This is a genomic window from Streptococcus ictaluri 707-05, from assembly GCF_000188015.2.
GTDB lineage: Bacteria > Bacillota > Bacilli > Lactobacillales > Streptococcaceae > Streptococcus > Streptococcus ictaluri.
Genome location: NZ_AEUX02000007.1, coordinates 346,028 through 403,698 on the forward strand (window position 1 = coordinate 346,028; position 57,671 = coordinate 403,698).

Genomic DNA, 57,671 nt, shown 5'->3' on the forward strand with positions numbered 1-57,671 from the left:
GACCTAAGGAGAGACCGAAAGGTGTATCCGATGGCCAACAGGTTGATATTCCTGTACTAGTGTATATAGTGATGGAGGGACGCAGAAGGCTAACTAAAGCGTGCGAATGGAAGAGCACGTCTAAGCAGTGAGGTGTGATATGAGTCAAATGCTTATATCTAATACATTGAGCTGTGATGGGGAGCGAAGTTAAGTAGCGAAGTTAGTGATGTCACACTGCCAAGAAAAGCTTCTAGCGTTTAACTATACACTACCCGTACCGCAAACCGACACAGGTAGTCGAGGCGAGTAGCCTCAGGTGATCGAGAGAACTCTCGTTAAGGAACTCGGCAAAATGACCCCGTAACTTCGGGAGAAGGGGTGCTGACTTAGGTCAGCCGCAGTGAATAGGCCCAAGCAACTGTTTATCAAAAACACAGCTCTCTGCTAAATCGTAAGATGATGTATAGGGGGTGACGCCTGCCCGGTGCTGGAAGGTTAAGAGGAGTGCTTAGCGTAAGCGAAGGTATGAATTGAAGCCCCAGTAAACGGCGGCCGTAACTATAACGGTCCTAAGGTAGCGAAATTCCTTGTCGGGTAAGTTCCGACCCGCACGAAAGGCGTAATGATTTGGGCACTGTCTCAACGAGAGACTCGGTGAAATTTTAGTACCTGTGAAGATGCAGGTTACCCGCGACAGGACGGAAAGACCCCATGGAGCTTTACTGCAGTTTGATATTGAGTATCTGTACCACATGTACAGGATAGGTAGGAGCCATTGAAGACGGGACGCCAGTTTCGTTTGAGGCGATGTTGGGATACTACCCTTGTGTTATGGCTACTCTAACCCAGATAGGTGATCCCTATCGGAGACAGTGTCTGACGGGCAGTTTGACTGGGGCGGTCGCCTCCTAAAGAGTAACGGAGGCGCCCAAAGGTTCCCTCAGACTGGTTGGAAATCAGTCGCAGAGTGTAAAGGTATAAGGGAGCTTGACTGCGAGAGCTACAACTCGAGCAGGGACGAAAGTCGGGCTTAGTGATCCGGTGGTACCGTATGGAAGGGCCATCGCTCAACGGATAAAAGCTACCCTGGGGATAACAGGCTTATCTCCCCCAAGAGTTCACATCGACGGGGAGGTTTGGCACCTCGATGTCGGCTCGTCGCATCCTGGGGCTGTAGTCGGTCCCAAGGGTTGGGCTGTTCGCCCATTAAAGCGGCACGCGAGCTGGGTTCAGAACGTCGTGAGACAGTTCGGTCCCTATCCGTCGCGGGCGTAGGAAATTTGAGAGGATCTGCTCCTAGTACGAGAGGACCAGAGTGGACTTACCGCTGGTGTACCAGTTGTCTTGCCAAAGGCATCGCTGGATAGCTATGTAGGGAAGGGATAAGCGCTGAAAGCATCTAAGTGCGAAGCCCCCCTCAAGATGAGATTTCCCATGATTTTATATCAGTAAGAGCCCTGAGAGATGATCAGGTAGATAGGTTAGAAGTGGAAGTGTGGTGACACATGTAGCGGACTAATACTAATAGCTCGAGGACTTATCCAAACCGAAGTCAATATTGACAGCGAGGCGGTTTCTTGATAGAATATAGATATTCAATTTTGAGTGGACTACACAAGTAGTGCCCAAAAGAGTTAAGTGACGATAGCCTAGGAGATACACCTGTACCCATGCCGAACACAGCAGTTAAGCCCTAGAACGCCTGAAGTAGTTGGGGGTTGCCCCCTGTTAGATACGGTAGTCGCTTAGCCTTAATCCGCCATAGCTCAGTTGGTAGTAGCGCATGACTGTTAATCATGATGTCGTAGGTTCGAGTCCTACTGGCGGAGTAAGTTGAGTGAAAAAACTTCTACTTATTCGTTATTAGTGATAAAATAGTTCTATGTTTAGATATAAAGCAATTATTTCTTATGATGGGACCTTATTTTCAGGTTTTCAGAGACAGAGTGCAGCTCGTACAGTTCAAGAAGAGATTGAAAAAACACTATTAAAACTTAATAGTGGCGTTCCTGTACAAATTCATGGTGCTGGACGAACTGATGCCAGTGTTCATGCTTACGGTCAGGTTATTCATTTTGATCTTGAAGCACAGTGTGATATTGAGAAGTTGCGATTTGCTCTTGATACGCAGACACCAGATGATATTGATGTGGTTGGCTTAGAAGAAGTGGCAAATGATTTTCATTCACGTTACAATAAGCACTCCAAAACCTATGAGTTTATTGTTGATATTGGTCGTCCTAAGAATCCTATGATGCGAAACTATGCGACACACTATCCATATGCTTTGGATATTAGTCGGATTGAAGATGCTATAAAGGACCTTGTTGGGACTCATGATTTTACTGGTTTTACAGCTGCAGGGACTTCCGTTGATAATAAGGTACGAACAATTACTCATGCCAGTGTTTGTCACGAACCATCAAAGCAGTTTTTGATTTTTACTTTTTCGGGGAATGGTTTCCTTTATAAGCAAGTGAGGAACATGGTAGGTACCTTATTAAAAATTGGGAACGGACGGATGCCAATTGAACAAGTTAAGTTGATTTTGACAAGTAAAAATAGGCAGTTAGCGGGTCCTACGGCTGCAGGAAATGGATTATACTTAAAGGAGATTCAGTATGAACAATAAGTACCTATTAGCCATTTCAGGCAATGATATTTTTTCTGGTGGTGGCTTGTCTGCTGACTTAGCCACTTTCTCAGCTAATCATTTTCATGGATTTGTGGCGGTGACTTGTTTGACAGCTGTCTCTGAGAATGGCTTTGAGATTTTTGAGACTGGTCCGAAGGTTTTTTCCTTACAGCTGAAAAGTCTTGGAGAAGTACCGTTTGTGGGGATTAAAATCGGATTATTACCGTCGGCAGATAGCATTAAAGAGGTACGTGATTTTCTTAATAATCAAGTATCTATTCCATGTGTACTTGATCCTGTTTTGGTTTGTAAAGAGAAGCACGATCACGCTGTTTCCTTATGCGACCATTGTGACACCTAATCTTGTGGAAGCTGAGATATTATCACAAATAGCTATTAGAAGTTTAGAGGATATGCGACAGGCAGCTAAAAAAATCTATGACTTAGGTGCCAAAACGGTGGTCATAAAAGGGGGAAATCGTTTTAGTCAGGATAAGGCCTTTGATCTTTTTTATGATGGACAGGCATTTCACTTATTTGATTATCCGATTTTACCTCAAAATAATATTGGTGCAGGTTGTACCTTTGCGTCAAGTATTGCTAGTCATTTGGTCAATGGCCATTCTATTTTGGAAGCCATTAAACTAGCTAAGGATTTTGTTTATCAAGCTATTTTACATTCAGATCACTACGGAGTAAAACAACATTATGAAGAAAACTAACTTACAGCAATTAAGCTTAATGGCTATTATGACAGCACTCACGCTTGTTTTAGGTTTATTTGTTAAACTACCTACTCCAACTGGAGTAACCACTTTATTAGATGTAGGTATTTATTTTACAACTTTTTATTTTGGTGGTCGTCAGGCTTTTGTCGTCGGTGGCTTATCTGCATTTTTATTCGACTTGATTAGCGGTTACCCACAATGGATGTTGATTAGTCTTGTAGCACATGGCGGACAAGGTTATCTAGCAGGATTCAGTGGTAAATCGCGCTTCTTGATGCTAGTTTTAGCTACTTTGTTTATGGTAACAGTCTATTTTTTGTCATCTTCTATCATGTATGGAGTAGGGACTGCCTTGGCTGAAGTACTAACAAATACTATGCAAAATCTGGTTGGAATGCTTGGTGCTTATTTGTTAGTTAAGGGTTTAAAACATTTGAGATGAGGCGTCATATGGACTTAATGGCATTAAAAGAACAAACACAGGCTATCATTAGTGATATTTTGGATCGTTCAGCTATTCAAAAAAATCAGTTATTTGTTTTGGGGCTATCCTCTAGTGAGGTGGCTGGTGGACTTATTGGAAAAAACTCCAATTTAGAAGTGGGCGAAGCCATTGTTAGTGTGCTTTTGGAAGAGCTAAAATCCAGAGGGATTCATCTTGCTGTTCAGGGTTGTGAGCATATTAATCGCGCATTGGTTGTTGAGGAAAAAGTAGCACTGGATAAAAATCTTGAAATTGTCAATGTGTTGCCAACACTTCATGCAGGAGGAAGTGGCCAATTGGCTGCCTTTAAATTAATGGAAAATCCTGTTGAAGTGGAAGAAGTTGTTGCTCATGCAGGGATAGACATTGGGGATACTGCTATTGGAATGCACATAAAGAGAGTTCAAGTTCCTCTTATTCCGCTTCAAAGAGAGCTTGGCGGTGCTCATGTGACAGCTTTGGCTAGTCGTCCTAAGTTAATTGGTGGTGCCAGAGCAACTTACAAAGAAGACATCATTCGAAAAAATGGAACCATTGGCTGATTTACCCAATGGTTCTTTTATGTTATTTATTTAATGTGTGGCATAGCTGGAGCCGTTGGAAGATCAATACCAGATTTTATCAAGGCTTTCTGATAGAAGGCGTAGAAGGTGTGGTAAATCATAAATTGCTGACCATTTTCTGTGAAAATAGTAATACGAAAAATAAATTGACCATTTGGGTTGGTTTGTGGTCCAAGGATGTTTGGTTTTCCAACAATTTGTGGGAAGTTAGGGAGTTCTTGTTCATTGACGGCTTCAATAATTTCGGTAACTTGACTAAGGTCAGTAGTGGAATATAAAGGAATTTCAATTAAAGCACGCATATTGCCCCGAGATTTGTTGCTTACGACGGTAATACTGCGGTTTGGGATAAAGTGCAGTGTTCCATCAAAACCACGAATTTGGGTAGTCCGAATGCCAACACTAGAAATATTACCTTCAATATCGGAAATAGCAACGGTATCACCGACTTCAAATTGATTTTCAAAAAGAATGAAAAAACCATTGACAACGTCAGACAAAAATCCTTGTGCTCCTAGCCCGATGGCAACCCCTGCTATTCCAGCTCCGGCTAAAAGACTGGATACCGGAATGCCAAGTAAGCTTAGAATCCAATAAATTAATAAAAAATATAAGACATAATTGAGAATATTGTTCATTAATTTGGAAAGGGTTTTTTTCCTGGCTTCTGTTTGGCGAGAATAAGAAAAGGATTTTGTAATGGCCTTTTCAAATAAATAGGTAACAAGTTGCTTGAACAGGACAAAGAAAATCAAAAGCAGCAGTAAAGATCCAATTTTTGTCAATAAAGCCACTGCTAATTCTTCAAAATGCAGTTGGTTGAGGTAGTTAGTTATAATTGTCATAAAAAACCTTTCTATCTTTGTTAGTTTATCAAAAAAGCACTTAAAATGAAACCAGTTAGTCAGCACTTTTCTCAATGCTATTACTTAATAGGGAAGAGAGTTGACTTTCATCTAAAGTGGATTGTGAAAGAATAAGCTGTGTGTGAATCTTGGAAATTTTCAGTAATATTTTTTTATTAATACAAATATTTTTTTATAATTAAAATGCTATTAAAATTAAAATAAGTATGCTATATTGATTTCCAATAGGACCTATTATTGTTTGCAAACAGGAGGGAAAGAAAGCTAAATTTTTTTACGTAATTATGTAAACGCTTGCAAAAAGAACAGAGATTTCTATGGTGACACATCTCATAACTCAAGTTTTAACAGAATTATCGGTTTTAGGCCTAACAGTTAGTTTAGCGACTTCAGCTTCTTTTTTAAATACTAATCAGGTTCAAGCAGATACTCATGATAAAGTATCAAGTGCTTTAGAAATGAAAGATGGCGCTATCTTACATGCTTGGTGTTGGTCCTTTAATACCATCAAGGCTAATTTACCAGCTATTAAGGAAGCTGGCTACACAAGTATTCAAACGTCTCCTATAAATAAGGTCATTGAAGGAAATGGCAGTAATAAGAGTTTAAAAAATTGGTATTTTCATTATCAACCTACCGATTACAGTATTGGGAATTATCAACTTGGGACAGAAGAAGAATTTAAAGCTATGGCTAAGGAGGCAGACAAGTATGGAATCAACATCATTGTAGATGCTGTTTTAAATCATACTACTTCTGATATCAATGCTGTAAGTGCAGAAATTAAAGCCATTCCTAATTGGACACATGGAAGTACTGAAATTAAAGATTTTAATGATCGTTTTCAATTAACTCAACGAGCTTTACTGGGGCTATATGATTGGAATACTCAAGATAAGGCTGTTCAAGAATACCTCCATAATTATTTTAAACGGGCTGTAGCAGCAGGTGCAGATGGTTTTAGATATGATGCTGCCAAACATATTGAGTTACCTGGAGAATACAATAGCAATTTTTGGACAGTTATCTTAAACAATGGTGCAAAATTTCAATATGGAGAAATTCTTCAAGGAGGAGCTTCTTGTGAAAATGAATATGGTAAGTTAATGAGTGTAACGGCTTCTAATTATGGAAGATTTCTACGACAAGTCATTAGTCAAGGTTATGTAAAAGACGCTGACTTAATTGATTTTCAAGTAGATGGCGTCTCAGAAGATAATTTAGTGACATGGGTTGAATCACATGATACTTATGCGAATAAGGAAGAAGAGTCAACTAAGTTAAATGATCAAGATATCAAACTCGGTTGGGGTATCGTAGCCTCTCGTAAAGAGGGAGCACCTTTATTCTTTTCACGCCCTCGTGGAGGTGGCGGGGGAAATGATGCTCAGTTCCCCGAAAAAAGCCAGCTTGGAGATGCAGGGAGTGATCTTTACAAAGACCCTACTATTGTAGCTATCAATCAGTTTCGTAATAGGATGAATGGACAAGAAGAATATATTAGAAATGCTGGTACAGACCAAGGATTAGTAATGGTTGAGAGAGGTCAAAAAGGAGCTGTTATAACCAATTTAACGATAGATAATAAACCGATTTCTTCAGAGACTACCCTTAGAGATGGGGAATATAAGGATGTTTTATCAGGACAGGTGTATAAAGTTTCCAATAAACAGATAAAAGGTGAGATCGCTAAGAGATCAGTTGCTATTCTTTACCCAGCTAGTTAAAAGAAGATTTCTTCATTCAACAAATGCGCTCTTTTATAGTAGGGCGCATTTTTGGTGAGAAGCGACTAGCAATAGCTTCTTTTCACGCATAAAAAACTTTAAAAACGCTTTAAAATATGTTAAAATGAACTGTATCTAAATTATTTTAAGGAGAAATGACTTAATGTCTACATCATTTGAGAACAAAGCTACAAATCGTGGCGTGATTACATTTACAATTGGTCAAGATAAAATCAAACCAGCTCTTGATCAAGCATTTAATAAAATTAAGAAAGACTTGAACGTACCAGGTTTCCGTAAAGGTCACATGCCACGTCCAGTATTCAACCAAAAATTTGGTGAAGAAGTCCTTTACGAAGATGCTTTGAACATTGTCTTGCCAGAAGCTTATGAAGCTGCTGTTTCAGAACTTGGTTTAGACGTGGTTGCACAACCAAAAATTGATGTTGTTTCAATGGAAAAAGGTCAAGAGTGGACTCTTACTGCTGAAGTGGTTACAAAACCAGAAGTGAAACTTGGTGATTACAAAGACCTTTCTGTAGAAGTAGAAGCTTCAAAAGAAGTTTCTGATGACGAAATCGATGCAAAAATCGAAACAGAACGTAAAAACCTTGCAGAACTAGTAGTGAAAGAAGAAGCTGCAGTTGAAGGTGACACAGTTGTTATTGACTTTGTTGGTTCTGTTGATGGTGTTGAATTTGACGGTGGTAAAGGTGACAACTTCTCACTTGAGCTTGGTTCAGGACAATTCATTCCAGGTTTTGAAGAGCAATTGGTTGGTTCAAAAGCTGGTGACACAGTAGAAGTTAATGTTACTTTCCCAGAAGCTTACCAAGCTGAAGATCTTGCTGGTAAAGATGCTAAATTCGTGACAACAGTTCATGAAGTTAAAGCTAAAGAAGTTCCTGCTCTTGATGATGAGCTTGCTAAAGACATCGATGAGGAAGTTGAAACTCTTGATGAATTAAAAGCTAAATACCGTAAAGAACTTGAAGCAGCTAAAGAAATGGCTTACGAAGATGCTGTTGAAAGTGCAGCTATCGAATTGGCTGTTGAAAATGCTGAAATCGTTGAATTGCCAGAAGAAATGGTTCACGATGAAGTGCATCGCTCAATGAATGAATTTATGGGCAACATGCAACGTCAAGGAATCTCGCCTGAAATGTACTTCCAATTGACTGGTACAACTCAAGAAGATTTACATAACCAATATTCAGCTGAAGCTGACAAACGTGTTAAAACCAACCTTGTTATTGAAGCAATTGCAAAAGCAGAAGGTTTTGAAGCTAGCGACGAAGAAATTGAAAAAGAAATCAATGATCTTGCAACTGAGTACAACATGCCAGTTGAACAAGTTCGCTCACTTCTTTCAGCTGATATGTTGAAACACGATATTGCTATGAAAAAAGCAGTTGAAGTAATCACAAGTTCAGCAAAAGTTAAGTAATGATTTGACTTCGGTCATTGACATAATGAATAGAACTTAGACCTTTTCTAGGTTCTATTTTTATTTTTAGAAAAAGTCTGAAAATAAAGGGTCAAAGGCTTGATGTAAGTGGTAAGAGTTTTTAGAATAGAAAATAATTTAAGGAGAACAGAGAAATCTGTTCTCTTTTTGTTCGCTTAAATTTCAAAGAAAGGTGAAGTGAACATGGAAGGTATTGAAATTATTTTAGATATTGAAACTCTTGAAATTTTTCAAATCATTGATCACGGTAATTCTACAGCTGATGAAGAAGTGCATGAACAATTAACTTTATTTTAAATATATTAATTTCATTATCTTAGAGGATGCTGCTTATGAAAAAGAATAGTTTATATGAACAGTTAATTAATAGTGAGCCGATGGGATTTATTGATCCTCTGACTGATTTAGGTGAATTTGATATTTTTCAAATGAAGTTTAAAAAACCAGTTAGACATTTAAAAAATAAGTATTCAGGGAAACCATACTCTCTGCATTGGCAAAACAAGATAGAGGATATGAGGTCTCTATTTATCAAGTATCAAGAAAGCTTAAGAGAAGATGTAAAAGAAGAAATCGTTATTAGTAGTAGGGCCAGGAATCATGAAAATAAGGAATATTTAAATGAAATTGTAACCACCTACTTAAAACTAGGTTTTAAATTTCCTGAAATTGAAAAACGAGTATCTTTATCAGTAAAACGATTACGAAACCACTGGAACAGAAGAGACTACATTTCCAGTCATAAATTAGTAATTTATCATAAAGATGATTTAAAAGTTGGCCATTATGAAACTAGAGAAAATTTACCGAGAAATTTAGGAGTTCAATATAAATGCTTGATAGTTCAGGAAATGAAAGAGGATTTTTACAAATAAAATGAATGCAATTAAACAACAGATTGAATCCTTAATTGAAGACTTAGAAAACTATAGCCAATCGCTTGCTGATTTGTCAAAAGGACAGTATGATTTGTTGAATCAGACGTGGCCACTCAGAAGATAATCTAAGACAGATTAATACATTCTACATTGATTTTGATATTACTTCTTCAGCTGAAGAAATGACTTCTGGAGATATTTTAACGGCAGCCATTGATTTAGGATTTATGCCAACATTGATTTTAAAATCGGACAAGGGCTATCAAGCTTATTTCGGATTGGATAGACAAGCATATGTGACGACGCATTCAGAATTCAGAGTTGTAAAGGTGGCCAAGGCTATCTCGCAAAACTTGAGAAATTATTTTGCACAAACATTGCCAGTAGATATGACGTGCAACCATTTTGGTATTGCACGTATGCCACGAACGGACAATATAGAGTTTTTCCATGCTGATTATACTTATTCATTTCAGGAGTGGCTAGATTGGTCAATGAAGCAGTCTGCTTTACCTTTTCCTAGCAATAAACCTAATTTAACGGTTATTTCGGGATCTGAAGGTATCAGACAGATAGATGAACCTTGGTACCAGCTTTTGATGAGAGAGGCAGGTATTAGAGGAGAAAAGGCTCTGATGGGAAGAAACAATGTGTTATTTACTTTAGCACTGGCCAACTTTTCATCTGGTGTCTCTCAGGGGGATTGTGAGAGCATTTTAGCTGATTTTAATGGACAATTAGCCGAACCACTCTCCTCAGCCGAATTTTCAAAGATTATTTTTTCAGCTTACTCGGGTAGATATGAGGCAGCAAGTCGAGATTACATTAAACTACTATGTAAAGCATGGGTTAATGAGAATCTAAAAGCCTCAGAGTTATTTACAAATCAAAAGTGGCATAAATTCAAAAAGAAACGTGCTGATCGCAAGCATAGCCATCTTCATGAGTGGAAAGCTGATGTTATGACTTATTTGGAAGGTTATTTTCAAACAGAAGATCCATTTATTCAAACAACAAAAAAAGCTATCAGAGAAGAATTAAATATTCCTGAGAGATCATTAGATAAAGTATTAAAAGCACTAAAAGCTGATCGCAAAATTTTCTTTGTGGTTAAATCTGGACGAGGAGGAGGAATCAGACTAGCTTCCGTTAAAGCAATTGTTCTTTCTCTTATTCAGATAAAAAAAGAGCACCAGGAGGCTTATTTTGCTAATATTGCTGCTTTCTTTGAAGAAAGTATAGGATTCACTAAAAGGGTGATAGAAGGGGTTAAAAATGGGCTTAAACAAGAAAGACAGTTATCTCTATTTGAGGCTGACATTGGGTAGTTGATAAAACCCGCAAACTGCCATTACATTATATCTATGATACGAGTAAAGAGATTAGTATTGTACTACTAAAGAACTAATAATGAAAAAAGGAGTCTTGAAAATGAAATATATTATTTTTAGTTTTGAATCAGGAGATTATTTAAGTGATGAAAATGGACATTTAATCGTTTTTGAAAGTCAAGGATTAGCATGCCAATATTTACAACGTCATTGTCATATTGTTATGCCAGTTTCAAAAACAAAGAAGTTTACTAATTATCCACCATACTATGCAGCACCTTATCGTTTTCATCAAGTAAGTTAGGAGAAGAATATGGAAAAACAATATTACCCGTGGTACTAGTTAATCTCAAAATACAATAAAAAGCCCAAAAGGACTATACTGTAAGTGCCTACACAAACAGGAGGTTAGTCCAAATGAGCCACTTACAGTATACAGCTAAATCCCATCACTTACAATGGAATATGCGTCAATTATCAAAAATTTGTTCTCAGTTTTATCAGGATTATTGTCCGGAAGACTTCAAACACCGTCGTAACGTCTGTCTGTCCAAAGTTTCAGACCAATCTCTTCTAGTTTTACTGCTATTACAAGCTGAACTAGGTATTAAATCACAACGTCACTTTTATAGGATTTGTCAGCTATTTCCCTGCGGTACATTACTAGAAAGAAGTCGCTTTAATAGGCGTGCAAGACAGTTGATTTGGCTGGTTCAAGTGATTCGTCAGGCAATGAACACTCAAATTTCTCCCAATACCATTGTTATTATAGACAGCTTTCCTTTGCCACTTTGTCAATCTATTCGTAACCACAGGGTCAGACTTTTCAATGGGATAGCTAATATTGGTTACACCGCCTCTAAACATATGTGGTTTTACGGTTTTAAGGTTCACATGCTAGTGACCTTATCAGGCTACATCCTGAATTATGTTGTCAGCCCAGCCTCTGTTCATGATATTAAGGCAGTTTACGAGTTGCTAGAAAGGTGTGAACAATCCGTCATTTTAGCAGACTTAGGTTACCTTAACCGTGAGCTGAAAGATGAGTTGAAGCAAAATGGCTATCACCTCTGGACTCCCTTGCGTCAAAATATGGAAGGGGCTAAACAGCATAATCATTGGAAACTAATGGCTATGAGACGAACCATTGAGACTAGATTTTCAGAACTTTGTTCCCTTTTTGATATGGAACGAACACTGGCTAGGGGCATGACAGGGCTGCAATTGAGGATTGAACAAATCATACTAGCTTACAATTTGAGATATTTTGAAATTAACTAGCACCATGGGTAATATTATATTATTAGAGGGTTTTACTTGACGGGGTTTGGACAAGAACCTAGAGTAAATTATTTTAAAATAGATTCTGATCATCCAGAATTTGACTTAGTACAAGCAGGTGATGTCTGCTTAACTTTTTATCAAGATAACTCAGTAATAACCAGTCTACCTGCGCTTATTAGAGTAGATGGAGTAATTACTAATGATAAGCAGGTTCAAGATTTTTTAAAAACAGAAAAAGTAGAGCATATTCCCTTTATGCCAATCGTGCAGATCTATCCATCTTTTGATCCCTTAATGTTTAGTAAGTTGATGTCGACATGTAATAAAATGACTGAAGAAGTGAGGAAACAGTCAGAATTTCATTTTGTTCAGAGTAGTATTTTTGATTTTATTGAGGAGTAAAATATGAGACGTACAGGAATTATTTTAGGCATAGGAGGCTTACTAATTATACTTGGTTTAGGAGTCTATTTTAGTATAGGACATAATTATGAAAATCAGTTGACGCAGGATGATTACTCTAATGTTCTTGATTTAAAAACTTATAACATTGTTTGTTATAAGAAAGGGTGTCCATTTTGCGAAAGTAGTCAGACAGCTATTTTGAAGGCAAAGAAAAAAAGTCCAATCACAACATTTTTTGTTGATGTGGACTCAAAAGAAGGTCAAAAAGTTGTTAAAAAATATAGTATAGAAAAGGCATATTCTATTATTGTTGTCCGGGAAAATTTTGCTAAAGTTTATCGATATGCATATAAAGAAAATGGTAAGATTGGTCCCAACACAGATGTTATTAATCAATCTTTTAGAAAGTAAAATGGTGTAATCATGGAAATATTAGAATTAGATCCTAAGTTTTTTGTAAACTCAGGTAAAACAGCGCCTTATAAGGTGACAGAAATTATTGGTAAAGATTATCCAGATGATTTTTTAACACCAGGCGAGGAAAAAAGTTTCCTTATTTTAAACAAAGAAAAAGCATGGATTGTTCACTCAGATTCATTGGTATCCGTAGCTGAGGAGTTAGAAAGTTATTTAGGTTTGTCTGTTGATGATTTCATTATGATTTCGCTTGGGACAAAATATCATAAAAGATTTTGTTTTAGTGATAATTACGAGATTTGGGAAAAATATTTTGTGAAATTAAGAGAAGCATATTATTCTGACCAGTCCTCAAAATAGAGATTTCCTAACAATTTGTGATCAGACTTATCTGTTTTGTAAATTCTAATTTTTGAATTAGATGTCACAAAAAACCTTCCCCAAACATAAAGATGAAAAGGAACTCCGGTCTGATAATACTTCAATAGTTTTCGATGTTGTTGAGAAGTATCTGTTAAAACATCGACCGCAATAAAAACTGCTGGATTTTCAAAATAAACATTTTCAAGTTGGCATTTTTGATCAAGCTCTAATAATAGTAATTCTTTTCCATCTTTGGTCTTAACCTTTTTGGAAAAGGCTTTACCGTGATAAACTTTTAGGTCCAATGATAGCTTATAGTTTCCGTATCGTAACTCTTGAAAGAAAGTTTTAAGCGGTGCTACTGTACCGTTAAAATTAACGATATCATTTGGATGAGAATGGAACTGATTGACAGTTGATGATAATTTTGAAAGCTGGGTAGGTCGTTGTTTAACTACTGGAGACTCAAAATCAGATTGATATGTTCGCCTGGTTTTTCCACTTGAAGAGGTTTGTTGAAGATTCCCAACGTCTTCATAAGATGTTGGATTACTCGTAGATAAATTGATAATAATGTCTTTAGAAGGTTTATAAGTTTGTTCTGCTTGCTGTTTAGTAGAATGTTTTGAAACTTTAGTTATTTTAGAAATATTTGGACACAAGTTGCTATGTTTGTCATCATATCCACTACGATATTTAAAGTAAGGAGGAACTTTCCACTTATCAGGAGTATTCCTTACATTAACTAAAGTTACAGGAACTGGACAGTTTTGATCACATCTGAATTCATCTGAATCTAGTGGCTGAGAGTGGAAATAAGCATAGGCTTTTTCAGGCGAAATATCATCTTTAAAATGTTTTGAGAAAGCATGGTCGTGCTTCATCTGTATCACCTCTTATCTTAATTACTTTTATTTTACCACTTACATATATAATAAAGAAAGCGTATTTTACTATGATAGAAAAAATAGAAAACAAGTATCAGTTTACCCAGTAGCTAAATAATTGTTTAACATCGCATTACATAAGGCCTTCCGACTTTTCGGAAGGCTTTTTTTTGTTTTGGTACCCATTTTGGTACCCATATTCTAAAAGCCAATGTAGGATGCGAATTTATCTGCTACTTTATTTTTAGCTTTTTGTGTGACATGGGTATAGATATCCATAGTAGTTTGTATGTTTTCGTGACCTAATCTTTCTTGGACCTCTTTTATTGTTGCTCCAGCTTCAAACAGTAGGGAGCAGTGGGTGTGTCTGAATCCGTGTGGAGTTATCCTTTTGAAGTCTGGATGCTTTCTCCAAATACGATTTAGCATGTTGTTGACATTAACGATACTTTTTGGATTGCCATCTTCATTTTTAAAAAGTAAGTCTTTTGTGCTATATTTTTGCCATTGTTTCAAAATCCCGCGTTGTAAAATGAAGTGCAACAAAAAAGACATGTTCGTCTGATATACTAGAATTCCCCAATTCAGTATGGAAAGCAGATGAACATGTCCAACATTAATTTTACCAGAAAATCATCCTATTCTCATCTTTCAGCCACAGAACGGGGTGAAATTGCTGCTTATCTTAAAATGGGAAAGAAACCCGCTGAGATTGCTCGACTCTTGGGTCGTCACCGTTCTACAATCTGCCGAGAAATAAAACGTGGTTCAGTAGAACAGGTAAAGGATAAGAATGGAAAACAAACCTTCTTCAACGCCTATTTCGCTGATAGTGGGCAACGTGTCTATGAAACCAATCGTCAAAAGAGTTCTTATCTCAAGTTGAATGACTGCTCCGCTAGGTTCATTGAACAATTAGAATCTGCCTTGACGGCTAACATTCGTCTCCATAGTGTGGATAGTTTTGTTCAGACTTACAAAGTGAACCATCCTGAAGAAGTCGTCCCCTCTACCAAAACGATTTATCATTATATCAAAGAGGGGGTATTAGCTATTAAACCAATCGATTTGCCTAAGATGGTTAGTATCAGAAAACGTTCTAAGAAAGTCATGAAGACGAATAAGAAGACTTTAGGTAAATCTATCGAAGAACGTCCAGAATATATTAATGATCGTTCTGAATTTGGGCATTGGGAGATTGATTTGGTTCTCGGCAAGAAAACCAAAGGTGAAGCTGTTATGTTGACTTTGGTAGAGCGCCAGACACGCTATGCACTAGGAGTTAAGCTAGAAGACAAGCAGTCCCAAACCATTAACCGAGCTGTCACGCATCTCATCAGTCAGTATCCTATTGCATCCATCACAGCGGATAATGGTTCTGAGTTTAGTTTACTCTCAAACTTAGAAGCTGTTGAAGTTTACTTTGCACATCCCTATTCTTCACATGAGAGAGGAAAAAACGAGAACTTCAATGGCCTCCTCAGAGAATATGTCCCTAAAGGAGTCTCACTTAATCCACTAACCTCTGAAGAACTTGACAATTATATTACTGCCATCAATGAGCGCCCAAGACGACTTCTTCAATATTAATCCTCAAAATTCCTGTTTGAGCTATCCCGAACAGCTTAACATCTGGAACTCTAGTTATCTATGAACTGGTTGCACTTGACTTGACAACTTGCGTAGGCTTATTTGTCGTGTCTTTTTCTTAAAAAAAGCTTGTTATTCCATTTGTAGTGTGCTATAATTGTACAAAAAAAGCGCAGTGGCGGTAACCACTACGCTTTACCGAGTAAGACCTTTTTCAACGCCCCTTACTCAGTCTTTATCATAAGATACAGGATAACTCCGAATCTGTCAAGACTGAGCAAAGGAAAATTTGTTCAGTCTTTTTAAAAAAAGAAACTCGGTAAGTTCTCCTTAATAGAAATTTGACAATTCTAAAAAATTTTTCCACTTACCGGCTTGATAAAAGCTTTGACGAAATGTCTTTTTTAGCGTAGAATAGTAAGGAATGATAAAATAAGGAGAACTGCCTTGAAATTAGACGTATTTGCAGGACAAGAAAAAAGCGAACTTTCCATGATTGAAGTAGCGCGTGCTATTTTAGAAGAGCGTGGTCGTGATAAAGAGATGTATTTCAGTGATTTAGTAAATGACATCCAAAATTATCTTGGAAAATCTGATGCAGACATTCGTCATGCCTTGCCATTTTTCTACACAGATTTGAATACGGATGGCTCTTTTATTCCACTTGGAGAGAACAAATGGGGACTTCGTTCTTGGTATGCGATTGACGAAATCGATGAAGAAATCATCACTTTAGAAGATGAAGAAGATGGGGCACCAAAACGTAAGAAAAAACGTGTTAATGCCTTTATGGATGGTGATGAAGACGCTATTGATTATAGTGATGACGATCCAGAAGATGAAGATTTTGCAGAAGAATCTCCTGAGATTGAATACGATGAAGAAGATCCAGAAGATGAAAAATCAGAAGTGGAATCTTATGACTCGGAATTAAATGAAATTATCCCAGAAGATGATTTTGAAGAAGTTGATCTTAACGAAGAAGAAGACGAAGAAGAAGACGAAGAGTAGAGAGATGCTTTTCTAATTCTTTGGATTTGACAAACTGCCTATTATAGTTTATATTATTATTCGGGCACCTCTTTAAGAGGTCGAGTAAAGCTCCCTAGTTAATAGGGGGCTATTTTTGTTTTTTCAAAAGAAGTTTCGTTTTAGTCGAACGCTTGTTTTCTATCTCAGGAAATTACCCCAAAGCGTACAGACTAGAATCAAAAAATAAGACAATTACTTATTCATAAGAATAAACAATAGAGTCAAGAGGAGTATTATGACAAAGTATATTTTTGTAACGGGTGGTGTGGTATCATCGATTGGTAAAGGGATTGTAGCAGCAAGTCTTGGACGATTATTAAAAAACCGTGGCTTAAAGGTTACTATTCAAAAATTTGATCCCTATATCAATATTGATCCGGGTACTATGAGCCCTTACCAGCACGGAGAAGTGTATGTGACAGATGATGGTGCTGAAACAGACCTGGACTTAGGGCACTACGAGCGATTTATTGATATCAATCTAAATAAATATTCTAACGTTACGACTGGTAAAATATACAGTGAAGTTCTTCGCAAGGAACGTAAAGGTGAGTATCTTGGTGCGACGGTTCAGGTCATTCCTCATATCACAGATGCCTTAAAAGAAAAGATTAAGCGCGCTGCAACTACTACGGACTCTGATGTTATTATTACTGAAGTCGGTGGTACAGTTGGAGATATTGAGAGCTTACCATTTTTAGAAGCGCTTCGTCAGATGAAATCAGATATGGGCTCAGACAATGTGATGTATATTCATACCACTCTTCTTCCTTATTTGAGAGCTGCAGGTGAAATGAAGACTAAGCCAACGCAACACTCTGTTAAAGAACTACGTGGTTTAGGTATTCAACCTAATATGCTGGTTATTCGTACAGAAGAACCTGTCGAACAAGGTATCAAACATAAGCTAGCTCAGTTTTGTGATGTCAGTCCAGAAGCTGTTATTGAATCTCGAGATGTGGAACACCTCTATCAGATTCCTCTAAATCTACAGGCCCAATCAATGGACCAAATTGTTTGTGACCACCTTAAAATAGAGGCACCAAAAGCTGATATGACGGAGTGGTCAGCTATGGTAGATAAAGTCATGTCACTTCAAAAAACCACAAAAATTGCTTTGGTTGGTAAATATGTTGAATTACCAGATGCTTATCTATCCGTTGTTGAAGCACTCAAGCACTCTGGCTATGTTAATGACACAGCGATTGACTTGGAATGGATTAATGCGAATGACTTAACTGCAGACAATGCACAGGACTTACTGGGCAAAGCAGATGGTATCATTGTGCCAGGTGGTTTTGGCCAACGCGGAACAGAAGGTAAGATTCAAGCGATTCGTTATGCGCGTGAGCATGATGTGCCAATGCTTGGGATATGTCTTGGCATGCAGTTAACCTGTGTGGAATTTGCCAGACACGTCTTGGCTTTAGAAGGAGCTAACTCTTTTGAATTAGATCCGAGCACCAAGTATCCGATTATTGATATTATGCGTGATCAAATTGATATTGAAGATATGGGTGGAACCTTGCGTTTAGGCTTATATCCATGTAAACTAAAAGCAGGATCACGCGCAGTTGTAGCTTATAACAACCAGGAAGTTGTGCAACGTCGTCATCGTCATCGCTACGAATTTAACAATGCCTTTCGTCAGCAATTTGAGGCAGCAGGTTTTGTTTTTTCAGGAGTTTCACCGGACAATCGTTTAGTCGAAATTGTTGAATTGCCAGATAAAAAATTCTTTGTAGCTGCTCAATATCATCCTGAATTACAAAGTCGTCCAAATCGTCCTGAAGAATTGTATACAGCATTTGTGACGGCAGCTGTTCAAAATAGTCACTAAAAAGTGTCCACCTTGTCTGTTAGTTAAAAAGGAATTTATCCTATAAATACTGAAAGAGGTCTAGCATGGTTTCACTATTTTTACCCTTACTGGAAAGAGTAGGATTAATTATTTTGCTGGCTAATCTATTAATGATTAGCCCTTTTTATAAAGGATTGATGTATGAAAGGTCCTCTACTAAGGTAAGTTGGATTTTGATTCTAACCTTTAGTATTTTTGCTATTATTAGTAATTTTACAGGCGTCTTGGTTGGTCAAGAGTTAGGGCTTGATAGCGGGGGGCTGCTCAATCTTTCTGCTCACACCTCTATTGCCAATACAAGGACGTTAACTATTGGCATGTCAGGTCTGATTGGAGGTCCCTTTGTTGGCTTCTTTGTTGGTTTAATCTCGGGCTTGGTTAGATGGCTACAAGGAGGAAGTGCTCCTTATACCTATTTCATTTCTTCCTTATTAATTGGTCTCTTGTCTGGATTAGTTGGGAAATTGAGTTTAAAAAATAACCGTTACCCTCAGGTTTGGCAGGGAAGTCTTTGCGGTGCTTTGATGGAAATTGTTCAAATGCTTTGCATTTTATGCTTCATTCCTAATAAAGCACAGGCTTGGTCTTTGATCCAATTGATTGCTTTACCAATGGTATTTGTAAATGCCTTGGGAACAGGGATTTTTCTCTCTATTATTTTAGGAACCCTTAGGCAGGAAGAGAGTACAAAAGCCATTCAGACCCATGATGTTCTTGAATTAGCCAATACAACCCTACCCTTTTTTAGACAAGGTTTGACAGAGGAATCGGCTCAAAAGGCCGCTCTTGAAATCAAAAAATTCATGCGCGTGTCCGCAGTCAGTGTTACCAATCGTCACTCTATTTTAGCCCATGTGGGGGCAGCAAGCGATCACCATATCCCAACTAAAGAAATCATTACAGATCTTTCCAAGCAGGTGATTGAAAGTGGGGAGATTCATGTGGTGAGACAGAAGTCTCAGATCGGATGCAGTCATCCAGATTGTCCATTGGAAGCTGCTATTGTGGTGCCATTATTTGTCAGAAAAAAAGTAGTGGGTAGCTTCAAATTGTACTTTACGGATGCTGAGAGTTTGACCTATGTGGAAGAGCAACTGGCTAGTGGGTTAGGTAATATCTTTTCATCTTAGCTGGAGTTGGGTCAGATGGCATTAGAGCAAGGCTTGTTGAAAGATGCCGAAATTAAGTCTTTGCAAGCGCAAGTCAATCCGCATTTTCTCTTTAATGCCATTAATACCATTTCGGCTTTGATGCGGTTTGATAGTGAAAAAGCTAGGCATTTGCTCTTGCAACTTGGTCATTATTTTAGAGCTAATATTAATAGTACCCGTCAAAATCTGGTTTCGATAGAGACCGAACTAAATCACCTAGAAGCCTATTTGACGATTGAGCAAGCGCGTTTTCCTAATCGTTACGATATTATGATTACTATTCCAGAAGATCTTAAAAGTGCCACTATCCCTCCTTTTTTGATTCAAATATTAGTTGAAAATGCCTTAAAGCATGCTTTTGTAGGCCGAAAATCTAATAACAAGGTCTGGGTTGAGGCTCAAAGAAAAAGAGATAAACAACTCGAATTAGTGGTAAGAGATAACGGTCAAGGTATTGAGCTACACAAATTGAAGTCTTTGGGCAAGGAAGTTGTGGCCTCCCAAGAAGGGACTGGCTCAGCTTTAGAAAACTTGAATAAGCGCTTAATCAGCCTTTACGGAGATAAAGCTTTCTTTGATATTAAGTCTAGTCAGGAAGGTTCTTGTTTTACCTTGATTATTCCTTTACAGCAATTGGAGGAGGAAAAATGAAAGTCGTAATTATAGATGATGAACCCCTAGCAAGAATGGAATTAGCCTTTTTGTTAGAGCAAACCCAACAGGTCGAAAGTATTTTTCAGGGAGAATCAATCGAAGATGCCCTACAATTAATCCTTACACAGCAACCAGACCTCTTGTTTTTAGATATTCATCTAACTGATGAGAGTGGATTGGATTTGGCGAAAACCGTGAGTTCTGTTTCCAACCCACCTTTGATTATCTTTGCGACAGCTTATGATAATCATGCTGTTGAGGCCTTTGAAGTCAATGCCCTTGATTACATTTTAAAGCCATTTGAGGGTTCTCGTATTCAAAAGGCAATTGAAAAAGCACAGCTGGCTTTGACTAATAAACAATCCTCATCTTCTAAGGAATCGCTGCAGCAAAAGGAACGTTTAACCATTGAAGTAGACGAGCGCATTTATTTGCTGCCCTTTTCTGAAATTGTTTATTGTGAGGTGCAGGGAAAAGAAACCACTGTTTATACGGCTAAAAAGCAGTATACCAGTCACATTAGCCTAGGGGCTATTGAAAAACAATTGAAGGCAAGTCGCTTTCTTAAGGTCCACCGTAGTTATTTGATTAATTTAGATGAAATCAAAGAGATTCAGCCTTGGTTTAATCAGACCTATCAAGTCACCATGTCAAATGGAGGCAAGGTTCCTGTTAGTCGTTCTTATCTGAAGCAGTTTAAAGAGCAAGTGGGACTCTAAAAATGTATCTTGAGACAAGATAAATGCATTTGGCGCTAGCATGAGAACGTTTTAGTCCAAAAAGAGCTTTTTAAGCTCTTTTTTCGTTATACTAAAACCATCAAAAGACATAGAAAAGGAGACTACCTATGAAAAAGAATTACTCTGTTATTTATCAAAGCGTTGTTATTGGCTCTATTGTGATGATCTCAAAAATCATTGAACTCTTATCTCCTATCAAAATGCCAGCATCTGTTATTGGCCTTGTTCTCTTGTTTATGGCATTATCGACTAATCTATTGAAATTGGAACAGGTTGAAAAAATCGGCGATGCTCTGGTCAACAACATTGGGTTATTCTTTGTACCGGCTGGTATTTCAGTTATCAATTCTTTTGGTCTATTGAAAGCTCACTTTTTCCTAACCATTGCCTTAATTGTCATTTCAACCTTATTACTATTAGTAGGTACAGGATGGATGACACAACTATTGATGCAAGTAGAAACTAAACCTATTACTGAAACAGGTCACAAGTTAGTCACTAAACAAGCCTTTCAAGGTAAAGGTTCCATCGTTCAAGGAAAATTATTAGCTAAATAAGCTTAAGAGGAGGAAGATATCAGGGCAGACTATATGACGATTTTAAAAGTATCCCCTATATTTGGTGTCCTCTTATCCATTGGAACTTTCTTCATTGGGCAGGTCCTATTTAAAAAAACCAAAGGTTTCTTTCTTTTTGCTCCTCTTTTTGTCGCAATGATTTTAGGGATTGCAACCTTGAGCGCTACAGGTATTAGCTTTGCTGACTATAACAAAGGAGGACAAATCATCAGTTTCTTTTTGGAACCTGCCACTATTTGTTTTGCCATTCCCTTGTATCGTAAACGCCAAGTCCTAAAAGATTATTGGCTTCAAATTATTGGAGGGCATTACCTTAGGAAGTATTGTGGCAGTTTATGGGATTTACATGGTGTCTGCCTTATTTAATCTTGGTAAAGTAGTTATGGCCTCTATGCTTCCACAACAGCTATTGCCATGCTAACTTCTCTAGCAATGGGAGGTTCAGCAGAGTTAACCTCTCTAGCTTGTATTTTAAATGGTGTTGTCATCTATGCCTTAGCGAAACCATTGATTAATCTCTTTAAAATCACAGATCCTATCGCTAGAGGATTAGCTCTTGGAACCGCAGGTCATGCCTTAGGTGTTTCTGCGGCAAAAGACTTTGGACAAGTAGAAGAGTCAATGGGGTCTATCGCACTAGTTGTTGTCGGAGTTATCGTGACAGTAGTGGTACCGATTATGGGAAATATTCTTCTTTAGGTCACCTTTCTCATTGATAAAATGACTAAATAACCATTGATAAAAAACGATTCAACCCTCTAAAAGGAATCTATTTGAGTAATAGAGCTTTCCTTTTTGAGGGTTTTCTTGTAAAATATTTGATATGAAAACAATTCGAATCTCAAAGTATTTATTTTTATTATTGCTCTTATTGACTTTAGCTAGTGTTGGAGCTAGTTTCCATTTTTTCCGGGTTGCTCAAGTTCGTGAAGAAAAATCTTTTATTAATAATAAAAAAAGAAGCACTGATAATCCCCTTTATCCTTCTGAAAAAGCCTTTGATCAATTGCCTAAAGAAAATCGTTACATGACGAATAGAGGTTTCAAACAAAAAGCTTGGTATCTTCCTGCTGCTAAGCAGAGCAACAAAACAGCGATTGTTGTCCATGGTTTTACCAATGATAAAGAAGACATGAAGCCATACGCCATGCTCTTTCATGAGCTAGGTTATAATGTCTTGATGCCAGATAATGAGGCTCACGGAGAAAGTCAAGGTAATCTTATTGGTTATGGTTGGAATGATCGTCTAAATGTTAAGAAGTGGTCGCAGTTATTAGTGTCAGAAAATAAAGACAGTCAGATAACACTATTTGGTGTCTCAATGGGGGCAGCCACTGTCATAATGGCAAGTGGTGAAAAGTTACCTGAACAAGTGATTAACATTATTGAAGATTGTGGTTATTCCAGTGTTTGGGATGAACTCAAATTTCAGGCGAAGGATATGTATAATTTACCAGCCTTTCCTTTATTATATGAAGTATCTGCTCTCTCAAAGATTCGTGCTGGCTTTAGTTATGGAGAAGCAAGTGCTGTTAAGCAATTGGCAAAAAATAAACGTCCTATCTTATTTATCCATGGGGGAAATGATAAATTTGTACCGACAGAGATGATTTATGATAATTATAGAGCTAGTAAAGGTCCCAAAGAAAAGCTAATTGTTAAGGAGGCAAAACATGCCAAATCTTATGAAACCAATCCTAAACAATACCAGGAAAAAATAGCTCGATTTTTAGAAAAATATAGTCAATAAGTATTGACAGATTTACTCATTGTTGCTATAATATTTTATATTGCTAATGAGTAGCGGGGATGGCGGAATTGGCAGACGCGCAGGACTAAGGATCCTGTGACCGCTTTAGGTCGTGAGGGTTCAAGTCCCTCTCTCCGCATAAGATGAGACAAGCTGAGCTTTGTCTCTTTTTTTGTTTTTCAAAGCCACATTATTTGACCAATTGAGAAGAATATGACTTAAGAAAACGCTTTAAGCTGTGAAGTGCTGGAAATTTAATGAAAATTGTGCTAAAATGAACAATGTAAACGGGGGTTGACCCCGAAAAATAAGAGGAGGCCTTACAAATGGCAATCGTTTCAGCAGAAAAATTTGTACAAGCAGCTCGTGAAAACGGCTACGCTGTTGGTGGATTTAACACTAACAACTTAGAATGGACTCAAGCTATCTTGCGTGCAGCAGAAGCTAAAAAAGCTCCAGTTCTTATCCAAACATCAATGGGTGCTGCGAAATACATGGGTGGTTATAAAGTATGTCAATCGCTTATTTCTAACCTTGTAGAATCAATGGGGATTACTGTTCCTGTAGCTATTCACCTTGACCACGGTCATTATGAAGATGCTCTAGAATGTATCGAAGTTGGCTACTCTTCAATCATGTTTGACGGTTCTCACCTTCCGGTTGAAGAAAACCTTGCTAAAACTAAAGAAGTTGTTGAAATTGCACATGCTAAAGGTGTTTCAGTTGAAGCTGAAGTTGGTACAATCGGTGGTGAAGAAGATGGTATCATCGGTAAAGGTGAATTAGCACCAATCGACGACGCTATTGCTATGGTTGAAACTGGAATCGACTTCTTGGCTGCTGGTATCGGTAACATCCACGGTCCATACCCAGAAAACTGGGAAGGTCTTGCTCTTGACCACTTAGAAAAATTAGCAGCAGCTGTACCTGGTTTCCCAATCGTATTGCACGGTGGTTCAGGTATTCCTGATGACCAAATTAAAGCAGCTATCAAACTTGGTGTTGCTAAAATCAACGTTAACACTGAAAGTCAAATTGCATTTACAGAAGCAACTCGTGAATTTGCTCGTAACTACGAAGCAAATAAAGCTGAATACACAGCTAAAAAATTGTTTGACCCACGTAAATTCTTGGCTCCAGGTATGAAAGCTGTTCAAGCAGCTGTTGAAGAACGTATCGACGTATTTGGTTCTGCAAACAAAGCTTAATATCATTATGATATTATAAAGACTCGCTTATTGAAGCGGGTTTTTTTCTATATCAAAAGCTAAGTGTGATTTTATGGCCACTAATAATTATTACTAACTAGAGAAGAGTTTTGATTGACTCCTCTAAAAAAAGTCTGCTAAAAACCTATAAAACCGCGGATGAGATGTTTTTAATTAGCTTGTTTTAAGATATGAAAAAATAAAACTGGAATAAAAATTCAAAAAACTTGACTTTTGAATAAATATACAATATGATATAAACTAATTAATTGAAAGTGAGAGTCATTATGGTAAAAGAAACATTAATATTAGCTTATTCAGGTGGTCTAGATACGTCAGTTGCTATCGCTCGCTTAAAAGAAGATTATCAGGTAATAGCTGTCTGTATGGATGTCGGTGAGGGTAAAGATTTAGATTTTATTCATGACAAAGCCTTACGAGTGGGAGCAAGTGATTCTTATGTTATTGATATCAAAGAAGAATTTGCGACGGATTATGTTTTACCAGCTCTTCAAGCACATGCTTTTTACGAACAAAAATACCCGCTAGTCTCAGCTCTAAGTCGTCCTGTTATTGCTAAGAAATTAGTGGAAATAGCTCACGAGAAGGGGGCATCTTATATTGCTCATGGCTGTACAGGAAAAGGAAATGACCAAGTTCGTTTTGAAGTTGCCATCGCAGCACTAGATCCAGATATTAAAGTCATTGCCCCTGTTAGAGAGTGGTAGTGGTCTAGGGAAGACGAAATCGCTTATGCTATTGCCAATAATGTTCCGGTACCTGCTGATCTTGATAGTCCCTACTCTGTTGATCAGAATTTGTGGGGTCGTGCTAATGAATGTGGGGTTTTAGAAAATCCGTGGCATCAAGCGCCTGAAGAAGCGTATGATATTACGGTTTCACCTGAGGAAACGCCTAATAAGGCAGAATACCTTGATATTCATTTTGAAAAAGGTGTCCCTGTAGCTCTCAATGGCGAAGCCATGGCTTTGTCTGATTTGATTTTGACGGTCAATAAAATAGCAGGAGCCCACGGTGTTGGTCGAATTGACCATGTCGAAAATCGTTTAGTGGGTATTAAGTCTCGTGAAATTTACGAGTGCCCAGGAGCTGTAACCCTATTAGCAGCTCATAAAGATATTGAAGATTTGACGCTGGTTAGGGAATTATCACACTTTAAACCAATCATTGAAAATGAATTGTCACAGCTAATATACAATGGTTTATGGTTTAACCCGGCTACCCAAGCTCTAATGGCTTATATCAAAGCAACACAGGAACAGGTTAACGGTATTACTAAAGTAAAATTATACAAGGGACAAGCTCAAGTGGTAGCACGTCGATCTGATAATTCTCTTTATGACGAAAAGTTAGCGACTTACACAGCGGCGGACAGCTTTGATCAGGAGGCGGCAATTGGTTTTATCAAACTCTGGGGCTTACCAACACAAGTCAATGCTCAAGTTAATAAAACACAGCTACAGTAGCAAAGGGTGATAATGATGACTAATAAAAATCATAAACTTTGGGGCGGTCGTTTTGAATCGGGTTTAGAAGGCTGGGTCGAAGACTTTGGTGCTTCGATTCATTTTGATCAACGCCTAGCTCCTTATGACATAAAAGGCTCTATAGCGCATGTGACAATGCTAGGAGAAACAGGTATTATCCCTTTAGCGGATGCTAAAGAGATTCAAGAGGGGTTGGAAGAGCTTTTAAAGGATTGGGAAAAAGGAGACTTGGTTTTTACCAGTGATAACGAAGATATTCATATGAATATTGAGAGTTTATTGACGCAAAAAATTGGACCAGTTGCAGGAAAACTTCACACAGCCAGATCACGCAATGACCAAGTAGCTACTGATATGCACCTATATGTCAAGGATAGTCTTCATCAGTTATTAACAAAATTAAGGAATCTTCAGCAGGTTTTGCTAAAAATCGCTGAGAGAGAAGTTGAGACGATCATGCCTGGCTACACTCATTTACAGCATGCCCAACCCATCTCATTTGGTCACCATCTGCTAGCCTACTTTCAAATGTTTAGCCGGGATTATAAGCGATTTGAGTTTAACTTAGAGCAGGCAGACCAGTCCCCCTTAGGAGCAGCAGCTTTGGCTGGAGCTACCTTTCCCATTAATCGTCACATGACGGCAGATTTAATGGGATTTGCTAGCTGTTACAGCAATTCCTTAGATGCTGTTAGTGATCGTGATTTTATAATTGAATTATTATCCAATGCTAGTCTCCTAATGATGCACATGAGTCGCTTTTGTGAAGAACTCATTCATTGGTCTTCACATGAGTATCAATTCATCCGCTTATCAGATGCCTTTTCAACGGGCTCATCGATCATGCCTCAAAAGAAAAACCCTGATTTAGCTGAATTGATTCGTGGGAAAACAGGTCGTGTCTATGGGAATCTCTTTGCCTTATTAACAGTCATGAAATCCTTGCCCTTAGCTTATAATAAAGACTTACAAGAAGATAAGGAAGGGGTCTTTGATACCGTTGATACCATTATGGTGTCAATGGATGTCTTAGCAGGCATGCTTGAGAGCATGACTGTTAATCGTGAGAAAATGCTAGCTGGAACACAAAAGGATTTTTCTAATGCTACAGAATTAGCTGACTATCTAGCTAGTAAAGGCATTCCTTTTAGAGAAGCCCATGAGATGGTAGGCAAGCTCATTTTAAAAGCCGTTCAAGAAGATTACTACTTGCAAGATATTCCTTTTAGTCTTTATCAGCAAGTTAGTCCATTGATTGAAAAAGATATCTACCAATGCCTGGATTCAAAAAGGGCTGTAGAACGGCGTCAATCCTATGGAGGAACAGGTTTTTTAGAAGTCAAAAAACAAATTGAGCTAGCCAAAGAGGCACTGGCTCAATCAGAAAAGTAATCGAATAACTCTTAGGACGTTAAAAAGATAAATAGTAGGGTGACAAATAGGTTGGAAATCAAAAAGAGTCCCGCGTTGTAAAATGAAGTGCAACAAAAAAGACATGTTCGTCTGATATACTAGAATTCCCCAATTCAGTATGGAAAGCAGATGAACATGTCCAACATTAATTCTACCAGAAAATCATCCTATTCTCATCTTTCAGCCACAGAACGGGGTGAAATTGCTGCTTATCTTAAAATGGGAAAGAAACCCGCTGAGATTGCTCGACTCTTGGGTCGTCACCGTTCTACAATCTGCCGAGAAATAAAACGTGGTTCAGTAGAACAGGTAAAGGATAAGAATGGAAAACAAACCTTCTTCAACGCCTATTTTGCTGATAGTGGGCAACGTGTCTATGAAACCAATCGTCAAAAGAGTTCTTATCTCAAGTTGAATGACTGCTCCGCTAGGTTCATTGAACAATTAGAATCTGCCTTGACGGCTAACATTCGTCTCCATAGTGTGGATAGTTTTGTCAGACTTACAAAGTGAACCATCCTGAAGAAGTCGTCCCCTCTACCAAAACGATTTATCGTTATATCAAAGAGGGGGTATTAGCTATTAAACCAATCGATTTGCCTAAGATGGTTAGTATCAGAAAACGTTCTAAGAAAGTCATGAAGACGAATAAGAAGACTTTAGGTAAATCTATCGAAGAACGTCCAGAATATATTAATGATCGTTCTGAATTTGGGCATTGGGAGATTGATTTGGTTCTCGGCAAGAAAACCAAAGGTGAAGCTGTTATGTTGACTTTGGTAGAGCGCCAGACACGCTATGCACTAGGAGTTAAGCTAGAAGACAAGCAGTCCCAAACCATTAACCGTGCTGTCACGCATCTCATCAGTCAGTATCCTATTGCATCCATCACAGCGGATAATGGTTCTGAGTTTAGTTTACTCTCAAACTTAGAAGCTGTTGAAGTTTACTTTGCACATCCCTATTCTTCACATGAGAGAGGAAAAAACGAGAACTTCAATGGCCTCCTCAGAGAATATGTCCCTAAAGGAGTCTCACTTAATCCACTAACCTCTGAAGAACTTGACAATTATATTACTGCCATCAATGAGCGCCCAAGACGACTTCTTCAATATCAATCCTCAAAATTCCTGTTTGAGCTATCCCGAACAGCTTAACATCTGGAACTCTAGTTATCTATGAACTGGTTGCACTTGACTTGACAACTTGCGGATCAAAAAGAGTCAAAGGGAAGAGTGAAAAAAGTCTTGCCAAACAAATCTTGCTGTGATAAAATGGATAGGTATGTGGTGCTAGCACATCCGTAAACATATTCTACGTAGGAGGAAACAGATCACAATGGCAAAAGTATGTTATTTTACAGGTCGTAAAACCGTATCAGGTAACAACCGTTCACACGCAATGAACCAAACTAAACGTACAGTTAAACCAAATCTTCAAAAAGTTACTATCCTTGTTGATGGTAAACCTAAAAAAGTTTGGGCTTCTGCTCGTGCGCTTAAATCTGGTAAAGTAGAACGCATCTAATAGAAATAAGCCTTAGGGCTTTTTTCTTTTTACATGTTAAAGCTAACCAAACCCTCATTTGCCTTATCTTTTACATTGGCATTAGATTATGGTAAAATAGGATGAATAAAAACTTTTTGAGGTAGTAACTATGACTGTAAAAATTAATACAAAAGATGGTCTAATTGAGCTATCCGATGACGTTATTGCAACTGTCGTGGGTAGTTCAGCAACGGAAATTTTTGGCGTTGTTGGAATGGCTAGCAAAAGTGCGATAAAGGATAATTTTCAATCACTACTTCGCAAAGAAAACTATGCTAAAGGTGTGGTGGTGAAATCAACAGATATGGGTATTTCTGTTGATGTTTACACGGTAATGAGTTACGGTGTAAAGATTAGTGAAGTGTCTAAAAATATCCAAGAGCGTGTGAAATTTAACCTTGAAAGTCAACTCGGACTTTCTGCAGATATGGTTAATGTTTACGTTCAAAATATTAAGGTTGTAGGAGAAAATTAGTGTCAAATATTACAACAAGCTTATTCCAAGAAATGGTTCAAGCGGCAGCGACTCGTCTTGGTAAACAAGCAGAATACGTCAATTCCTTAAATGTCTTCCCAGTTCCAGATGGAGATACAGGGACAAACATGAGCATGACAATGGATAACGGTGCCAAAGAAGTTGCCGATAAGCCAGCGTCAACTGTTGGTGAAGTGGGTCAAATCCTTTCTAAGGGATTTTTGATGGGTGCGCGTGGTAATTCAGGTGTTATCACATCACAGTTGTTCCGTGGTTTTGGTCAAAGCATCAAAGGCAAAGAAGAATTGACTGGTAAAGACTTAGCGCAAGCTTTCCAAATGGGTGTAGAAGTGGCTTATAAAGCTGTTATGAAGCCTGTTGAAGGTACTATTTTGACTGTTTCTCGCGGTGCTGCCACTGCTGCCCTAAAAAAAGCTGAACTGACTGATGATGCTATTGAAGTCATGCAGGCTGCTTTGGATGGTGCAAAAGGGGCTCTTGCAAAAACACCGGACTTACTACCAGTATTAAAAGAAGTTGGTGTAGTGGACTCAGGTGGTCAAGGACTTGTCTTTATTTATGAAGGGTTTATGTCGGCCTTAAATGGTGACTATGTTGCCTCAGAAGACTTCAAGGCTACTCCTGCTAATATGTCTGAAATGATTAATGCTGAGCATCACAAATCAGTAGTAGGTCATGTGACAACCGAAGATATCACTTATGGTTACTGTACAGAAATTATGGTGGCTTTGCGTCAAGGTCCAACTTATGTCAAAGAATTTAACTATGAAGAGTTTCAAGGCTATTTGAGTAATCTTGGTGATTCCTTATTAGTAGTCAATGATGACGAGATTGTTAAAGTCCATGTTCATACAGAAGATCCAGGACTTGTCATGCAAGAAGGTTTGAAGTATGGTTCATTAATCAAGATTAAAGTGGACAATATGCGTAATCAGCATGAAGCTCAAGTTCAAAAAACAGATGCTAAAGAAGTTAAAGCAGAAGCTAAAGATTTTGGTTTAATTGCTGTTGTTGCGGGTGATGGTCTAGCAGAGATTTTTAAAGCACAAGGTGTGGACTATATTATCTCTGGTGGGCAAACCATGAACCCATCAACCGAAGATATTGTAAAAGCGATTGAAGCTGTTAATGCCAAGAATGTTATTATTTTACCAAATAACAAAAATATCTTTATGGCAGCTCAATCTGCAGCAGAAGTGGCAGAAGTGCCTGCAGCTGTGGTTGAAACTCGCACAGTTCTACAAGGTTTCACAAGTTTATTGGCTTTTGACCCATCTAAGTCTTTAGATGAGAATGTGGCCGATATGACAGCTAGTCTATCCGATGTTATTAGTGGTAGTTTGACACTTGCTGTTCGTGATACAACCATCGATGGCCTTGAAATCCACGAAAATGATTTCCTTGGTATGGTAGATGGTAAAATCGTAGTCTCAAATCCTGATATGATGACTAGTCTAAAAGCTGCTTTTGCTAAGATGATTGATGAAGATAGTGAAATTGTAAGTATCTTTGTTGGTCAAGAAGGTAGCCAAGAGTTGGCTGAGGAGCTTGCTGATTACTTAGAAGATACTTATGAGGATGTTGAAGTTGAAATCCATCAAGGTGATCAACCCGTTTACCCATTCTTGATGAGCGTAGAATAATAAAATCAAAAGAGGTGGACATCTAGTCTAGCTCTTTTTTGATACCTAAAAACAGGAAAAATTGGTAAAAAGTAATGATTTTATTTGACAAAAACTAGGAAAATATTATAATTGTCTTATAACAATAAGTCAAGTTTCGTTAGTAGCTTAATTTGACAAAAAGGAGAGTATTATGTTGGGATCAATTATTACTATTGCTATTATCCTTATTTTGCTTTTGGCAATCGTTGCAAGTACCTTATATGTTGTCAGACAGCAGTCGGTAGCTATCATTGAACGATTTGGGAAGTACCAGAAGACGGCAGGCAGTGGTATTCATGTGCGTTTACCGTTTGGTATTGATAAGATTGCCGCTCGCATTCAATTGCGTTTATTACAATCTGAAATCATTGTAGAGACAAAGACAAAGGATAACGTCTTTGTTACCTTGAATGTGGCGACTCAGTATCGTGTTAATGAGCAAAATGTAACCGATGCTTATTACAAATTGATTAAACCAGAATCTCAGATTAAATCTTATATTGAAGATGCCTTGAGATCATCTGTGCCGAAATTAACCTTAGATGAGTTATTTGAGAAAAAAGACGAGATCGCTCTTGAGGTCCAACATCAAGTAGCAGAAGAAATGTCTACTTATGGATACATCATTGTTAAAACGTTGATTACAAAGGTAGAGCCTGATGCGGAAGTCAAACAATCAATGAATGAGATTAATGCGGCTCAGCGTAAACGTGTTGCGGCTCAGGAATTGGCCAATGCCGATAAGATTAAAATCGTGACGGCTGCAGAAGCAGAAGCGGAAAAAGATCGTTTGCATGGCGTGGGGATTGCCCAACAGCGTAAAGCTATTGTAGATGGACTAGCAGATTCTATTCAAGAATTAAAAGAAGCTAATATTAGTTTAAATGAAGAGCAAATCATGTCCATTTTGTTAACGAATCAATATTTAGATACTCTAAATACTTTTGCACTTAGAGGAAATCAAACCCTCTTTTTACCAAATACACCAAATGGGGTAGATGACATTCGTACCCAACTCTTATCTGCTCTCAAAACGAGATAAGCATCAAAAAAGTGAGCTCGTTTTAAAGCTCACTTTTTTAGTTTAATGTTGATGAACAAAATTGCTCTCTCAAGAAATATGAAGAAGGAGAAAAATAGTGAAACAGTTTTTGAAAGATACCAATTGGATTCAGATTGGTTTGGTATTAGCGCTTAGTTTTTTACTGATGATGGCTAGTGATTTATTGGGTTATTTATTTATACCGGAAATTAGCGAAAGTAATCCTTATTGGTATACTTTTATGTCTTATTTCAATTTCATCAGCATGTGGGCGGGTGTTCTTTTGGTGGTCTATTCTTTTCCAAGTGAGCACTTTATGAAAAAGGCCATTGTGAAAAACTCAAAGGGAAATACTTATGCTTTGCTATTATGGGGGGCTCTTTTTTAGTTTTGTCCTCAATGCTTTTTGTGCTTTAATGGCACTCTGGCATGGTGATATTCATTTAACATTTAAAAGCTTTGAGCTATTGCCTCTTATTGGTTTATTTTTAGCTGTTTTTATCCAATCTTCAGCTGAAGAAGTATTTTGTAGGGGATTTCTCTATCAAAAATTACTACAAGCAGATGCTAGACCTATCTTTGCTATTGTTATAAATGCTTTGTTTTTTGCGGGACTTCACCTTTTTAATGACGGCGTATCCTTTTTAGCCTTTTATGATTTAGCCGTGACAGGTCTCTTCTTTTCACTGGTGGTTTACTACTTTGATAGTTTGTGGATGGCAATGGGGCTTCATGCGATGTGGAATTTTACACAAAGCATTTTACTAGGATTACCTAATAGTGGTGAAAGCTTTCCTTATTCAGTCTTTCAGTTAGATATAAGCCGAGTACATGATAGTTTTGCTTATAATGTTGCTTTTGGTCTAGAAGGGACAATCTTATCTTCTTTAGTGATGACATTTGCTTGCTTAATCATTTATTTTTGGAAGAGAAAGGACAAAGAGCCTCTTTGGATTTAATGATATGGAATAAAATAATAGATAAAAAAATGATTAAGACGGAGGGAAGGTGTCTTAATCATTTTTTGTCTGACTTAAGTTTGGAGAGATAAAAATAGAATACTATTTTTTACCATAACGTTTGTACTCATGAATGATTTTCAGAGCACGTTTTCTGGTTTTGATATTAGGACTTTTAAGTCTTCTATAAGCTGACGCTAGGTCAGTTTTTTCTGCCATATTATCCTCCTACTAATAAGATTATTAACGTTAACAAAAGATAGTATAGCACAAAAAAGTTAACCGGTAAAGTATTTTGTATGATTTTCTTAAAAAATAGATGAAGGCATCTGATTTGATGGCTTATTAAAAATATAAAAAAACGACCTAAAAGGTCGTTTTTTGAAAATTGAGTATTTTATTAATTAAAAGAATATTAAGGTATTTCTCTTAAGGAGTAGAGTCAAGTTTGGCTAACTTAGAAGCTTATTATTTCCAAGCTAAAAGGAACATTTCGAGTTTATTAAGGACCTCTTCAGCATAAGGAGAGTATCCGCGAGAATATGTAAATCCAGCTTCACGAGGTAAATATTTTGAATCAGCTTTTGCTGATGATGTTACTGCTGAAAGAGAAAGAGCAACCATTGTTGCTACCATTACTTTAGATAATTTAGATTTCATAAGAAAATCCTTTCAAAAATATAATTTAATTGCACACCATCTTTTATTTGTGCATAATTTATTATATCAATTAACATTCATTTTTTCAATATATTTTTAATAAAATAAACATAAATAAAAGAAAATTCTTAGTAAAATAAATGAAAAGATATGTAATGATTAAATAAATATTCGTTTTATAAAATAAGCTATCTTTATTCAGTTGAAAACACTATAATAAAAGGGTTTGTGTTATTTTTATTCTAATAAAAAGCCTTTATTTTTTTAATTATTACTTTACTGGTTAATTGATAGAATTAGGTTATAGTAAAATAAAAGCAAAAATCAATCAAAAGGGACATTTTTTCTTCTTTTATAAGTTTAGCAGTATAATTTTTCAATAAAAAAGCTAGACTACCAACAGGCAGTCTAGCTTTGGGTTGTTTATTTTAGGAAGCGTTGTAAAAATTCTTGAGTACGAGCTTCTTGAGGTCGTTCAAAGATGTCTTGGGGGCTTCCCTCTTCAGCAATTAAGCCTTTATCCATAAAGATAACACGATCAGAAACATCTCTAGCAAATTCCATCTCGTGTGTGACGATAATCATAGTTAAGCCAGATTTGGCTAGGTCTTGCATGGTTTTAAGGACTTCACCAACCATTTCAGGGTCAAGTGCAGAAGTCGGCTCATCAAAAAGCATAGCTTCTGGATTGACAGAAAGTGCTCTGGCAATAGCCACGCGCTGTTTTTGGCCACCGGATAGTTGTTTAGGTTTGGCATGCCAATATTGCTCGGTCATCCCAACGGCATTCAGGTTTTCCTTAGCGATAGCTTCGGCTTCAGCACGGTCACGCTTAAGAACAGTTGTTTGTGCAACGATAGCATTTTCAAGGACGTTCAGGTTTTCAAAGAGATTGAAGGATTGGAAAACCATTCCTAATTTTTCTCTGTAATGCGTGAGATTATAATGCTCTGCTAGAACATTTTCCCCATGAAAAAGAATTTCTCCAGCAGTTGGCTCTTCAAGTAGGTTGATCGAACGCAAGAAAGTTGACTTTCCAGATCCAGATGAACCAATAATTGAGATTACTTCTCCTTTGTTAACAGATAATGAGATGTCCTTTAGGACCTCATTGTTACCGTAGGATTTTTTTAAATGATTAATTTCAATAATAGGATGAGACATATTAGACCTCCGAAACTTGCATTTGATTTGCCCCAGTTGTATAGGAATCGGCATCAAAGCGACGTTCGATATAACGTAGGATGCGAGTTACTGTAAAGGTTAAGACAAAGTAAATGATAGCAATGATAGTAAAGGTTTGGAAATATTGATAGGTTTGTGTCGCCACAGTATTTCCTGAGAAGTAGAGTTCAACAACTGAGATAACGTTCAATACAGATGTATCTTTGATGTTAATCACAAACTCGTTACCTGTTGCAGGCAAGATATTACGCACTACCTGTGGTAAGACGATTTTGCGCATGGTTTGCCCGTGGGTAAAGCCAAGTGCTGTGGCGGCTTCAAATTGTCCTTTGTCAACGGCATAAATACCACCACGGACAATCTCACTCATATAGGCGCCGGTGTTAATGGATACGATAAAAATAGCGGCTAAGGTACGGTCAATGGAAATGCCAAAGGCTTGCGCAGTACCATAGTAGATAACCATTGATTGTACAATCATAGGAGTGCCTCGGAAGACTTCAATATAAACATTTAAAAGCCAACCGAAAAGTTTTTGACCAAGGGCGCTCAAGCGATGTTTTGCTTTTGGTGCAGTACGGTAAATACCAATCAAAAGGCCGATGAAAAGTCCTGTGATGGTACCAACCATTGAGATGAGAAGGGTCATTCCAGTTCCACGAAGGAATTGTTTCCAGTTTCCTTTGAAAATGGTCCACATTTGTTTGAAGAATGATGGTTTGGTTTCACTTGAAGTTTTTTCAAGTGGTTGCTTTTGGATCATATCATCCATCAAAGCGACACGATTCTCCTCTGAAAGTTGGCTAAGAACCTGATTGACTGAGGCAAGTCGTGCATCATCTTTACGAAGCCCAACGGCAATAGCAGCGTCAGCAGCAGATACTTTAAAGCCATCTCTTAAAGCAATCATTTTGAAGCTAGAATCGGCTGCTTCAGCTGTCATAGCTTCAGGACGCTCAGAGATATAGCCATCAATAACTCCTGAAGAAAGAGCTTGACGCATCTGAGAAAAATCACCCATTGGTGTCTGGCGGTTAACTCCTTTAATCTGTTTGAGTAAGTTGACATGCCAAACACCTTGCTGAGCAGTTATTTTAGCACCAGAGAAATCTTTAAGTCTTTTTGCTGCTTTGTATTTACCTTCTGAAGCAACAACAATAACAGGCTGGCTAGTGTAATAGCTGTCAGAAAAGGCAATTTCTTTGCGACGTTCTGGAGTGGGACTCATACCGGCAGCAATCATGTCAATTTTGCCTGATGTTAAGGCTGGGATTAAACCAGTCCAGGATGTCTTGACAACTAATAATTCTTTGCCCATGTCCTTGGCGATTTTTTTAGCCACTTGAACATCATATCCGTTAGCGAATTGCTTAGTGCCTTCGATGGGTACAGCACCATTTGAGTTGTCATCTTGAGTCCAGTTAAATGGTGCATAACCTGCTTCCATTCCGACTCTTAAATATTGGTCTGCCTGGGCAGTTGTCATCCCTCCAAAAAGGATGCATAAGGCAGCCAGACAGCTAAAGACTAGCTTTTTCATATAGGTCTCCTGTTTAAAAATAGTATTCAGGACTATTTTACAGTAATTTTCATGCTTTTTCAATATATTCAGTCAGAAAGACCGTCTTTTTCTGGTAAAATATTCAGAAAAATGTTTAAAAATAAAAATCAAGAGTTCACTTATTATGACACTTCCTTTTTTTAATATGATAAAATAGAAAAAAGAGGAGGACTGGTATGAAAAAATGGTTTGTCTTTGGCTTTATCTTATTGAGTTTTTTAGGAGCTAAGGTTGGCCTTGCGGATGTAGACTATCGTATTCCTAGTTATGATGGTCAGCTTTATCTTTTTGATGATAATACAGCACGCTTTGAACAAAAAGTTACCTATCAATTTGACAGTTCCTATAATGGTCAGTATATTACGATTGGTAAAGTAGGAAATTTACCCAAAGATTTTCAAATTAATCCAGAGCCTCACATCGATATTTTCAAAAATGATGAAAAGGTTGATTTTAAGAAAGAGATAGAAGATTTAGGAGATGGTTATCGCTTAAAACTCTATAATTCGGGGCATAGCGGAGATAGAGTAGAGGTCAAAGTGTTCTGGCAACTCAAAAACCTGATGACCCTCTATCATGATGTGGCAGAAATCAATTGGCTGCCCATTAGTGACTGGAATCAAACCATTGAGAAGGTAACCTTCTCTGTGAAGACGCCAATGGCTGTTCCGGACGCTCGCTTGTGGGCTCATCGTGGCTATTATGAGAAAGAGCCTGAGGTCACAAGAAAAGATGCTATTTTAAGGCAAGAAAAAAGATTGCGCAGACTAGAAACTTCCGTCAAGTCTTTTTTGGAAAAATGCTTCCTCTAGCTTCTTTAGTCTTTATGCTCTTACAGTTAATGGCTTATGTTAAAGCAAAGAGAGCTTTTAGCCGCTTTAGCCAGCAAAACAAAAAAGATCATCTTTATGAAGCGCCAGAAGAGTTATCTCCTCTAGTGCTTACGCAAAATATATATGGTAAGTCTTTTAAAGAGATGGTGGATTCAGGAGATGCTCAACTCATAAATAGTGGGATTACCTTTGAACAAATGATTCAAGCAACCCTCTTGGATTTAATTGACCGTAAGCTTTTGGGGCTTTCAAAGGAGGAAGGTAAACTTCAGATTGAAAACCTGTCAAAAGAAGCATTAAATAAGGAGGAAGCTCTCTTTACAGAAATGGCTTTTGGAGAGAAAACAAAAGTAGACATTGAGCGCTTATTTGCTCATTATCAATATGATAAGCAACAAATCAAAGTGTTGAAAAAGAAATATCATGGTAAGCAATTAGAGGAAATGGTGCATCAATCCTCGGAAGCTGTTTTAGCTCAGATTAAACAAAAATCTCAAGCAATCACTGAGGCGGTTGCAGAGACAATAGCACAATTAGGCTTAAAAAGTCCCTATCGTCCTTTGAGCCATCGCGAACGTATCGGTGTTCGTAGTAGCCAATGGATGGGAGGGACCGGTTTAATCTTACTTCTAATCGTCATGGTATTTCTGTTTATACAAGGTAGCCAACTAGCTCCAATCTATCTAGGGCTGTTTGCTCTTGAGGCACTTATTTTGCTTTATACGGCCTTTCACTTGGAGACTTATATGCTTTCTGGTGTGGAAACTCAAGAAGGTGCTTATCGGGTTCACCAGTGGCAAAGTTTCCGTAATATAATTAGAGATATTAACAAATTTGACGATGTTGAGATAGAAGGTTTAGTGGTTTGGAACCGAATTCTAGTGTATGCAACCTTATTTGGTTATGCTAAAAAGGTTGAAAATTATTTGAAGGTGCATCGTATTGCCCTTCCTGAAGCTTATCATGTCCTTAATTCGGGGAACCTGTCTTACCTTCTTTACAATACAACCCCTCATTTTGTTTCAACCCTATCTTCTGCTACTGAGGCTTCTCATTTTACAGTGCCATCTGGTGGAAGTGGCATGTCAGGAGGTGGCTTCTCTGGAGGCGGAGGAGGCGGAGGTGGTGCCTTCTAGGCAAGACTCCACACCTCTTTTTAGGATATGCTATTTGTATTAAAATCTGCTAGAATGGATGCAGTAAACATCAAAAGGAGAATAGATGTTATTTTTTGAAATTGTAAAAGCCATTTTCTTTGGTATTGTTGAAGGGGTAACAGAGTGGTTGCCTATTTCCAGCACAGGGCATTTAATCTTGGTTCAAGAATTTATAAACCTTAATCAAGACAAAGCTTTTATGGAAATGTTTAATATTGTGATTCAATTAGGAGCTATCATAGCTGTTATTGTCATTTATTTTCAGCGTTTAAATCCATTTCAACCAGGGAAAAGCGCCCTAGATGTGCGATTGACGTGGCAACTCTGGTTGAAGGTGTTTATCGCTTGTATCCCATCAATAGTAATCGCTGTTCCTTTGGATAATTGGTTTGAGGCTCATTTTTATAATATAATTGCTATCGCCGTCGCCCTTATTGTCTATGGGATAGCTTTTATCTGGATTGAAAAGCGTAATGAGAAGGTAAGTCCTAACGTGACGCAGTTATCCCGTATGTCCTATAAAACAGCCTTTCTTATTGGTTGCTTTCAGGTTCTAAGTATTGTTCCAGGAACAAGTCGTTCAGGAGCAACTATTTTAGGAGCTATTATTTTAGGAACAAGTCGAACAGTAGCTGCAGATTTCACTTTCTTTTTAGCTATTCCAACAATGTTTGGTTATAGTGGTTTAAAAGCACTTAAGTTCTTTTTGGATGGAAATAGCCTGATTTTCTCTCAAGTCCTGATTTTACTGGCAGCTAGTTTGACAGCTTTTGTGGTAAGTTTGTATGTCATTAAGTTCTTGACAGACTATGTTAAGAAACACGATTTTACTGTCTTTGGTCATTATAGAATCGTTTTAGGGAGTTTATTAATTGTTTACGCTCTTTTTAAAGCTATGTTTTAAGGTACTATAAAGAAATTGTTTGTCTTTCTAAATGAGGGGCAAACCTTCTTTTTTATAGTAAGATTAGTCCTAAATTGCGAAATCAAAGCAATTCTAGTATAATAAAATGACTATGCGTGCGAGGTATAAAGTATGGAAATGAAACAAATTAGCGAGACAACGCTAAAAATAACCATTAGTATGGATGATTTAGAAGAGAGGGGAATGGAGTTGAAAGACTTTTTGATTCCTCAGGAAAAGACAGAAGAGTTCTTCTATTCAGTCATGGATGAGCTTGACTTACCAGATAATTTTAAAGATAGTGGCATGTTGAGTTTTCGAGTGACACCTCGAAAAGATCGTTTGGATGTTTTTGTAACTAAGTCTGAGCTTAACAAAGACATTAACCTTGAAGATTTGGCTGATTTGGGAGATATTTCTCAGATGACACCAGAAGACTTTTTCAAGAGTTTGGAACAATCCATGCGTGAAAAAGGCGATGTTAACGCCCATGAAAAACTTGAAAAAATAGAAGAAATGATGGAAGAAGCGGTAGAAGCAACCCTGTCTGAACAATCTGACGAAGTGGTGGAAAAGTCTGAAAACACTAGTGAACCACTTGATTACGTCCACTATGTCTTGGATTTTGCTTCTGTTAATGATGCTGTTTATTTTGCTAAAACGGTTGACTTTCCAGTAGAGGCTTCAGAACTTTATAAGAGTGATAAGTCTTATCATATGACGGTCTTGCTTGATGTTCAAAACCAACCGTCTTATTTCGCCAATGTTATGTATGCACGCTTGATTGAGCATGCTAGTCCAGGTACTAGAACAAGAGCTTACTTACAAGAACATGGATTACAGCTGATTTTGGATGGCGCTGTTGAGCAATTACAGAAAATTGAGTTGGGATAAAAAGTATGTTTTCATTTACGATAGACTATGTCTTGGCTTTAATTGGTGGTTTTATATTATCCTTAATTTTTACTCCGCTTGTTCGCTTTCTTGCTTTTCGAGTAGGAGTTGTTGACAATCCCAATGCCAGAAGAGTTAACAAAGTTCCTATGCCTACTAGTGGTGGTTTAGCGGTCTTTTCTTCTTTTCTCATCACCAGTTTGATTTTGATGCCTATGGCATCGGCGGGTATTTATTTTGAAGGGCAAACTTATTTTCAATACATTTTACCAGTAATTGCTGGAGCCCTTTTGATTACCATAACTGGTTTTTTGGATGATATTTTTGAATTAAGGCCGAAATTAAAAATGCTGGGTATCCTTATGGGGGCTATTGTCATTTGGGCTTTTACCGATTTTAAATTTGACAGCTTTAAAATTCCCTTTGGAGGTCCATTATTGGTTTTTGGTCCATTCTTAACCTTCTTTTTGACAGTTCTTTGGATTGTCTCTATTACAAATGCGATTAATTTAATAGATGGTTTAGATGGACTGGTTAGTGGTGTTTCCATTATTAGTCTGTTGACGATGGCAATTGTGTCTTACTTCTTTTTGCCTCAAACAGACTTCTTTCTCACCCTGACCATTTTAGTTTTGATTGCTTGTATTAGTGGCTTTTTCCCTTATAATTATCATCCAGCTATTATTTATCTTGGTGATACAGGGGCTTTATTTATCGGTTTTATGATCGGTGTTTTATCCTTGGAAGGTTTGAAAAATGCCACTGCTGTAGCAGTTGTAACACCAGTTATTATACTGGGGGTTCCTATTATGGACACCATCGTTGCAATCATTCGTCGGAGTCTTTCTGGTAAGAAATTCTATGAGCCAGATAAAATGCATCTCCATCACCGCTTGCTTTCTATGGGCTTCACGCATCGAGGAGCTGTTCTAGTGGTTTACGGAATTGCTATGCTTTTCTCTTTGATTTCATTGTTGCTCAATGTGTCAAGTCGGGTTGGGGGTGTTCTCTTGATGCTTGGGTTAATATTTGCCTTAGAAGTCTTTATTGAGGGCTTAGAAATATGGGGTGAAAAACGGACGCCGCTCTTCAATCTTTTGAAGGTTATCGGAAACAGCGACTATCGTCAATTAACGCTCTTCAAGTGGAAACAAAAAAAGTGATCTCAAACATGTCAAAAGCCTATTAAGGCTTTTTTGTTATTAAAAAAGACCGCCATTATAAGTCGGAGAGGATAGTCTTAAGCGCCTTTGTATCAAGCTTTTGATTTTTTTGTTATAATGAAAGATAAGTTAATCAATCATGGGGCTAGCATTGGTTTTTTTCATTTAAAACTAGTTGCCCTTACTAGAAGTATGAGGTGTAGGATGTCAATTCTTGAAATTAAAAATTTACATGTTTCAATAGAAGAAAAAGAAATTTTAAAAGGGGTTAATTTAACCTTGAAAACGGGAGAAATCGCAGCCATTATGGGGCCAAATGGAACAGGTAAGTCCACACTTTCAGCAGCTATTATGGGCAATCCTAATTACCAAGTGACTCAAGGCGAAATCCTACTGGACGGGGTTGATATTTTAGAATTAGAAGTGGATGAACGAGCACGACTTGGTCTTTTTTTAGCCATGCAATACCCATCTGAAATTCCTGGTATTACAAATGCTGAGTTTATGCGTGCGGCCATGAATGCAGGTAAAGAAGACTCAGAAAAAATCTCAGTGCGTGATTTCATTACCAAGCTTGACCAAAAAATGGAATTACTTGGCATGAAGGAAGAAATGGCGGAACGTTATTTAAATGAAGGTTTCTCAGGCGGAGAGAAAAAGCGTAACGAAATTTTACAACTGCTTATGTTAGAGCCTACTTTTGCACTTTTGGACGAGATTGACTCAGGACTTGACATTGATGCTCTTAAAGTTGTCTCAAAAGGTGTTAATGAAATGCGTGGTCAAACCTTTGGTGCTATGATTATTACGCATTACCAACGTTTGTTGAATTACATTACACCTGATCGTGTCCATGTCATGATGGATGGACGAATCGTCTTATCTGGAGATGCAGCCTTAGCCACTCGACTAGAAAAAGAAGGCTATGCAGGAATTGCAGAAGAGTTGGGCATTGATTACAAAGAAGAAGTTTAAGAGGTCAGCTCGTTTTGACCAGTAAGAAATCACAGAAAAAGGAATAATCAATGACAAAAGAAAGTATTTTGACTTTTTCGCAAGAAAGAGCAGAGCCCCTTTGGCTACAAGAGCGTCGACTCAAAGCCTTTGAGTCCATGCCTAATTTGGAAATGCCAACAATTGAGCGAGTGAAATTTCATCGTTGGCATTTGGGCGATGGCACAATTACTGCTGACCAAGAGCTTCCCAATGTTCCGGATTTTACAGCTTTAGGAGATAATCCAAAGCTCGTCCAAGTAGGGACGCAGACATTACTTGAGCAACTACCTATGGATGTGATGGCAAAGGGTGTTGTTTTTACTGATTTTTACAATGCCCTTGAAGAAATTCCAGAAGTAATGGAAGCCTTCTTTGGAACTGCTGTGCCTTATGATCAAGATAGACTGTCCGCTTATCATGCCGCTTATTTTAACAGCGCAGCCGTTCTTTATGTTCCCGACTTTGTTGAGATAGAAGAACCTATTGAAGCCATTTTCTTACAAGATAGTGATAGTCAGGTACCCTTTAATAAGCATGTACTTGTCATAGCAGGTAAGGGGAGTCGCTTTACTTATCTGGAACGTTTTGAATCGATTGGGAATCAGACTTGTCAAGCTAGTGCTAATATTGGAGTGGAAGTCTTGGCTCAAGCAGGTAGTCATGTGAAGTTCTCTGCCATTGATCGCCTTGGCAAATCGGTAACTACCTATATCAGTCGTCGCGGACGATTGGAAAAAGATGCAACCATTGATTGGGCTTTAGCTGTTTTAAATGAAGGTAACGTTATAGCGGACTTTGATAGTGATTTGATTGGTCAAGGCTCTCATGCTGATTTAAAAGTAGTTGCTGCTTCTAGTGGCCGACAAGTTCAAGGGATAGATACTAGGGTGACTAATATTGGTCCTAATAGTGTGGGGCATATTCTTCAACATGGTGTTATCTTAGAAAAAGGAACCCTAACCTTCAATGGTATCGGTCACATTCTTAAAGGAGCCAAGGGAGCAGATGCACAACAAGAAAGTCGTGTCTTGCTGCTTTCAGATCAGGCACGTTCTGATGCCAATCCCATTCTCTTGATTGATGAAAACGAAGTGACTGCAGGACATGCAGCATCTATCGGTCAAGTAGACCCTGAAGACATGTATTACTTGATGAGTCGCGGTCTAGATAGAGAAACTGCTGAAGGATTGGTTATAAGAGGTTTCTTAGGAGCAGTTATTGCAGAAATACCAATTGCCTCTATTCGTAAAGATATTATTGAGGTTTTAGATCGTAAAATTAGTAAACGCTAATGTTTTCATGCTAACGAAAGGAGTTCTCATTGTTTAATCCTAATAAGATCAAAAAAGAGTTTACGATATTGGACCAAACAATCAATGATGAAGCTCTTGTCTACTTAGATAATGCTGCCACAACGCAAAAACCTCAGAGTGTTTTAAAGTGTTTGCAAGCTTATTATGAAGAGGATAACGCCAATGTTCACAGAGGAGTGCATACTCTAGCAGAGCGTGCGACTCGCCAGTATGAAGCCAGCCGACAAAAAGTGGCTGATTTTATAAAGGCAAAATCATCTAAAGAAGTTCTTTTTACAAGAGGCACAACAACTGGGCTGAATTGGGTAGCAGCATTTGCAGAAGAGCTATTAGAAGCTGGTGATGAAGTTTTGATTTCGATAATGGAGCACCATTCTAATATCATTCCTTGGCAACAAGCCTGTCGTAAAAAGAAGGCGAAGCTAGTTTATGTTTATCTCAAAGATGGTCAATTGGATATGGAGGACCTAAAAGAAAAAATAGGTCCTAAAACCAGATTTGTCAGTTTAGCTCATGTTTCCAATATTTTGGGGTGTATTAACCCTATTAAGGAAATTACCCAACTAGCACATGAGCATAATGCTTACATGGTCGTGGATGGAGCGCAATCAATTCCCAATATGCCTATCGATGTGCAAGAATTAGACTGCGATTTCTTTGCTTTTTCAGGACATAAGATGCTAGGGCCTACAGGCATTGGTGTCTTATACGGGAAAGAAGAAATCCTTAACCAAATGTCTCCAATTGAGTTTGGGGGCGAAATGATTGATTTTGTCTACGAACAAGAGGCGAATTGGAAAGGCTTGCCCTGGAAGTTTGAGGCAGGTACCCCAAACATTGCTGGAGCTATAGGATTGGGGGCAGCTATTACTTATTTAGAGTCTCTAGGGATGGCTAATATCCAGTCTCATGAAGCAGAGTTAGTGGCTTATGTTCTGCCAAAATTACAGGCTATTTCTGGTTTGACGGTCTACGGGCCAAGTCAAGCCAGTAATCATGTTGGAGTGATTGCCTTTAACTTAGAAGGTATTCATCCTCATGATTTAGCAACAGCTTTAGATTATGAAGGGATTGCTGTTAGGGCTGGTTATCATTGTGCCCAACCGTTACTTCAGTACCTAGGCGTTCACTCCACAGTAAGGGCTAGTTTTTACCTTTACAACACTAAAGAAGACTGTGATCAGCTGGTTTCAGCGATTCTAAAAGCGAAGGAGTTTTTCAATGGCACTCTCTAAATTGTCGAGTTTATATATGGCGGTTGTGGCAGATCACTCTAAGAATCCCCATCATCACGGACAATTAAAAGGTGTTGAAGCCGTTCAACTTAATAACCCAACTTGCGGTGATGTGATTTCACTTACTGTCAAATTTAATGGGGACATTATTGAAGATATTGCTTTTGCAGGTAATGGCTGCACGATTTCTACGGCCTCTTCAAGCATGATGACGGATGCTGTCATTGGTAAAACGAAAGAAGAAGCCTTGGCACTAGCTCGTATCTTTTCTGACATGGTTCAGGGAAAAGACGAGCCTCAACAAGCCTTGCTAGGAGAGGCTGAATTATTAGGGGGAGTGGCTAAATTTCCTCAGAGGATTAAGTGCTCAACCTTAGCTTGGAATGCTTTAAAAGAAGCTATCGAAAGAAGTCAAGAAAATCAGTCCAAGGACTCTTCATCACAACACAAAGGAAATTAAAAATGTCTGATATCAATGAAAAAGTCGAACCTAAACCCATTGATCTGGGAGAATACCAATTTGGATTTCATGATGATGTTCAACCTATCTATTCAACTGGTAAGGGCTTAAATGAAGCAGTGGTACGCGAGTTATCAGCTGCCAAAAAGGAGCCCCAATGGATGCTCGACTTCCGTTTAAAATCACTTGAAGCTTTCAATAAGATGCCCATGCAAAAATGGGGAGCCGATCTTTCAGATATTAATTTTGATGATATTATTTATTATCAAAAACCTTCTGATAAACCAGCTCGCTCTTGGGATGATGTTCCAGATAAAATCAAGGAAACCTTCGAAAGAATTGGAATTCCAGAAGCAGAGCGGGCTTATCTTGCTGGAGCATCAGCTCAATACGAATCTGAAGTTGTCTACCACAACATGAAAGAAGAGTTTGAAAAATTAGGTATTATCTTCACTGATACGGATTCAGCGCTCAAAGAGTATCCTGATTTATTTAAACAATATTTTGCGAAGTTAGTTCCGCCGACGGATAATAAACTAGCGGTACTAAACTCAGCTGTTTGGTCAGGTGGAACCTTTATCTATGTTCCTAAGGGGGTTAAGGTAGATATTCCCTTGCAAACCTATTTCCGTATTAATAATGAAAACACGGGACAATTTGAAAGAACCTTGATTATTGTAGATGAGGGAGCTAGCGTTCATTATGTAGAAGGCTGTACAGCTCCGACTTACTCTAGTAATAGTTTGCATGCTGCCATTGTTGAGATTTTCGCCTTAGATGGTGCTTATATGCGCTACACCACCATTCAAAACTGGTCGGACAATGTCTATAATTTAGTGACCAAGCGAGCGCGGGCTTTAAAAGATGCCACGGTTGAGTGGATTGATGGTAATTTAGGTGCTAAAACGACCATGAAGTACCCATCTGTCTATTTGGATGGACCAGGAGCACGTGGCACTATGTTATCTATAGCCTTTGCGAATGCAGGACAACATCAAGACACTGGTGCTAAAATGATTCATAATGCTCCCCATACCTCATCTTCAATTGTTTCCAAATCAATTGCCAAGAGTGGTGGTAAGGTGGATTATCGAGGGCAGGTGACATTCAATAAACAGTCTAAAAAATCAGTTTCTCATATTGAATGTGACACCATCTTGATGGATGATATTTCCAAATCAGACACCATTCCTTTCAATGAAATTCATAACTCACAAGTAGCTCTTGAACATGAAGCCAAGGTATCAAAAATTTCAGAAGAACAGCTTTATTATCTGATGAGTCGTGGTTTATCAGAAGGTGAAGCTACTGAGATGATTGTAATGGGCTTTGTCGAGCCATTTACCAAAGAACTACCAATGGAATACGCTGTTGAGTTAAACCGACTTATTTCTTATGAAATGGAAGGCTCTGTTGGTTAATTATTTTTTCCTTATCCATTATAATTTCTTGATGGATAGGGTTTTACAAAAGTTGCTACTAACCCAAGCGGTTAGTTTTTTAGGTTAGTCTCCCTATCAGTTATTTGAAGAAGCAAAAAACCATCTTAATTAAAAGATGGTTTCAGATTGAAGAAAAAGTCATTTATTGCTACTTTCCTTAGGTGCTATCGGAGGTAGGTTAAACAGTCAGGGGAGTGACTGTTTAAGAAAACCAAAGAATTCCATACCTAACTGTCGGGCCTAAGGTCTCGCCAGTTTCGAGTGTCTAAAATATTGCTATCGCTCGCAGAAATAGGATATTTAGTAAATCCCCTGCAAAGCTTCTTGTCCTATTGGTATAGTGACAGGGGGTTTGTCTACAGCCAAAAACTATCTTAATTAAAAGATGGTTTTTAAATAAGCTTTCTTAGGTCATTAAGAAGGCAATGAGAGCCAAGATCAGGATGATAAGAATAAATAAAGCAAGTCCAACAAGTATTAACTGTCGATTTTCTTGGAAAAAATTATCAGAGTGCTTTGTTAGAGGTGCTTTTTCTTTAGTTTGCTGCTTTTTAGGAAGCTTTTCGGATGTACTAGAAAGTTTAGGAAGTAGACGTTCTAATTTTTTCCTTTGTTTTGCAGTGAGCGTTTTAGTCTCTTCAAAACCTTTTTCTAATAGAGCATTGGCAAAAGGGTGGCGATAAAATTCACCAGTTTGGTCTGTCCAATCTCCTACTCCCATAATAATGGCAATTAATCTTGTTTCTCCACGCTTAGCGGTTACCATTGCGTTAAAAGCAGCACCAGGACTAGAACCTGTCTTAAGTCCGTCTACACCTTCCATGCCGTATTTATCATTTGGTAGAGAATAATTATAGCTATGAAATTCTTCTTCATAAGGTGTTCCCACCATGGTGTGAACGACAGAGTCTTTAGTGTAGTTGAGAATATCAGGATACTTTGTTAAAAAATGGTATAGTAATATAGCTAAATCACGAGCAGTTGTAGTATTTCCGGCAGTCATATCGTATTTGCTGGGATTATAGTAGCCTTGAAAGGACTGGGCAGCTGCACCGCTGGCATTCGTGAAATGGGTATTTTTCATTCCTAGTTTTTTAGCGGTTTGATTGATACGGTCAATAAAAGCTGACGCATCATTTTTAGACAAATAATTAGCAATCATGACAGTAGCAGCATTCGAAGATGGCACCGCCGTCATGGTAATTAATTCCCGGATGGGATAATCAACACCGGCAACAATATTATTATTGCTGATCTCGTAGATTTTACTAATAGCCTGATCCGTTTCAGTAGCCTTGATGGTCGTGTCTAAGCTTACTTTTCCTGCCTTTAAGTCCTGGAAAAGAAGAAAAAGAGTAAACATTTTTGACATACTTGCCGGATCTCTAGGGATGTCAATATTATCTTGCCAAAGAATCTCGGCATTTTTGGTATCGATGACAATGGATGCTTTTGGTCGATAAAAATCACTAACAGTGTAGCCTACTTGGCGAGTGATATCCATGATATCATCGGCTTGTATGCTGGTGCTAGCCCAGAAATGAAACAAGAGGTAGCAAATCACTAAAAGTCGTTTGGTCAATTTGAAGCTCCTTCAACAGATAATTATCATTATTATACCATGTCAATAATACAAAAGAAAGAACTTTTAAATGATATTAATTTTTTATAAGAATAAGGGACGCGAACTTGTAATACAAAAAGTTCCAAAATCCTTTATTAAATGTCAATAAGATGAAAAGTGTCATTAGTTTAAAGAAAAAGTTGTTTTTCCTCTCCTAGGCGCTATCGAACAGCTTAAAGAGTCTGGGGATGACTGGCTAAGAAAAGCAAAGAATGTCATGCCTAATTATCAAGCTTAAGGTCAAGACAATTTCGAATTTTATTTGACTTGGGACATAGCTTTTGTTATAGTCTGATGTCATCAAGCTATCGTTAACATTTTTCTATATTATATAGGAAGAAATGATTACAAAAGTATTCTATAGTTTTTCGTTAACAAAGCGAACGAAGTGATTCCACCAAATTTTTAAGAAGAAACTTCTAGAAATATCTTTGTTAGCGACAAGTTCTATTTGAGGTGTTTGGCCAATATAGCCTTTTCCGATTAAGTGCTTATCATTAAGTCTTGCTTTAGCTAGTACTTCCCCTTTTTTGATAGGAGCATATCGTTCAGGAGTTGTAGCAGTTAGCTGAAAAGAGGTTTTGCTTTGATCATCTGCAGCTTTAATCAGAGTTAGGTTGGTCTTTGGAACAATTTGGACACTATTATCTGGGCTATCCAAGACGGTTAAGGCCTTTAGCTTTTGAGCTTGCCCTTTTTTAAGGACAGTCACTTTTACAAACCTGCTGGCAATATGTTGTAAGAGTTGATTGCTAGCTTCGAAAACAGCATTAGGGTTTTCTGGGGCACCATCAGCTGAGAGCACAATTGAGATAATTGTCAGATTACTTTCCTGGCTGACAGCTAAAAAGGAGGATCCCACTTTTTCCGAATAACCTACGAATAACCCTTTGACTCCAGGCCGATGATAAGGCATTCCTTTTAGCATGTGATTATAGGAAAAGATACTGGTATTGGCAAAACTTGTTGAAGCTTCTTTTGAAATATCCAAAACTTCTGGAAATTCGGACAGTAAATGACGACTGATTACCGCTAAGTCGTGAGCGCTGAGTTGGTTCTCATCTTCAGAACTTGATTCTGGATAAATGTTTTCTCCTAAAATTTCATTAGGAAGTCCACTAGCGTTTACTAATTTAGCATCAGTAATTCCCCATGCCGATAGTTGGTCTTTCATTTTATCCACAAATTTAGGTTCAGTACCCCTTATTTTTTCAGCTAAGGCTATAGCAGGGCTATTGGCATTTGTGACAATCATCGCTTTCAATAAATCTCTAACAGTATATTTTCGAGCATCTAAAGGAACATTGCTGATATTATAATTGGTTGTTAATTCATAAGGGTAGTTGGAAATGGTGACTGGAGTATCCCAATGCAATTTTCCTGCTTTAATTTCTTTGTAGACCATGTAGGTGGTTAAGATTTTGCTGATAGAAGCAACAGGTACAGCTCTTTTTGCTTTTTTTTCATATAAAATTTTTCCAGTCTCCAACTCAAAGGCTAAGCCGTTTTTGGCTGGGAGCTCAAAGTCATCCGCCTGAACAGAACTAGCTAGTGTCAAAAGACATGTAAAGACTAATAATAAAGCAGTTAACGCTTTTTTCATTCGTTTTTCCTTCTTTAACGTGTTTTTATTAATTATAACATAACTTGACACTAACTTTTAAGCCTCTTTCTCAAATGGAGATGTTGTAAAAACGCTATCATGAGAGATTCTTTTCCTATTTTAAAATTAGTGAGAGATTGTTATCAAGCAAATGGAAGCTCTTTCCTTATTTTAAATGAATAAAAAGAAGAATTTATTCCAAAATATTCAGATAATTTTTGACTATCATTATTTTCATTGACTAAAAATTTTGATATAATACCTTTAATTAACTTATTTCATTTAACTTTAGTAACAAAACGAAAATGAAAAATAACGTTCAGGGGTGACTTATATGAAGAAAAGTAAATGGTTAGCAGCTTTAGGAGTTGCTGTGCTGTCAGTCTCTGTTTTAGCTGCTTGTGGCGGCAAAAACTCATCCAGTGGTTCCAATGCAACAAAGACTTATAAATATGTCTTTGTTAATGACCCAAAATCTTTAGACTACATTCTCACTAATGGTGGTGGTACTACTGATGTAGCTACACAAATGGTAGACGGTCTTTTAGAAAATGACAAATACGGAAATTTAGTTCCTTCATTAGCTAAAAACTGGAAAGTGTCAGAAGATGGCTTAACCTATACTTATACTCTTCGTGATGGGGTGTCTTGGTATACTTCAGATGGAGAAGAGTACGCCCCTGTTACAGCAGAAGACTTCGTAACCGGTTTGAAACATGCCGTTGACGGCAAGTCTGAAGCTCTTTACGTTGTTGAAGACTCTATCAAAAACTTAAAAGCCTACCAAAATGGTGAAGTTGATTTTAAAGAGGTTGGGGTAAAAGCTCTAGATGACAAGACTGTTCAATACACTTTGAACAAACCTGAATCATACTGGAACTCTAAAACTACTTATAGTGTCCTTTTCCCTGTAAATGCTAAATTCTTAAAAACACAAGGAAAAGATTTTGGAACGACAGACCCATCCTCAATTCTTGTGAATGGAGCATACTTCCTCAGTGCTTTCACCTCAAAATCTTCCATGGAGTTCAATAAAAACGAAAGCTATTGGGATGCTAAAAATGTCAATATTGATACAGTTAAACTAACTTACTCAGATGGCTCTGATCCAGGTTCATTCTATAAGAGTTTTGACAAAGGTGAATTTAGTGTAGCTAGCTTATATCCGAACGCCCCAACATATAAGTCTGCTAAGAAAAAATATGCTGATAACATTACTTACGGAATGCTGACTGGAGATATCCGTCATTTATCTTGGAACTTAAACCGAACAGCATTTAACAATAGTAAAAAAGACCCTGCTCAACAAGACTCAGGTAAAAAAGCGCTAAATAATAAAGACTTCCGTCAAGCTGTCATGTTTGGATTTGACCGTGCCGCTTTCCAAGCCCAAAAATTTGGTGAAGATGCTAAGACTAAAGCTCTTCGTAACATGCTTGTGCCACCGAGTTTTGTAACAGTTGGGGACGAAAATTTTGGAGACGTGGTTGAGAAAGAATTGTCAACACTTGGTGACGAATGGAAAGATGTTAAGTTAGAAGATGCTCAAGATGGCTTCTACAATCCAGAAAAAGCTAAAGCAGAATTTGCAAAAGCAAAAGAAGCCCTTTCAGCTGAAGGTGTTACTTTCCCTGTTCAATTAGATTATCCGGTTGACCAAGCTAATGCTGTAACTGTTCAAGAAGCACAATCATTCAAACAATCTGTTGAAGCTTCACTTGGAAAAGAAAATGTTCAAGTAAACGTTATTGAAACAGAAACATCTACACATGAAGCACAAGGTTTCTACGCAGAAACACCAGAACAACAAGACTACGATATCATTTCTTCTTGGTGGGGACCTGACTATCAAGACCCACGTACTTACCTTGATATCATCAGCCCAAGAGATGGTGGTTCAGTAGTTCAAAAATTAGGTATTAAAGCAGGAGAAAGCGATGAGGTTGCAGCTAGCCTTGGCTTAGATACTTATCAAACACTACTTGATCAAGCAGCTGCTATCTCTAATGATAATGATGCTCGTTATACTGCTTATGCTAAAGCACAAGCTTACTTGACTGATAGTGCAGTTGATATTCCAGTTGTTACTTTAGGTGGAACTCCTCGTGTGACAAAATCAGTGCCATTTAGTGGTGGCTTTGCATGGGCAGGTGCCAAGGGACCATTGTCATATAAACAATTGAAACTTCAAGAAAAACCAGTTACTGCTAAACAATACGAAAAAGCAAAAGAAAAATGGTTAAAAGCACAATCGAAATCAAACGCTGAATACGCTAAGAAGCTAGCAGACCACGTTAAGAAATAAAACGATGTTCAAAATAGAACTTTCTCGTTTCACTGAGAAAGTTCTTTTGAACTGTTGAGGATAACTATGAAAAAATACATTTTAAACCGTATCTTACGATCGCTTGTATCGGTTGCAATGGTGACGGCTTTAACATATACCATCGTATATACATTAGTACCTACAAGTCTTATTTTCAAACAAGATCCAAACTATAATAAGATGACAACTACGCCTGATAAAAAAGCTGATTATGAAAATTTGACTTTCCAAAGAATGGGCTATATAAATTATTACAACAGTAGCGAATTGAGAAATAAGGTTTTAAAAGAAAATGGAGCTACTTCTGATAAATCAAGTTACGAAAAATACGTTAATAAACTTGGAAATGGTTGGAAGTTAAAAACCTTACCCGTAAGTAAAAAATTCTATGCTACTCGTAGTATTCCTATTTATGAACGCGTTTGGAACTTCTTTTCTAATTTGATTGTTGTTGATCATCCATGGAAAATTCAAGATAAAGAAAATCCTAAGTTGGAACGATACGTACGCTTTGAAAACGACAAGGCTATTGGCTGGTCTCTTGTTGGTTCGGGAACGAAACATAAGTATTTACTATATGTTAACGGAAAATTCCCATACCTTCATCAAAACATTGTAACCCTAAACTTAGGGACCTCTTACCCAACTTATAGTAATATTCCAGTTCTTCAAGTTATCTCACAAGGACAAGGGAAAACACATATTCAAGATGTAACCTTCCCATCTGGAATCACTAAAAAATCATCCGTTGATATCTATAGTCGTACTTATCGTAACCCCTCAACTATTGATGACTTGACTAAAAATAATTATGGTAAAAATGATGCTTACACAAGAACGATTAACAATTATGCTGATCCATCAATGATTCATAATTCCTTTGTCATCGGATTCTTTGGTGTTTTAATTTCTTACATAATTGGCTTGCCTTTAGGTCTGTTTATGGCACGCTTTAAAAACACTTATTTTGATCGTTTCTCAACGGCAACAATGACTTTCATGCTAGCTTTACCAAGTATTGCAGTTATTTATGTAGTTCGTTTTATCGGAAGCGCCATTGGTTTGCCAGATTCTTTCCCTATGTTAGGTGCTTCAGACCCTCGTTCATATGTTTTACCGGCTGTTATTTTAGGTATCTTAGGTATTCCTGTTACCGTTATCTGGTTCCGTCGTTATCTGGTGGACCTTCAAGCCAGTGACTGGGTAAGATTTGCGCGAGCAAAAGGATTATCAGAGTCAGAGATTTATAAAGATCACCTCTTTAAAAATGCTATGGTACCGATTGTTTCTGGTATTCCTGCAAGTATTATTTTAGCGATTAGTGGCGCAACTTTAACAGAGACTGTTTTTGCCTTCCCAGGAATGGGTAAAATGCTTATAGACTCTATTAAATCGGCTAATAATTCTATGATTGTTGGTTTAACCTTTATTTTCACCGTCTTATCTATTATTTCACTTTTGTTAGGCGATATTGCTATGACATTAGTAGATCCGCGTATTAAATTATCAGCAAAAAAAGGAGGTAAATAAATATGGAAACAATTGAACAATCAAAATTTCAATTTGTTGAACGTGATAGTAGAGCCTCCGAAGTCATTGATTCTCCTGCTTACTCTTATTGGAAGTCAGTTTTTAGACAGTTCTTTTCAAAAAAATCCACCCTTTTGATGTTGACTATTCTTGTGGCGATTTTGCTGATGAGTTTTATTTACCCGGTCTTTGCTAATTATGACTTTGGAGATGTCAGCAATATTAATGACTTTTCTAAACGCTATATCTGGCCAAACGCGGAGTACTGGTTCGGTACTGATAAAAATGGTCAATCTCTTTTTGATGGGGTTTGGTATGGTGCACGAAATTCTATTTTGATTTCGGTTATTGCTACCCTGATTAATATCACAATTGGAGTTGTCTTAGGTGCTATTTGGGGTGTCTCAAAAACATTCGATAAAATTATGATTGAGATTTACAATATTATCTCAAACATTCCATCGATGTTAATCATTATTGTATTGACTTACTCTCTAGGCGCTGGGTTCTGGAATCTTATTTTAGCATTTTGTATTACGGGTTGGATTGGTGTTGCTTATTCTATTCGTGTGCAAATCTTGCGTTACCGTGATTTAGAGTACAACCTTGCTAGTCAAACACTAGGAACACCTATGTATAAGATTGCGGCTAAAAATCTTTTACCTCAATTGGTTTCGGTCATTGTGACTATGTTGTCTCAAATGCTACCAATTTATATTTCATCTGAAGCCTTTTTATCTTTCTTTGGAATAGGGCTTCCGACAACAACACCAAGTTTAGGGCGTTTAATTGCTAATTATTCTAGCAACTTAACAACAAATGCTTATCTCTTTTGTATTCCTTTGTTGACTTTGATTTTAGTTTCGTTACCACTTTACATTGTCGGACAAAATCTAGCTGATGCTAGTGATCCACGTTCACATAGATAGGAGTTAAAATGACAAATAATAAAAATGTAATCTTAACTGCCAAAGATGTGGTAGTGGAATTTGATGTACGTGATCGTGTTTTAACAGCTATTAGAGATGTTTCTCTAGAGTTAGTTGAAGGAGAAGTTCTCGCCTTTGTTGGAGAATCAGGCTCAGGTAAATCTGTTTTAACCAAGACATTTACAGGAATGCTAGAATCAAATGGCCGAATTGCGAATGGTTCTATTCAATACCGTGGTCAAGAATTGACTGACCTGAAAACAAATAAAGATTGGGCGCCTATCCGTGGTGCAAAGATTGCTACAATCTTCCAAGATCCAATGACTAGTTTAAGTCCGATCAAAACGATTGGAAGTCAAATTACAGAAGTCATTATTAAGCATCAAAAACTAGATCGTAAGAAAGCTAAAAAGTTGGCTTTGGATTATATGAACAAGGTAGGTATTCCAGATGCTGAGAAGCGTTTTGAAGATTTTCCTTTTGAATATTCAGGAGGTATGCGTCAGCGTATCGTTATTGCCATTGCTTTAGCTTGCCGTCCGGATATTTTAATCTGTGATGAGCCAACTACAGCTTTGGATGTTACTATTCAAGCTCAGATTATTAAACTACTTAAAGATTTACAAAAAGAGTATGAATTTACCATCATTTTCATCACACATGACTTAGGAGTCGTAGCGAGTATTGCAGATAAAGTTGCTGTGATGTATGCTGGGGAAATCGTAGAATTTGGAACTGTTGAAGAAATTTTTTATGATCCGAGACATCCATATACTTGGAGCCTTTTATCAAGTCTTCCTCAGTTGGCAAATGAGTCAGGTGGATTGTATTCTATTCCTGGAACGCCACCATCGTTATATTCTCCAGTTATAGGGGATGCATTTGCTTTACGTTCAGAGTATGCAATGGTTCTTGATTTTGAACAAGCTCCTCCAGTTTTTAATGTTTCTGAAACACATTGGGCAAAAAGTTGGCTCTTACACCCAGATGCTCCTAAAGTAGAAAAACCTGAAGTGATTCAAGACTTACATCAAAAGATTCTGCAAAAAATATCCCGTCAGGAGGAAGGAAATGACTGATAAATTAGTCGAAGTAAAAGACCTAGAAATTTCCTTCGGTAAAGGAAAGAAAAAATTTGTTGCCGTTAAAAATGCCAATTTCTTTATCAAAAAAGGAGAAACATTCTCTTTAGTTGGTGAATCCGGAAGTGGTAAAACAACGATTGGCCGAGCAATAATCGGACTCAATGAGACAAGCTCAGGACAAATCATCTATGATGGTAAGGTTATTAATGGAAAACGCACACGATCAGAAAATAGTGATTTGATTCGTAAAATACAAATGATTTTTCAAGATCCTGCAGCCAGTCTTAATGAGCGTGCTACAGTTGATTACATCATTTCTGAGGGACTTTATAATTTTAAGTTGTTCAAAGATGAAGATGAGCGTAAAAATAAAATTAAAAATATGTTGACAGAGGTTGGTCTGCTTCCTGAACATTTAACACGGTATCCACATGAGTTTTCAGGAGGTCAGCGTCAGCGTATTGGTATTGCAAGAGCTCTTGTTATGGATCCTGAGTTTGTGATTGCGGATGAGCCAATTTCAGCATTGGATGTTTCAGTTCGCGCACAGGTTTTAAACCTGCTAAAACGAATGCAGGCTGAAAAGGGGTTGACCTATCTTTTTATTGCGCATGATTTATCTGTTGTTCGATTTATCTCAGACCGTATTGCCGTAATCCACAAAGGGGTGATTGTTGAAGTCGCAGAAACAGAAGAACTTTTTAATCATCCAATCCACCCTTATACTAAATCACTACTTTCAGCAGTTCCAATCCCGGATCCAATTTTAGAAAGACAAAAGCAACTAGTGGTTTACAATCCTGATCAACATGATTATACAGAAGATAAGCCATCAATGGTTGAGTTAAAACCAGGACACTTTGTATGGGCAAACCAAGCAGAAGTCGAAGCTTATCGCAAATCTATTTAAAAGAGGTTTAGCCTCTTTTTTATTTTTTAAAAAATGGTTGACAGAGACAAGTTGATCTAGTATACTAATAAAATTGTCAGATGAGAGGACGCGTCAGTGAAAGAAACTGAAAAAAAGTAGTTGACAAGTTTTCTTAGATTTGATAGAATAAAGAAGTTGTCTCGCAAGAGATAAAGACCTTTGAGAACTGAATAAGACGAACCAAACGTGAGGGTGATATGGAGACATATTACCCGTCAAAAAACGAGAAATAAATCTGTCAGCGACAGAAAAGAACGAGTAAGTTCAAACTATAAATGAGAGTTTGATCCTGGCTCAGGACGAACGCTGGCGGCGTGCCTAATACATGCAAGTAGAACGCTGAGGACTGGTGCTTGCACTAGTCCAAGGAGTTGCGAACGGGTGAGTAACGCGTAGGTAACCTACCTCATAGCGGGGGATAACTATTGGAAACGATAGCTAATACCGCATGACAATTAAGTACACATGTACTAAATTTAAAAGGGGCAATTGCTTCACTATGAGATGGACCTGCGTTGTATTAGCTAGTTGGTGAGGTAACGGCTCACCAAGGCCACGATACATAGCCGACCTGAGAGGGTGATCGGCCACACTGGGACTGAGACACGGCCCAGACTCCTACGGGAGG

At 37.8% G+C, this 57,671-nt stretch carries 49 protein-coding genes, 2 tRNA genes, 3 rRNA genes and 7 pseudogenes (2 of these 61 running past the window's edge); 52 read left to right on the forward strand and 9 right to left on the reverse strand.

The genetic code is table 11. The features are described 5' to 3' along the window. The 7 genes and pseudogenes from STRIC_RS09465 to STRIC_RS09495 all read left to right on the forward strand — a co-directional run. Positions 1 to 1,527, forward strand: a 23S ribosomal RNA gene (locus STRIC_RS09465) (it extends 1,376 nt beyond the left edge of the window). 89 nt (positions 1,528 to 1,616) lie between these two features. Further along, positions 1,617 to 1,732, forward strand: a 5S ribosomal RNA gene (rrf, locus tag STRIC_RS09470). A gap of 5 nt (positions 1,733 to 1,737) precedes the next feature. After that, positions 1,738 to 1,811 (forward strand) — tRNA-Asn (locus tag STRIC_RS09475). A gap of 53 nt (positions 1,812 to 1,864) precedes the next feature. After that, complete coding sequence (gene truA, locus STRIC_RS09480) at positions 1,865 to 2,614, forward strand: tRNA pseudouridine(38-40) synthase TruA (RefSeq protein WP_008089839.1); 750 nt, start codon at positions 1,865 to 1,867, stop codon at positions 2,612 to 2,614. Continuing rightward, positions 2,604 to 3,339, forward strand: a pseudogene (locus STRIC_RS09485) (bifunctional hydroxymethylpyrimidine kinase/phosphomethylpyrimidine kinase). Before truA ends, STRIC_RS09485 begins: the two are co-directional and overlap by 11 nt. Next, entirely contained in the window at positions 3,326 to 3,787 is a 462-nt protein-coding gene (locus STRIC_RS09490; RefSeq protein ID WP_008089607.1) for an ECF transporter S component, read from the forward strand. The pseudogene STRIC_RS09485 and the gene STRIC_RS09490 overlap by 14 nt, the downstream one beginning before the upstream one ends. 8 nt (positions 3,788 to 3,795) lie before the next feature. Continuing rightward, positions 3,796 to 4,371 carry a TIGR01440 family protein gene (locus STRIC_RS09495; protein WP_008089668.1) on the forward strand — a complete coding sequence of 192 codons (576 nt, stop codon included), beginning with the start codon at positions 3,796 to 3,798 and terminating at the stop codon, positions 4,369 to 4,371. A gap of 26 nt (positions 4,372 to 4,397) precedes the next feature. Here STRIC_RS09495 and STRIC_RS09500 read toward each other — a convergent pair whose 3' ends face one another. Further along, positions 4,398 to 5,237 (reverse strand): mechanosensitive ion channel family protein, encoded by an 840-nt coding sequence (locus STRIC_RS09500; protein ID WP_008090020.1) that lies wholly within the window; start codon positions 5,235 to 5,237, stop codon positions 4,398 to 4,400. 338 nt (positions 5,238 to 5,575) lie between these two features. Between STRIC_RS09500 and STRIC_RS09505 the strand changes: the two genes are divergently transcribed. From STRIC_RS09505 to STRIC_RS09545, 10 genes and pseudogenes are all read left to right on the forward strand, one after another. Next, on the forward strand, positions 5,576 to 6,985 hold the full coding sequence (locus STRIC_RS09505) for an alpha-amylase family protein (RefSeq protein WP_008089856.1): 1,410 nt from the start codon (positions 5,576 to 5,578) through the stop codon (positions 6,983 to 6,985). A 163-nt stretch (positions 6,986 to 7,148) separates the two neighbouring features. Continuing rightward, positions 7,149 to 8,432 (forward strand): trigger factor, encoded by a 1,284-nt coding sequence (gene tig, locus STRIC_RS09510; RefSeq protein ID WP_008090131.1) that lies wholly within the window; start codon positions 7,149 to 7,151, stop codon positions 8,430 to 8,432. A gap of 353 nt (positions 8,433 to 8,785) precedes the next feature. After that, a complete protein-coding gene (locus STRIC_RS09515; protein ID WP_008090321.1) occupies positions 8,786 to 9,328 on the forward strand; it encodes a hypothetical protein in 543 nt (180 codons plus the stop codon). 1 nt (position 9,329) lies between these two features. Further along, positions 9,330 to 9,455, forward strand: a complete 126-nt coding sequence (locus tag STRIC_RS13085; RefSeq protein WP_407635925.1) for a hypothetical protein — start codon at positions 9,330 to 9,332, stop codon at positions 9,453 to 9,455. Next, positions 9,430 to 10,659: pseudogene (locus STRIC_RS09520) on the forward strand (primase C-terminal domain-containing protein); the annotation flags it as partial. The gene STRIC_RS13085 and the pseudogene STRIC_RS09520, both read left to right, overlap by 26 nt. Positions 10,660 to 10,762: 103 nt before the next feature. Continuing rightward, complete coding sequence (locus STRIC_RS09525) at positions 10,763 to 10,966, forward strand: hypothetical protein (RefSeq protein WP_008089651.1); 204 nt, start codon at positions 10,763 to 10,765, stop codon at positions 10,964 to 10,966. A gap of 113 nt (positions 10,967 to 11,079) precedes the next feature. Further along, positions 11,080 to 11,943, forward strand: coding sequence for an IS982 family transposase (locus STRIC_RS09530; RefSeq protein ID WP_008087066.1), 864 nt, complete (start codon positions 11,080 to 11,082; stop codon positions 11,941 to 11,943). A 36-nt stretch (positions 11,944 to 11,979) separates the two neighbouring features. Further along, on the forward strand, positions 11,980 to 12,348 hold the full coding sequence (locus STRIC_RS09535; RefSeq protein WP_008089912.1) for a hypothetical protein: 369 nt from the start codon (positions 11,980 to 11,982) through the stop codon (positions 12,346 to 12,348). 3 nt (positions 12,349 to 12,351) lie between these two features. After that, a complete protein-coding gene (locus tag STRIC_RS09540; RefSeq protein WP_008090245.1) occupies positions 12,352 to 12,762 on the forward strand; it encodes a hypothetical protein in 411 nt (136 codons plus the stop codon). Between the two features lie 12 nt (positions 12,763 to 12,774). After that, positions 12,775 to 13,128, forward strand: a complete 354-nt coding sequence (locus tag STRIC_RS09545) for a hypothetical protein (protein WP_008090425.1) — start codon at positions 12,775 to 12,777, stop codon at positions 13,126 to 13,128. Here STRIC_RS09545 and STRIC_RS09550 read toward each other — a convergent pair. Then, positions 13,104 to 14,015, reverse strand: a complete 912-nt coding sequence (locus STRIC_RS09550) for a hypothetical protein (RefSeq protein WP_008089711.1) — start codon at positions 14,013 to 14,015, stop codon at positions 13,104 to 13,106. The two genes, STRIC_RS09545 and STRIC_RS09550, sit on opposite strands and share 25 nt — an antisense overlap. Before the next feature lie 204 nt (positions 14,016 to 14,219). Further along, a pseudogene (locus tag STRIC_RS12755) lies at positions 14,220 to 14,537 on the reverse strand (tyrosine-type recombinase/integrase); the annotation flags it as partial. A gap of 87 nt (positions 14,538 to 14,624) precedes the next feature. Between STRIC_RS12755 and STRIC_RS09560 the strand changes: the two are divergent. The 19 genes and pseudogenes from STRIC_RS09560 (at position 14,625) to STRIC_RS12765 (ending at position 33,212) form a co-directional block, all read left to right on the forward strand. Beyond that, positions 14,625 to 15,608, forward strand: coding sequence for an IS30 family transposase (locus STRIC_RS09560; RefSeq protein ID WP_050897404.1), 984 nt, complete (start codon positions 14,625 to 14,627; stop codon positions 15,606 to 15,608). A 447-nt stretch (positions 15,609 to 16,055) separates the two neighbouring features. Next, on the forward strand, positions 16,056 to 16,619 hold the full coding sequence (rpoE, locus tag STRIC_RS09565; protein WP_008090029.1) for a DNA-directed RNA polymerase subunit delta: 564 nt from the start codon (positions 16,056 to 16,058) through the stop codon (positions 16,617 to 16,619). Between the two features lie 256 nt (positions 16,620 to 16,875). Continuing rightward, positions 16,876 to 18,480 (forward strand): CTP synthase, encoded by a 1,605-nt coding sequence (locus tag STRIC_RS09570; protein WP_008089680.1) that lies wholly within the window; start codon positions 16,876 to 16,878, stop codon positions 18,478 to 18,480. 65 nt (positions 18,481 to 18,545) lie between these two features. Next, positions 18,546 to 20,303, forward strand: a pseudogene (locus tag STRIC_RS09575) (LytS/YhcK type 5TM receptor domain-containing protein). Continuing rightward, positions 20,300 to 21,025: a LytR/AlgR family response regulator transcription factor gene (locus STRIC_RS09580; protein WP_008090022.1), complete on the forward strand. Its 726-nt coding sequence runs from the start codon at positions 20,300 to 20,302 to the stop codon at positions 21,023 to 21,025. Before STRIC_RS09575 ends, STRIC_RS09580 begins: the two are co-directional and overlap by 4 nt. A gap of 128 nt (positions 21,026 to 21,153) precedes the next feature. After that, the gene (lrgA, locus tag STRIC_RS09585; RefSeq protein ID WP_008090087.1) at positions 21,154 to 21,603 is read left to right on the forward strand and encodes an antiholin-like murein hydrolase modulator LrgA; all 450 of its coding nucleotides are present in this window, start codon (positions 21,154 to 21,156) and stop codon (positions 21,601 to 21,603) included. 33 nt (positions 21,604 to 21,636) lie between these two features. Then, positions 21,637 to 22,323: pseudogene (gene lrgB / locus STRIC_RS09590) on the forward strand (antiholin-like protein LrgB). A gap of 124 nt (positions 22,324 to 22,447) precedes the next feature. Further along, the gene (locus tag STRIC_RS09595) at positions 22,448 to 23,374 is read left to right on the forward strand and encodes an alpha/beta hydrolase (protein WP_008090273.1); all 927 of its coding nucleotides are present in this window, start codon (positions 22,448 to 22,450) and stop codon (positions 23,372 to 23,374) included. Positions 23,375 to 23,427: 53 nt separating this feature from the next. After that, positions 23,428 to 23,513, forward strand: a tRNA-Leu gene (locus STRIC_RS09600). Positions 23,514 to 23,700: 187 nt separating this feature from the next. Continuing rightward, complete coding sequence (locus tag STRIC_RS09605) at positions 23,701 to 24,582, forward strand: class II fructose-bisphosphate aldolase (RefSeq protein ID WP_008090106.1); 882 nt, start codon at positions 23,701 to 23,703, stop codon at positions 24,580 to 24,582. Between the two features lie 287 nt (positions 24,583 to 24,869). Then, positions 24,870 to 26,069, forward strand: a pseudogene (locus tag STRIC_RS12205) (argininosuccinate synthase). Between the two features lie 15 nt (positions 26,070 to 26,084). Beyond that, complete coding sequence (argH, locus tag STRIC_RS09615; RefSeq protein WP_008090226.1) at positions 26,085 to 27,482, forward strand: argininosuccinate lyase; 1,398 nt, start codon at positions 26,085 to 26,087, stop codon at positions 27,480 to 27,482. Positions 27,483 to 27,638: 156 nt separating this feature from the next. Beyond that, a pseudogene (locus tag STRIC_RS09620) lies at positions 27,639 to 28,660 on the forward strand (IS30 family transposase). 181 nt (positions 28,661 to 28,841) lie between these two features. Then, entirely contained in the window at positions 28,842 to 29,030 is a 189-nt protein-coding gene (rpmB, locus tag STRIC_RS09625; RefSeq protein WP_002982870.1) for a 50S ribosomal protein L28, read from the forward strand. Positions 29,031 to 29,160: 130 nt separating this feature from the next. Beyond that, positions 29,161 to 29,526 carry an Asp23/Gls24 family envelope stress response protein gene (locus STRIC_RS09630; protein ID WP_008089968.1) on the forward strand — a complete coding sequence of 122 codons (366 nt, stop codon included), beginning with the start codon at positions 29,161 to 29,163 and terminating at the stop codon, positions 29,524 to 29,526. Then, positions 29,526 to 31,190 (forward strand): DAK2 domain-containing protein, encoded by a 1,665-nt coding sequence (locus STRIC_RS09635; RefSeq protein WP_008089818.1) that lies wholly within the window; start codon positions 29,526 to 29,528, stop codon positions 31,188 to 31,190. Before STRIC_RS09630 ends, STRIC_RS09635 begins: the two co-directional genes overlap by 1 nt. Positions 31,191 to 31,362: 172 nt before the next feature. Beyond that, positions 31,363 to 32,253 carry an SPFH domain-containing protein gene (locus STRIC_RS09640; RefSeq protein ID WP_008090127.1) on the forward strand — a complete coding sequence of 297 codons (891 nt, stop codon included), beginning with the start codon at positions 31,363 to 31,365 and terminating at the stop codon, positions 32,251 to 32,253. Between the two features lie 97 nt (positions 32,254 to 32,350). Further along, positions 32,351 to 32,641 carry a hypothetical protein gene (locus STRIC_RS12760; RefSeq protein ID WP_008090048.1) on the forward strand — a complete coding sequence of 97 codons (291 nt, stop codon included), beginning with the start codon at positions 32,351 to 32,353 and terminating at the stop codon, positions 32,639 to 32,641. 28 nt (positions 32,642 to 32,669) lie between these two features. After that, complete coding sequence (locus tag STRIC_RS12765; protein ID WP_234944211.1) at positions 32,670 to 33,212, forward strand: CPBP family intramembrane glutamic endopeptidase; 543 nt, start codon at positions 32,670 to 32,672, stop codon at positions 33,210 to 33,212. Positions 33,213 to 33,314: 102 nt separating this feature from the next. Here STRIC_RS12765 and STRIC_RS12210 read toward each other — a convergent pair whose 3' ends face one another. From STRIC_RS12210 to STRIC_RS09665, 4 genes are all read right to left on the reverse strand, one after another. Next, the gene (locus STRIC_RS12210; RefSeq protein ID WP_003046630.1) at positions 33,315 to 33,431 is read right to left on the reverse strand and encodes a putative metal homeostasis protein; all 117 of its coding nucleotides are present in this window, start codon (positions 33,429 to 33,431) and stop codon (positions 33,315 to 33,317) included. Between the two features lie 249 nt (positions 33,432 to 33,680). Beyond that, positions 33,681 to 33,872, reverse strand: coding sequence for a hypothetical protein (locus STRIC_RS09655; RefSeq protein ID WP_008089750.1), 192 nt, complete (start codon positions 33,870 to 33,872; stop codon positions 33,681 to 33,683). Between the two features lie 423 nt (positions 33,873 to 34,295). After that, a complete protein-coding gene (locus STRIC_RS09660) occupies positions 34,296 to 35,036 on the reverse strand; it encodes an amino acid ABC transporter ATP-binding protein (RefSeq protein WP_008089777.1) in 741 nt (246 codons plus the stop codon). A gap of 1 nt (position 35,037) precedes the next feature. After that, positions 35,038 to 36,597 carry an ABC transporter substrate-binding protein/permease gene (locus tag STRIC_RS09665; protein ID WP_008090433.1) on the reverse strand — a complete coding sequence of 520 codons (1,560 nt, stop codon included), beginning with the start codon at positions 36,595 to 36,597 and terminating at the stop codon, positions 35,038 to 35,040. A 197-nt stretch (positions 36,598 to 36,794) separates the two neighbouring features. Between STRIC_RS09665 and STRIC_RS12920 the strand changes: the two genes are divergently transcribed. From STRIC_RS12920 to sufB, 10 genes are all read left to right on the forward strand, one after another. Continuing rightward, positions 36,795 to 37,430 (forward strand): DUF2207 domain-containing protein, encoded by a 636-nt coding sequence (locus STRIC_RS12920; protein WP_008090212.1) that lies wholly within the window; start codon positions 36,795 to 36,797, stop codon positions 37,428 to 37,430. 14 nt (positions 37,431 to 37,444) lie between these two features. Beyond that, positions 37,445 to 38,587 (forward strand): DUF2207 family protein, encoded by a 1,143-nt coding sequence (locus tag STRIC_RS12925; RefSeq protein ID WP_268741224.1) that lies wholly within the window; start codon positions 37,445 to 37,447, stop codon positions 38,585 to 38,587. Positions 38,588 to 38,672: 85 nt separating this feature from the next. Then, positions 38,673 to 39,512: an undecaprenyl-diphosphate phosphatase gene (locus STRIC_RS09675; protein ID WP_008090401.1), complete on the forward strand. Its 840-nt coding sequence runs from the start codon at positions 38,673 to 38,675 to the stop codon at positions 39,510 to 39,512. Between the two features lie 132 nt (positions 39,513 to 39,644). Then, positions 39,645 to 40,406, forward strand: a complete 762-nt coding sequence (gene mecA, locus STRIC_RS09680) for an adaptor protein MecA (protein ID WP_008090313.1) — start codon at positions 39,645 to 39,647, stop codon at positions 40,404 to 40,406. Positions 40,407 to 40,411: 5 nt separating this feature from the next. Continuing rightward, entirely contained in the window at positions 40,412 to 41,569 is a 1,158-nt protein-coding gene (locus STRIC_RS09685; RefSeq protein ID WP_008090031.1) for a glycosyltransferase family 4 protein, read from the forward strand. A gap of 204 nt (positions 41,570 to 41,773) precedes the next feature. Then, complete coding sequence (gene sufC / locus STRIC_RS09690) at positions 41,774 to 42,544, forward strand: Fe-S cluster assembly ATPase SufC (RefSeq protein ID WP_008089916.1); 771 nt, start codon at positions 41,774 to 41,776, stop codon at positions 42,542 to 42,544. A gap of 50 nt (positions 42,545 to 42,594) precedes the next feature. Next, entirely contained in the window at positions 42,595 to 43,857 is a 1,263-nt protein-coding gene (sufD, locus tag STRIC_RS09695; protein WP_008090355.1) for a Fe-S cluster assembly protein SufD, read from the forward strand. A gap of 29 nt (positions 43,858 to 43,886) precedes the next feature. Continuing rightward, on the forward strand, positions 43,887 to 45,113 hold the full coding sequence (locus tag STRIC_RS09700; RefSeq protein ID WP_008090251.1) for a cysteine desulfurase: 1,227 nt from the start codon (positions 43,887 to 43,889) through the stop codon (positions 45,111 to 45,113). Further along, complete coding sequence (sufU, locus tag STRIC_RS09705; RefSeq protein WP_008089661.1) at positions 45,100 to 45,573, forward strand: Fe-S cluster assembly sulfur transfer protein SufU; 474 nt, start codon at positions 45,100 to 45,102, stop codon at positions 45,571 to 45,573. Before STRIC_RS09700 ends, sufU begins: the two co-directional genes overlap by 14 nt. Positions 45,574 to 45,575: 2 nt before the next feature. Then, complete coding sequence (gene sufB, locus STRIC_RS09710) at positions 45,576 to 46,994, forward strand: Fe-S cluster assembly protein SufB (RefSeq protein ID WP_008090410.1); 1,419 nt, start codon at positions 45,576 to 45,578, stop codon at positions 46,992 to 46,994. Positions 46,995 to 47,421: 427 nt separating this feature from the next. Here the strand turns inward: sufB and STRIC_RS09715 are convergent, their stop codons facing one another. Continuing rightward, entirely contained in the window at positions 47,422 to 48,579 is a 1,158-nt protein-coding gene (locus STRIC_RS09715; RefSeq protein WP_234944216.1) for a D-alanyl-D-alanine carboxypeptidase family protein, read from the reverse strand. A 418-nt stretch (positions 48,580 to 48,997) separates the two neighbouring features. Continuing rightward, positions 48,998 to 50,242: a D-alanyl-D-alanine carboxypeptidase PBP3 gene (gene pbp3 / locus STRIC_RS09720; protein WP_008089802.1), complete on the reverse strand. Its 1,245-nt coding sequence runs from the start codon at positions 50,240 to 50,242 to the stop codon at positions 48,998 to 49,000. A 334-nt stretch (positions 50,243 to 50,576) separates the two neighbouring features. On the opposite strand from pbp3, the gene STRIC_RS09725 reads away from it, so the two are divergent. The 6 genes from STRIC_RS09725 to STRIC_RS09750 form a co-directional block, all read left to right on the forward strand. Continuing rightward, entirely contained in the window at positions 50,577 to 52,547 is a 1,971-nt protein-coding gene (locus STRIC_RS09725) for a peptide ABC transporter substrate-binding protein (RefSeq protein ID WP_008090135.1), read from the forward strand. Positions 52,548 to 52,613: 66 nt separating this feature from the next. Then, positions 52,614 to 54,098, forward strand: coding sequence for an ABC transporter permease (locus STRIC_RS09730; RefSeq protein ID WP_008090071.1), 1,485 nt, complete (start codon positions 52,614 to 52,616; stop codon positions 54,096 to 54,098). Positions 54,099 to 54,100: 2 nt separating this feature from the next. Further along, positions 54,101 to 55,027 carry an oligopeptide ABC transporter permease OppC gene (gene oppC / locus STRIC_RS09735; protein ID WP_008089700.1) on the forward strand — a complete coding sequence of 309 codons (927 nt, stop codon included), beginning with the start codon at positions 54,101 to 54,103 and terminating at the stop codon, positions 55,025 to 55,027. A gap of 8 nt (positions 55,028 to 55,035) precedes the next feature. Next, on the forward strand, positions 55,036 to 56,106 hold the full coding sequence (locus tag STRIC_RS09740; protein ID WP_008089761.1) for an ABC transporter ATP-binding protein: 1,071 nt from the start codon (positions 55,036 to 55,038) through the stop codon (positions 56,104 to 56,106). Continuing rightward, positions 56,099 to 57,022, forward strand: a complete 924-nt coding sequence (locus tag STRIC_RS09745; RefSeq protein WP_008090244.1) for an ATP-binding cassette domain-containing protein — start codon at positions 56,099 to 56,101, stop codon at positions 57,020 to 57,022. Before STRIC_RS09740 ends, STRIC_RS09745 begins: the two co-directional genes overlap by 8 nt. Before the next feature lie 292 nt (positions 57,023 to 57,314). Continuing rightward, positions 57,315 to 57,671, forward strand: a 16S ribosomal RNA gene (locus STRIC_RS09750); it runs 1,192 nt beyond the window's last position.

Coding starts and splice junctions, on each gene's coding strand:
- STRIC_RS09730 (WP_008090071.1), top strand. CDS start 52,614: ATGAAAAAATACATTTTAAACCGTATCTTACGATCGCTTGTATCGGTT.
- STRIC_RS09725 (WP_008090135.1), top strand. CDS start 50,577: ATGAAGAAAAGTAAATGGTTAGCAGCTTTAGGAGTTGCTGTGCTGTCA.
- STRIC_RS09515 (WP_008090321.1), top strand. CDS start 8,786: ATGAAAAAGAATAGTTTATATGAACAGTTAATTAATAGTGAGCCGATG.
- argH (WP_008090226.1), top strand. CDS start 26,085: ATGACTAATAAAAATCATAAACTTTGGGGCGGTCGTTTTGAATCGGGT.
- STRIC_RS09500 (WP_008090020.1), bottom strand. CDS start 5,237: ATGACAATTATAACTAACTACCTCAACCAACTGCATTTTGAAGAATTA.
- STRIC_RS09665 (WP_008090433.1), bottom strand. CDS start 36,597: ATGAAAAAGCTAGTCTTTAGCTGTCTGGCTGCCTTATGCATCCTTTTT.
- STRIC_RS09595 (WP_008090273.1), top strand. CDS start 22,448: ATGAAAACAATTCGAATCTCAAAGTATTTATTTTTATTATTGCTCTTA.
- STRIC_RS09530 (WP_008087066.1), top strand. CDS start 11,080: ATGAGCCACTTACAGTATACAGCTAAATCCCATCACTTACAATGGAAT.
- tig (WP_008090131.1), top strand. CDS start 7,149: ATGTCTACATCATTTGAGAACAAAGCTACAAATCGTGGCGTGATTACA.
- oppC (WP_008089700.1), top strand. CDS start 54,101: ATGGAAACAATTGAACAATCAAAATTTCAATTTGTTGAACGTGATAGT.
- STRIC_RS09660 (WP_008089777.1), bottom strand. CDS start 35,036: ATGTCTCATCCTATTATTGAAATTAATCATTTAAAAAAATCCTACGGT.
- STRIC_RS09545 (WP_008090425.1), top strand. CDS start 12,775: ATGGAAATATTAGAATTAGATCCTAAGTTTTTTGTAAACTCAGGTAAA.
- STRIC_RS09630 (WP_008089968.1), top strand. CDS start 29,161: ATGACTGTAAAAATTAATACAAAAGATGGTCTAATTGAGCTATCCGAT.
- STRIC_RS09655 (WP_008089750.1), bottom strand. CDS start 33,872: ATGAAATCTAAATTATCTAAAGTAATGGTAGCAACAATGGTTGCTCTT.
- STRIC_RS13085 (WP_407635925.1), top strand. CDS start 9,330: ATGAATGCAATTAAACAACAGATTGAATCCTTAATTGAAGACTTAGAA.
- STRIC_RS09685 (WP_008090031.1), top strand. CDS start 40,412: ATGTTTTCATTTACGATAGACTATGTCTTGGCTTTAATTGGTGGTTTT.
- STRIC_RS09505 (WP_008089856.1), top strand. CDS start 5,576: ATGGTGACACATCTCATAACTCAAGTTTTAACAGAATTATCGGTTTTA.
- STRIC_RS09745 (WP_008090244.1), top strand. CDS start 56,099: ATGACTGATAAATTAGTCGAAGTAAAAGACCTAGAAATTTCCTTCGGT.
- sufC (WP_008089916.1), top strand. CDS start 41,774: ATGTCAATTCTTGAAATTAAAAATTTACATGTTTCAATAGAAGAAAAA.
- pbp3 (WP_008089802.1), bottom strand. CDS start 50,242: ATGAAAAAAGCGTTAACTGCTTTATTATTAGTCTTTACATGTCTTTTG.
- rpmB (WP_002982870.1), top strand. CDS start 28,842: ATGGCAAAAGTATGTTATTTTACAGGTCGTAAAACCGTATCAGGTAAC.
- STRIC_RS09740 (WP_008089761.1), top strand. CDS start 55,036: ATGACAAATAATAAAAATGTAATCTTAACTGCCAAAGATGTGGTAGTG.
- STRIC_RS09540 (WP_008090245.1), top strand. CDS start 12,352: ATGAGACGTACAGGAATTATTTTAGGCATAGGAGGCTTACTAATTATA.
- STRIC_RS09640 (WP_008090127.1), top strand. CDS start 31,363: ATGTTGGGATCAATTATTACTATTGCTATTATCCTTATTTTGCTTTTG.
- lrgA (WP_008090087.1), top strand. CDS start 21,154: ATGAAAAAGAATTACTCTGTTATTTATCAAAGCGTTGTTATTGGCTCT.
- STRIC_RS09580 (WP_008090022.1), top strand. CDS start 20,300: ATGAAAGTCGTAATTATAGATGATGAACCCCTAGCAAGAATGGAATTA.
- sufU (WP_008089661.1), top strand. CDS start 45,100: ATGGCACTCTCTAAATTGTCGAGTTTATATATGGCGGTTGTGGCAGAT.
- truA (WP_008089839.1), top strand. CDS start 1,865: ATGTTTAGATATAAAGCAATTATTTCTTATGATGGGACCTTATTTTCA.
- STRIC_RS12765 (WP_234944211.1), top strand. CDS start 32,670: ATGGCACTCTGGCATGGTGATATTCATTTAACATTTAAAAGCTTTGAG.
- STRIC_RS09495 (WP_008089668.1), top strand. CDS start 3,796: ATGGACTTAATGGCATTAAAAGAACAAACACAGGCTATCATTAGTGAT.
- sufB (WP_008090410.1), top strand. CDS start 45,576: ATGTCTGATATCAATGAAAAAGTCGAACCTAAACCCATTGATCTGGGA.
- STRIC_RS09605 (WP_008090106.1), top strand. CDS start 23,701: ATGGCAATCGTTTCAGCAGAAAAATTTGTACAAGCAGCTCGTGAAAAC.
- STRIC_RS12925 (WP_268741224.1), top strand. CDS start 37,445: ATGCTCTTACAGTTAATGGCTTATGTTAAAGCAAAGAGAGCTTTTAGC.
- STRIC_RS09550 (WP_008089711.1), bottom strand. CDS start 14,015: ATGAAGCACGACCATGCTTTCTCAAAACATTTTAAAGATGATATTTCG.
- STRIC_RS12920 (WP_008090212.1), top strand. CDS start 36,795: ATGAAAAAATGGTTTGTCTTTGGCTTTATCTTATTGAGTTTTTTAGGA.
- STRIC_RS12210 (WP_003046630.1), bottom strand. CDS start 33,431: ATGGCAGAAAAAACTGACCTAGCGTCAGCTTATAGAAGACTTAAAAGT.
- STRIC_RS09490 (WP_008089607.1), top strand. CDS start 3,326: ATGAAGAAAACTAACTTACAGCAATTAAGCTTAATGGCTATTATGACA.
- STRIC_RS09525 (WP_008089651.1), top strand. CDS start 10,763: ATGAAATATATTATTTTTAGTTTTGAATCAGGAGATTATTTAAGTGAT.
- STRIC_RS09570 (WP_008089680.1), top strand. CDS start 16,876: ATGACAAAGTATATTTTTGTAACGGGTGGTGTGGTATCATCGATTGGT.
- STRIC_RS09560 (WP_050897404.1), top strand. CDS start 14,625: ATGTCCAACATTAATTTTACCAGAAAATCATCCTATTCTCATCTTTCA.
- STRIC_RS09675 (WP_008090401.1), top strand. CDS start 38,673: ATGTTATTTTTTGAAATTGTAAAAGCCATTTTCTTTGGTATTGTTGAA.
- sufD (WP_008090355.1), top strand. CDS start 42,595: ATGACAAAAGAAAGTATTTTGACTTTTTCGCAAGAAAGAGCAGAGCCC.
- mecA (WP_008090313.1), top strand. CDS start 39,645: ATGGAAATGAAACAAATTAGCGAGACAACGCTAAAAATAACCATTAGT.